Origin of the sequence: Kribbella sp. NBC_01245 (genome assembly GCF_036226525.1) — a bacterium.
Taxonomy (GTDB): Bacteria; Actinomycetota; Actinomycetes; order Propionibacteriales; family Kribbellaceae; genus Kribbella.
In genome coordinates, this window is the sequence record NZ_CP108487.1 from 3,968,003 (window position 1) to 4,025,673 (window position 57,671).

The 57,671-nt window shown below is 67.7% G+C and carries 51 protein-coding genes (2 of these 51 running past the window's edge); 20 read left to right on the top strand and 31 right to left on the bottom strand.

The window, feature by feature from the left end; translation table 11 throughout:
* Nucleotides 1-845, bottom strand: partial view of an FAD-binding protein gene (locus tag OG394_RS17560; protein WP_328996455.1) — the 5' portion only. It extends 397 nt beyond the left edge of the window; the window shows 845 of its 1,242 coding nt (coding positions 1-845); the start codon lies at nt 843-845; its stop codon lies beyond the left edge, outside the window.
* Nucleotides 846-967: 122 nt separating this feature from the next.
* Nucleotides 968-4,675, bottom strand: coding sequence for a glycoside hydrolase family 2 TIM barrel-domain containing protein (locus tag OG394_RS17565; RefSeq protein ID WP_328996456.1), 3,708 nt, complete (start codon nt 4,673-4,675; stop codon nt 968-970).
* 53 nt (nt 4,676-4,728) lie between these two features.
* On the opposite strand from OG394_RS17565, the gene OG394_RS17570 reads away from it, so the two are divergent.
* The gene (locus OG394_RS17570) at nt 4,729-5,139 is read left to right on the top strand and encodes an RpiB/LacA/LacB family sugar-phosphate isomerase (RefSeq protein WP_328996457.1); all 411 of its coding nucleotides are present in this window, start codon (nt 4,729-4,731) and stop codon (nt 5,137-5,139) included.
* A 413-nt stretch (nt 5,140-5,552) separates the two neighbouring features.
* On the opposite strand, the gene OG394_RS17575 is transcribed toward OG394_RS17570, so the two are convergent.
* Both OG394_RS17575 and OG394_RS17580 read right to left on the bottom strand, forming a co-directional pair.
* A complete protein-coding gene (locus OG394_RS17575) occupies nt 5,553-6,995 on the bottom strand; it encodes a glycoside hydrolase family 76 protein (protein ID WP_328996458.1) in 1,443 nt (480 codons plus the stop codon).
* Between the two features lie 315 nt (nt 6,996-7,310).
* The gene (locus OG394_RS17580; protein ID WP_328996459.1) at nt 7,311-8,315 is read right to left on the bottom strand and encodes a LacI family DNA-binding transcriptional regulator; all 1,005 of its coding nucleotides are present in this window, start codon (nt 8,313-8,315) and stop codon (nt 7,311-7,313) included.
* 163 nt (nt 8,316-8,478) lie between these two features.
* Between OG394_RS17580 and OG394_RS17585 the strand changes: the two genes are divergently transcribed.
* From OG394_RS17585 to OG394_RS17595, 3 genes are all read left to right on the top strand, one after another.
* Nucleotides 8,479-10,410: a glycoside hydrolase family 30 beta sandwich domain-containing protein gene (locus OG394_RS17585; RefSeq protein WP_328996460.1), complete on the top strand. Its 1,932-nt coding sequence runs from the start codon at nt 8,479-8,481 to the stop codon at nt 10,408-10,410.
* Between the two features lie 47 nt (nt 10,411-10,457).
* Entirely contained in the window at nt 10,458-10,955 is a 498-nt protein-coding gene (locus OG394_RS17590; RefSeq protein ID WP_328996461.1) for a DUF2505 domain-containing protein, read from the top strand.
* Nucleotides 10,956-11,040: 85 nt separating this feature from the next.
* On the top strand, nt 11,041-11,250 hold the full coding sequence (locus OG394_RS17595) for a hypothetical protein (RefSeq protein WP_328996462.1): 210 nt from the start codon (nt 11,041-11,043) through the stop codon (nt 11,248-11,250).
* 27 nt (nt 11,251-11,277) lie between these two features.
* Here the strand turns inward: OG394_RS17595 and OG394_RS17600 are convergent, their stop codons facing one another.
* Together OG394_RS17600 and OG394_RS17605 are read right to left on the bottom strand one after the other, a co-directional pair.
* Nucleotides 11,278-11,640: a hypothetical protein gene (locus OG394_RS17600; protein ID WP_328996463.1), complete on the bottom strand. Its 363-nt coding sequence runs from the start codon at nt 11,638-11,640 to the stop codon at nt 11,278-11,280.
* Between the two features lie 589 nt (nt 11,641-12,229).
* Complete coding sequence (locus OG394_RS17605) at nt 12,230-13,090, bottom strand: alpha/beta fold hydrolase (protein WP_328996464.1); 861 nt, start codon at nt 13,088-13,090, stop codon at nt 12,230-12,232.
* A 123-nt stretch (nt 13,091-13,213) separates the two neighbouring features.
* On the opposite strand from OG394_RS17605, the gene OG394_RS17610 reads away from it, so the two are divergent.
* On the top strand, nt 13,214-13,870 hold the full coding sequence (locus tag OG394_RS17610) for a TetR/AcrR family transcriptional regulator (protein WP_328996465.1): 657 nt from the start codon (nt 13,214-13,216) through the stop codon (nt 13,868-13,870).
* Here the strand turns inward: OG394_RS17610 and pruA are convergent.
* From pruA to OG394_RS17635, 5 genes are all read right to left on the bottom strand, one after another.
* Nucleotides 13,839-15,467: an L-glutamate gamma-semialdehyde dehydrogenase gene (pruA, locus tag OG394_RS17615; protein ID WP_328996466.1), complete on the bottom strand. Its 1,629-nt coding sequence runs from the start codon at nt 15,465-15,467 to the stop codon at nt 13,839-13,841. The two genes, OG394_RS17610 and pruA, sit on opposite strands and share 32 nt — an antisense overlap.
* Before the next feature lie 159 nt (nt 15,468-15,626).
* Entirely contained in the window at nt 15,627-15,833 is a 207-nt protein-coding gene (locus tag OG394_RS17620; protein ID WP_328996467.1) for a hypothetical protein, read from the bottom strand.
* A gap of 162 nt (nt 15,834-15,995) precedes the next feature.
* On the bottom strand, nt 15,996-16,910 hold the full coding sequence (gene ku, locus OG394_RS17625; RefSeq protein ID WP_328996468.1) for a non-homologous end joining protein Ku: 915 nt from the start codon (nt 16,908-16,910) through the stop codon (nt 15,996-15,998).
* A gap of 56 nt (nt 16,911-16,966) precedes the next feature.
* On the bottom strand, nt 16,967-17,473 hold the full coding sequence (locus OG394_RS17630; RefSeq protein ID WP_328996469.1) for a DUF6912 family protein: 507 nt from the start codon (nt 17,471-17,473) through the stop codon (nt 16,967-16,969).
* On the bottom strand, nt 17,470-18,936 hold the full coding sequence (locus OG394_RS17635; protein WP_328996470.1) for a WS/DGAT/MGAT family O-acyltransferase: 1,467 nt from the start codon (nt 18,934-18,936) through the stop codon (nt 17,470-17,472). Before OG394_RS17635 ends, OG394_RS17630 begins: the two co-directional genes overlap by 4 nt.
* A gap of 236 nt (nt 18,937-19,172) precedes the next feature.
* Between OG394_RS17635 and OG394_RS17640 the strand changes: the two genes are divergently transcribed.
* Complete coding sequence (locus OG394_RS17640; RefSeq protein WP_328996471.1) at nt 19,173-19,658, top strand: cupredoxin domain-containing protein; 486 nt, start codon at nt 19,173-19,175, stop codon at nt 19,656-19,658.
* Between the two features lie 17 nt (nt 19,659-19,675).
* On the top strand, nt 19,676-21,004 hold the full coding sequence (locus tag OG394_RS17645; RefSeq protein WP_328996472.1) for a hypothetical protein: 1,329 nt from the start codon (nt 19,676-19,678) through the stop codon (nt 21,002-21,004).
* 6 nt (nt 21,005-21,010) lie between these two features.
* Here OG394_RS17645 and OG394_RS17650 read toward each other — a convergent pair whose 3' ends face one another.
* From OG394_RS17650 to OG394_RS17675, 6 genes are all read right to left on the bottom strand, one after another.
* A complete protein-coding gene (locus OG394_RS17650) occupies nt 21,011-22,228 on the bottom strand; it encodes a glycosyltransferase 87 family protein (protein ID WP_328996473.1) in 1,218 nt (405 codons plus the stop codon).
* Between the two features lie 10 nt (nt 22,229-22,238).
* Nucleotides 22,239-23,429 carry a glycosyltransferase 87 family protein gene (locus OG394_RS17655; RefSeq protein WP_328996474.1) on the bottom strand — a complete coding sequence of 397 codons (1,191 nt, stop codon included), beginning with the start codon at nt 23,427-23,429 and terminating at the stop codon, nt 22,239-22,241.
* Nucleotides 23,426-24,070 (bottom strand): HAD family hydrolase, encoded by a 645-nt coding sequence (locus OG394_RS17660; protein ID WP_328996475.1) that lies wholly within the window; start codon nt 24,068-24,070, stop codon nt 23,426-23,428. The genes OG394_RS17655 and OG394_RS17660 overlap by 4 nt, the downstream gene beginning before the upstream one ends.
* A gap of 10 nt (nt 24,071-24,080) precedes the next feature.
* Nucleotides 24,081-24,872 carry a DUF4097 family beta strand repeat-containing protein gene (locus OG394_RS17665; RefSeq protein ID WP_328996476.1) on the bottom strand — a complete coding sequence of 264 codons (792 nt, stop codon included), beginning with the start codon at nt 24,870-24,872 and terminating at the stop codon, nt 24,081-24,083.
* A 166-nt stretch (nt 24,873-25,038) separates the two neighbouring features.
* Nucleotides 25,039-26,322, bottom strand: coding sequence for an AAA family ATPase (locus OG394_RS17670; RefSeq protein WP_328996477.1), 1,284 nt, complete (start codon nt 26,320-26,322; stop codon nt 25,039-25,041).
* Complete coding sequence (locus tag OG394_RS17675; protein WP_328996478.1) at nt 26,322-26,990, bottom strand: SAF domain-containing protein; 669 nt, start codon at nt 26,988-26,990, stop codon at nt 26,322-26,324. The genes OG394_RS17670 and OG394_RS17675 overlap by 1 nt, the downstream gene beginning before the upstream one ends.
* A 198-nt stretch (nt 26,991-27,188) precedes the next feature.
* Between OG394_RS17675 and OG394_RS17680 the strand changes: the two genes are divergently transcribed.
* A complete protein-coding gene (locus OG394_RS17680; RefSeq protein WP_328996479.1) occupies nt 27,189-27,434 on the top strand; it encodes a helix-turn-helix domain-containing protein in 246 nt (81 codons plus the stop codon).
* Here the strand turns inward: OG394_RS17680 and OG394_RS17685 are convergent.
* Nucleotides 27,431-27,991: a hypothetical protein gene (locus OG394_RS17685; protein WP_328996480.1), complete on the bottom strand. Its 561-nt coding sequence runs from the start codon at nt 27,989-27,991 to the stop codon at nt 27,431-27,433. The two genes, OG394_RS17680 and OG394_RS17685, sit on opposite strands and share 4 nt — an antisense overlap.
* Before the next feature lie 168 nt (nt 27,992-28,159).
* Between OG394_RS17685 and OG394_RS17690 the strand changes: the two genes are divergently transcribed.
* The 4 genes from OG394_RS17690 to OG394_RS17705 all read left to right on the top strand — a co-directional run bounded on the left by OG394_RS17690 (nt 28,160) and on the right by OG394_RS17705 (nt 32,177).
* On the top strand, nt 28,160-29,503 hold the full coding sequence (locus tag OG394_RS17690; RefSeq protein ID WP_328996481.1) for a LysM peptidoglycan-binding domain-containing protein: 1,344 nt from the start codon (nt 28,160-28,162) through the stop codon (nt 29,501-29,503).
* Nucleotide 29,504: 1 nt separating this feature from the next.
* The gene (locus tag OG394_RS17695) at nt 29,505-30,185 is read left to right on the top strand and encodes an Rv3235 family protein (RefSeq protein ID WP_328996482.1); all 681 of its coding nucleotides are present in this window, start codon (nt 29,505-29,507) and stop codon (nt 30,183-30,185) included.
* A 223-nt stretch (nt 30,186-30,408) separates the two neighbouring features.
* Nucleotides 30,409-31,332: a VanW family protein gene (locus OG394_RS17700; RefSeq protein WP_328996483.1), complete on the top strand. Its 924-nt coding sequence runs from the start codon at nt 30,409-30,411 to the stop codon at nt 31,330-31,332.
* Nucleotides 31,333-31,418: 86 nt separating this feature from the next.
* A complete protein-coding gene (locus tag OG394_RS17705; protein WP_328996484.1) occupies nt 31,419-32,177 on the top strand; it encodes a helix-turn-helix transcriptional regulator in 759 nt (252 codons plus the stop codon).
* 49 nt (nt 32,178-32,226) lie between these two features.
* Here the strand turns inward: OG394_RS17705 and OG394_RS17710 are convergent, their stop codons facing one another.
* Together OG394_RS17710 and OG394_RS17715 are read right to left on the bottom strand one after the other, a co-directional pair.
* On the bottom strand, nt 32,227-32,376 hold the full coding sequence (locus tag OG394_RS17710) for a hypothetical protein (protein ID WP_328996485.1): 150 nt from the start codon (nt 32,374-32,376) through the stop codon (nt 32,227-32,229).
* Nucleotides 32,373-33,173: a methyltransferase domain-containing protein gene (locus OG394_RS17715; protein WP_328996486.1), complete on the bottom strand. Its 801-nt coding sequence runs from the start codon at nt 33,171-33,173 to the stop codon at nt 32,373-32,375. The genes OG394_RS17710 and OG394_RS17715 overlap by 4 nt, the downstream gene beginning before the upstream one ends.
* Nucleotides 33,174-33,201: 28 nt before the next feature.
* Between OG394_RS17715 and pdxR the strand changes: the two genes are divergently transcribed.
* Nucleotides 33,202-34,695: a MocR-like pyridoxine biosynthesis transcription factor PdxR gene (gene pdxR, locus OG394_RS17720; RefSeq protein WP_328996487.1), complete on the top strand. Its 1,494-nt coding sequence runs from the start codon at nt 33,202-33,204 to the stop codon at nt 34,693-34,695.
* Here pdxR and OG394_RS17725 read toward each other — a convergent pair.
* From OG394_RS17725 to OG394_RS17740, 4 genes are all read right to left on the bottom strand, one after another.
* Complete coding sequence (locus OG394_RS17725; protein ID WP_328996488.1) at nt 34,686-36,008, bottom strand: PI-PLC domain-containing protein; 1,323 nt, start codon at nt 36,006-36,008, stop codon at nt 34,686-34,688. The two genes, pdxR and OG394_RS17725, sit on opposite strands and share 10 nt — an antisense overlap.
* A gap of 117 nt (nt 36,009-36,125) precedes the next feature.
* The gene (locus OG394_RS17730) at nt 36,126-37,088 is read right to left on the bottom strand and encodes an NAD(P)H-dependent flavin oxidoreductase (protein ID WP_328996489.1); all 963 of its coding nucleotides are present in this window, start codon (nt 37,086-37,088) and stop codon (nt 36,126-36,128) included.
* Between the two features lie 79 nt (nt 37,089-37,167).
* Nucleotides 37,168-40,020 carry a preprotein translocase subunit SecA gene (secA, locus tag OG394_RS17735; protein WP_328996490.1) on the bottom strand — a complete coding sequence of 951 codons (2,853 nt, stop codon included), beginning with the start codon at nt 40,018-40,020 and terminating at the stop codon, nt 37,168-37,170.
* Nucleotides 40,021-40,222: 202 nt separating this feature from the next.
* A complete protein-coding gene (locus OG394_RS17740; protein WP_328996491.1) occupies nt 40,223-41,446 on the bottom strand; it encodes a winged helix-turn-helix domain-containing protein in 1,224 nt (407 codons plus the stop codon).
* A 148-nt stretch (nt 41,447-41,594) separates the two neighbouring features.
* Between OG394_RS17740 and OG394_RS17745 the strand changes: the two genes are divergently transcribed.
* Together OG394_RS17745 and OG394_RS17750 are read left to right on the top strand one after the other, a co-directional pair.
* Nucleotides 41,595-42,392, top strand: coding sequence for a S1 family peptidase (locus tag OG394_RS17745; protein WP_328996492.1), 798 nt, complete (start codon nt 41,595-41,597; stop codon nt 42,390-42,392).
* Between the two features lie 242 nt (nt 42,393-42,634).
* Nucleotides 42,635-43,447: a S1 family peptidase gene (locus tag OG394_RS17750; protein ID WP_328996493.1), complete on the top strand. Its 813-nt coding sequence runs from the start codon at nt 42,635-42,637 to the stop codon at nt 43,445-43,447.
* A 65-nt stretch (nt 43,448-43,512) separates the two neighbouring features.
* Here OG394_RS17750 and hpf read toward each other — a convergent pair whose 3' ends face one another.
* From hpf to mtrA, 6 genes are all read right to left on the bottom strand, one after another.
* Nucleotides 43,513-44,151 (bottom strand): ribosome hibernation-promoting factor, HPF/YfiA family, encoded by a 639-nt coding sequence (gene hpf / locus OG394_RS17755; protein ID WP_328996494.1) that lies wholly within the window; start codon nt 44,149-44,151, stop codon nt 43,513-43,515.
* Nucleotides 44,152-44,331: 180 nt separating this feature from the next.
* A complete protein-coding gene (locus tag OG394_RS17760; RefSeq protein ID WP_328996495.1) occupies nt 44,332-45,069 on the bottom strand; it encodes a ComF family protein in 738 nt (245 codons plus the stop codon).
* An 877-nt stretch (nt 45,070-45,946) separates the two neighbouring features.
* Nucleotides 45,947-47,212: an IS110 family transposase gene (locus OG394_RS17765; RefSeq protein WP_442914301.1), complete on the bottom strand. Its 1,266-nt coding sequence runs from the start codon at nt 47,210-47,212 to the stop codon at nt 45,947-45,949.
* Between the two features lie 253 nt (nt 47,213-47,465).
* Complete coding sequence (locus tag OG394_RS17770) at nt 47,466-49,220, bottom strand: LpqB family beta-propeller domain-containing protein (RefSeq protein WP_328996496.1); 1,755 nt, start codon at nt 49,218-49,220, stop codon at nt 47,466-47,468.
* Nucleotides 49,217-50,863: an MtrAB system histidine kinase MtrB gene (gene mtrB / locus OG394_RS17775; protein WP_328996497.1), complete on the bottom strand. Its 1,647-nt coding sequence runs from the start codon at nt 50,861-50,863 to the stop codon at nt 49,217-49,219. The genes OG394_RS17770 and mtrB overlap by 4 nt, the downstream gene beginning before the upstream one ends.
* 89 nt (nt 50,864-50,952) lie before the next feature.
* Entirely contained in the window at nt 50,953-51,651 is a 699-nt protein-coding gene (mtrA, locus tag OG394_RS17780) for an MtrAB system response regulator MtrA (RefSeq protein WP_328996498.1), read from the bottom strand.
* A 129-nt stretch (nt 51,652-51,780) separates the two neighbouring features.
* Between mtrA and OG394_RS17785 the strand changes: the two genes are divergently transcribed.
* Genes OG394_RS17785 through OG394_RS17805 form a run of 5 tightly spaced genes read left to right on the top strand, consistent with a single transcriptional unit; the run spans nt 51,781 to nt 56,861 of the window.
* Nucleotides 51,781-52,794 (top strand): hypothetical protein, encoded by a 1,014-nt coding sequence (locus tag OG394_RS17785; protein WP_328996499.1) that lies wholly within the window; start codon nt 51,781-51,783, stop codon nt 52,792-52,794.
* Nucleotides 52,791-53,438: a DUF4129 domain-containing protein gene (locus OG394_RS17790; protein WP_328996500.1), complete on the top strand. Its 648-nt coding sequence runs from the start codon at nt 52,791-52,793 to the stop codon at nt 53,436-53,438. Before OG394_RS17785 ends, OG394_RS17790 begins: the two co-directional genes overlap by 4 nt.
* The gene (locus OG394_RS17795) at nt 53,435-54,589 is read left to right on the top strand and encodes a DUF4350 domain-containing protein (RefSeq protein ID WP_328996501.1); all 1,155 of its coding nucleotides are present in this window, start codon (nt 53,435-53,437) and stop codon (nt 54,587-54,589) included. Before OG394_RS17790 ends, OG394_RS17795 begins: the two co-directional genes overlap by 4 nt.
* Complete coding sequence (locus OG394_RS17800) at nt 54,586-55,569, top strand: AAA family ATPase (protein WP_328996502.1); 984 nt, start codon at nt 54,586-54,588, stop codon at nt 55,567-55,569. The genes OG394_RS17795 and OG394_RS17800 overlap by 4 nt, the downstream gene beginning before the upstream one ends.
* Entirely contained in the window at nt 55,569-56,861 is a 1,293-nt protein-coding gene (locus OG394_RS17805) for a DUF58 domain-containing protein (protein WP_328996503.1), read from the top strand. Before OG394_RS17800 ends, OG394_RS17805 begins: the two co-directional genes overlap by 1 nt.
* Nucleotides 56,862-57,183: 322 nt before the next feature.
* Here the strand turns inward: OG394_RS17805 and OG394_RS17810 are convergent, their stop codons facing one another.
* A protein-coding gene (locus OG394_RS17810) for a DUF1206 domain-containing protein (RefSeq protein ID WP_328996504.1) crosses the window boundary here: on the bottom strand, nt 57,184-57,671 show its 3' portion. The gene runs 274 nt beyond the window's last position; only the last 488 of its 762 coding nucleotides appear in the window; its start codon lies beyond the right edge, outside the window — the gene reads right to left on this strand; its stop codon occupies nt 57,184-57,186.

A 57,671-nucleotide genomic window follows, 5' to 3' on the forward strand; every position in this document is an offset into this window, starting at 1 on the left:
TGCAACTCCTCGCCCGTGCTCGGCGTGAACCGGAGCTGGAAATGCGGCAGCCGCTCGAACCAAGGCCCGGGCACACCCAACTGCTCGGTGCTGTACGTCGCGGGCATCCCCGGCACCGGGTGGCGCGGGCCGTCCGCCGGGGTCGACCCGAGCCAGCCCGGCTCGAGTGGCTCCTGATCCGCGAGCGCCTTCCGCCAGATCTGGGCCGGCTTCTGCCAGTCGGTGAAGGCGCTCACGCTGTACGCGCTCGGCCAGATCTCCTCGAAGTCCGTGCCGAGGCGCTCGAGCGGCACGCCCTCGTACACGAACTGGCGTACGTCGAACGCGGGCACGGCGTCGAGGGTCAGCCCGACGATCACGCCCATCCCGCCCAACGCCAGCACCGACCCCGGGAAGTCCGGCTCGCCCCGGCGTACCCGAGTGAGCGAGCCGTCGGCCCGGACCAGGTCGATCGCCGCCACGGCGGAGGCGAGGGTGCCGTTGGCATCGCCGGAGCCGTGCGTACCGGTGGAGCAGGCGCCTGCGATCGAGATGTGCGGCAACGAGCCGAGGTTGTGCAGGGCGAGACCCGAGGCGTGCAGGCGGGTGGTGACCTCGCCGTACCGCAGACCGGCCGAGACCGTCACCTGCCGCGCGTCGGTGTCCACGTCGATGACGGGTGGCAGACCGGCAACCGAAAGGAACGTGCCAGTGGTGTCCGCGATGCGGTTGAACGAGTGCCCGCTGCCGAGCACCCGCACCCGCTCGGCGGCCGCCACGACCTCCTGCAGCTCTTCCACCGAGGCGCAGCTCACCAGCTCCCCGGCCGAGAACTCGATATTGCCGGCCCAGTTCCTCAACACCACGGCATCTCCCTCACAGGTCTTTTGCGTTCGTTCGTCGGAATACGGCCTGTATCCACGTTGTATACAGGCCGTATTCCGACGAACGAATGTCAAGACGAAGCCTAGGTGGTCCTCTCCGGGTGCTACTGCGGCTGTCCAGGAATCGCTGGAGCGCCTGACACCGCCTCGTCGCCGGATAGCGGCCGCAAGGTCACGCCGTACGAGTGGGGCCTGGTCGGGTCCACCCGGTACGGCGGCAGGGTGCTGTTGGGGGTTTCGCCCATGCCGGTCTCGCGAGCGCCTACGTGCATGGTGACCCAGCCCTTGTTCCGCACGAGTGGGAGCTGGAAGTCGTACTCCGCGCGGTCGAGCCGGTCGTACGGGGTGACGCTGACGTCGACGGTCTCCGGGGCTGCCACCAGCAGTCCGTTGCGGCCGTCGCCGAGACTGGTCCACCGGGTGTCGGTGTGGTTGCCGTACGCCTGCGGCCGCGAGTAGCGCACGTACTGCTCGTCGACGGTGCTACGGAATACCCCGATGCGCGTGCCGGAGGCGCGGTCGTTGTAGTTCTCCTCGGGCCCACGGCCGTAGTACGCGAACCGGCTCAGCGACTCGGGCACACGCATCGAGAAACCGAGGCGCGGGAGGTATGGCAGGGTGCCGAGCTTGGTGCCCTTCGGCGTGACCTGATGCCCGAGGGTGATGGCACCACCCGCGTCGATCGTGTACGTCATGGCCTGGTCGAACGACAGCTCCGCCTTGTGCCCCGGTGCCGCGGCAACGCTCTTCACCACGATCCGCGCGCTCCCGTCCGGGAGTCTCGTGGTGTCGATAGACGAGACCTTGGTTTGCAGGCGATCGAGGCCGATCGCGTTCCAGCGTTCGCGATCCGCGACACCCCAGCCGTACGTCTCGTTCGAGGTCGGCGGACGCCAGACGTCGAGCTCCGGTCCACCTTGCAGCAACTCCTTGCCCCTGGCAACCATCGACGCCAGCGTTCCGGTTGTGCGGTCTAACGTGTAGCGGAATTGCTTGCCCGAGACAACGGTCTTTCCAGAGACCTCACTGATCCCGACGGCACCGGTCTTCGGAGGTTCGGCCACACCTGCGACGACCGTGCCACCGAGGCGGAACTGGCCGCGTGTGGTCATCGCGCCATCGCGGAAGACCGCGTCGAGATCTAGGAATCGCTCAAGCGAGCGGGGGTTTTCGGCCGCGACCGGTAGGCGTAGCACCTGCTGTGAAGCGGGCGGCAGGGTCAAAGGAACGCTGCCCTGCCGGATGACCTGATCCGCCTGCCGAACGGCCCAGCGGACGTCGATCGCCAGCGGCGCGAACTGGCGCTCGTTGGAGACCGTCACCACGCCGGGTTCGGTCGAACTGAACCGTACGGGCGAATGGGCCCACGCCAGCTCGGCCGTCTCGGGCTGGAGGTATCGATCGGTTCCCACCAGGCCGTCCGTGCCCGACAGACTGACGCCGAGGCTCTGGAAGTCGCCTACCGCCTTCGACTCCTCGAAGTCCAAAGCAAGCACGGCCTCGCCCGACTTGTCGGCCGTCAGCTCATCGGCGGTCAACGCGCGCGAGTGGATCCGGATCTGGTCGAACACGCCGTGCGCCAACCGGGTCTTGGTCTGGTCCTGCTGGGTCTGCGCGTTCCGTCCGACGTTGACCTCCCACAGACCGGGCTCGATCCGCCCGGCGGCTTCGAGACCGGCGGCGCGCACCCCGTCGACGTACAAGGTCAGGGCCCGGCCGTCGTACGTGCCGGTGACGCGATGCCAGCTGCCGACCCAGCTCGCCGGTACGGCGGCGGAGACTGCACGCTCGACGCCGTTGATCGTGACGCGGAACTCGACGGTCGAGGCGTTCGGCTGTTGCAGGGCGTACTGCTGCCCCTTGGTCACGATCGGGAAGGACCCGGCCCAGCTGCCGGGTTTGACCCAGGCGTCGAGGGTGAGACCACCCGTCATGTCGTCGAGCGAGGCGTCGCGGAAGACGTTCACGAAGTCGTCCAGCCCGGACAGCTCAACGCCCTTGCCCTGATGGCCTTCCACCAAAGAAGGTTTGCCGACGAAGAAGGTCTGCAGCTTCGCGGGCGTCATCACCAACGGCTGTTCGAGATTCTGCTCGGCCCAGTCCCAGATGAAGCCGCCTTGCATCGACGGGTACTTCCTCGCCAGCGCCCAGAACTGGTCGAAGTTGCCCAGACCGTTGCCCATGGCATGCGCATACTCGCCCATCACGATCGGCTTGGCGAACGTTTTCGCCTTGTTTTCCAGGGATGCCGGGGTTGGATAGCGCGGCCCGGCAACATCCGCGAACGGCGCGTCCCCATCGGGCCGGTTCGGCTGGTGATAGAGCAGCCGGGTCGGCTCGTTGGCGTCGGCCCATTCGGCCATCGCGAAATGCGCCGTACCGAGGCCGGCCTCGTTGCCGGTGTCCCAGAAGACCACGCTCGGGTGATTCTTGTCCCGCTCGACCATCGCCACGAACCGGTCGTGGAACGCCGCCTGCCATTCGGGTTTGCTCGCCAGACAGTTCGACGGACACGACTCGCGCGAATGCGTCTCGATATCGACCTCGTCATCGATCAGCAGACCGTACTTGTCGGCCAGCTCGTACCAATACGGATCGCTCTCGTAATGCGAAGTGCGCACGGCGTTGATGTGCAGCTTCTTCATCAACCGGACGTCGCGCTCCATCGCCGCGCGGGTGACGTGCCGCCCAGTCTCGGGATCGGTCTCGGCTCGGTTGACCCCGCGGAACAGGATGCGTTTGCCGTTGAGCAGCACCTGCTTGTCCCTGACCTCGATCTCGCGGAATCCGACCTGCTGCCGGGTCGAATGCACCACCCGCCCGGCCGGATCCACGAGCGAGAGCACAAGCGTGTAAAGCGTCGGCGTCTCGTCGGACCACTTGGCCGGATTGCTGATCACCCCGCTGCCACCTTGGATGGTGGAGACCAGCCGGCCGTTGGCGTCATGCAGTTTGCCGACGACCTTGTAGTCGTTGCCAGGCGCAACCACCTCGGCATCGACCTTCAGCGTTGCGTCACGATAGGCCGAGTCGAGATCCGTGGTGACGTAGGCGTCCTGGATACGGGCTGTCGGCAACGAATAGACGTACACGTCGCGGAAAATGCCGGCGTAACGCCATTGGTCGTAGTCCTCCAGGTACGCCCCGGCACCCCAACGATGGACCTGTACGGCGATCGTGTTGCGGCCGGGCCGGACCTTCGAGGTCACGTCGAACTCGGCTGGGCTGTAACCGCCCTGGTCATACCCGGCGTACTTGCCGTTGACCCAGACGAAATACCCGCTGGTGACGCCCTCGAACCTAAGCAACTGCTGCCGCCCATCCCACGATTGCGGCAGGTCGAACGTCTTGAGGTAAGCGCCGGTCGGGTTCACATCGCGCGGCACCTTCGGCGGTTCGTCGGGCCAGAGCTCCTCGGGCACGTTCCGGAAGACCGGGTGATCGATGAAGTCGCTCTGCCACGTATGCGGCACCTGCACCGACGGCCAGCCGGACGCGTCGTACCCGGGCTCCTGGTACCCCGCCGGTACCTCGCCCGGCGTCTTCGCGATGCGCAACTTCCACGCCCCGTCGAGCACTCGCACGTACGGCGATTGGCCTCCGTGGGCGGCAGCCGTCTCGTCGTCGTACGGCCGTAACCGGGTATGCGGCGCGACCTGTCCCTCGGCCACTCGGCCCGGGTCTTCGAGGTACGCGTGCACCGCGTCGCTGGTGACCGGCCCGTCGACGGTCGGAGTCGTCATCGACGCGGCAACGCCGGTCAGGCCTGCCACCAGGGCGACCGTGCAGAGCAATGGCAGGTGGCGGCGCAAAGCGATCTCCTCATGGTCGAACAAATCCCTCGCCAGGGTGTCATGCTTGGTGCGTGAGAATCGCCTTTGGCGCGGACGACGAGAACGAGTGCACGCGGGCGGTCGTGGCCGCGATCGAGGAGAGCCACGAGTTGGTGCGGCCGACCGAGTCTACGAGTTGGCCTTCGATGTCGCGCGATGTCGCCGTCGCCGTGGTTGAGGGCGACTGCGATTACGGCGTGCTGATGTGCTGGACGGGCACGGGGACCGCGATCGCCGCGAACAAGGTCCGAGGCGCCCGCGCCGCCACCGCCGCCGACGCCTGGACCGCCAAAAACGCCCGCCTCTGGAACGACGCCAACATCCTCACCCTCTCCCTAAAACGCCTATCCCCCGACGTAGCCGTCGAATGCCTCCACGCCTTCCTCAACGAGCCCGCCCCCGACCCGGCCGAACTCCCCACCATCCACTCCCTAGACGACTAACCCCCACCAACACCGGCACACGCTCGCGGTCCGCACCCCTTCAGCACCGCGCCAACACCGGCAGACGCTCGCGGTCCGCATCCCCTAAGCACTGCGTCGATTGGTCTGCATTCGACCGCTTGAGCGGCGAGTCAGCTGCAAGCGGACGGTCTGCGGTCGAATGCTGACGAATCGTCGCTAGTGCCCCGCCCCGAATCACGCCTGCCCGGGGTGTTCTGGCGTCGTACGCCGAAAACCATCCGGGGAAGGCCATTCGTGGACCGGCATTAGCGACGATTCGTCAGGATTCGACCGCATGACCCGAGTTGACCAAGGTGGGCCGCCGCGGGAGCGGGTCGAATCCAGACCAATCGACGCAAGGCTTAGGGGATTGCCGGCCGCAGGCGTCTGCCGGTGTTGGCGTGGTGTGGGGTTTACGAGGCGTTCATTAGGTCTAGGGCGCTGTGTTGGCGGGCGGAGTCGGCCTTGTCCCAGGGGCCGGCCCAGCGTAGGCCGTACTGGGCGAGGGCGTTGCGGTTGTTGGTGAGCGCGCTGTCGCGTTGCCTTGAGAGGTACGTCGTGTAGGGGTGGTCCGATAGGGCGGCGTTGAGTTTGCCGAGGCCGCGGACGTGGGCGCCTTTGAAGGACATTCCGTCCGGCTCGCAGCTGCTCGGCTCACAAGGCTCGCGGAGAATTCCGTTGCTGTGCAGGCCTGCTGCCGTCGTGGACGCGTCCGCGATCCCCCGCGCCGCGGTTAGCAGGGACGCATCGCCGGTAGCGCGGTTGAGCTCGGTCAGCGCGCCGATCAGGACACCCTGGTTGTACGTCCAGACCGTGTCGCCGTTGTTCTTGCAGGTGGAGAGGCTGATGCCGTCGTTGACCAGTTTCGACGAGTTGACCATGCCCGTGCCCTGGAACCACGTCCACGCATTGCGCGAGCGGTTCAAGTACGTCGTATCGCCGGAGATGCGGTTGTGCAGCGCGGCCGTGAGGTGGATGTAGAGCGAGTTCGTGATGGCGTTCTTGTAATTGCGCGACGTGTGCCACCAAACGCCGCCGCCGCAGGTGTTGTCCCAGTACGCCGCCATGTGGTCGGCGTCGACCCGGGCCGTCTGCAGGTAACGGCTGTCGCCAGTGAGGTCGTACGCCGCTATCCAGGCAAGGCCCCACCAACCGGTGTCGTCGAGGTAGTCGTTGCGGAACTGGCCGAGCTGCGCGTTGAGGTTCAGGTCGTACGTCCGGCCGACGGCGTACCGGTAACTGCCCATGCCGGTGACGCGGGCGTTGTCGATGATGGCGGTCAGTGCGTTCGCGGAGTTCCACCAGCCGGAGGTGGCGAACAGGCCCGTCGAGTAGTTGTAGAACATCATCTGCGCGGTAGCAGCGGCGGTACGTCGATCCCCCGCGTTCCAAGTCGTCCGGGCCCACGGCGTACAGGTGATGTCGGGGCGGTCGGACGCCTTGCCGCAGGCCCTGAGTGCGCCGACGCCGTGGTTGTTCCAGTCGTCGACGTTGTACATGTTCGTACGCCAACCGGTCTGGCCGGCCGGGACGGTCGTCGCGCCGAGGCGGCTACCCGAAGCCCAAGTGCGGCCGCCGTCGAACGAGCGGTCGAGCCAGACCTCGTCGCCGGGACTGCCGTTGCCGACCGAACCCCAGCCCATCGCGTCCGCGTCGTCGAAGTGCAGCACGAACGTCCGGCCGAACAGCGTCGACGAGACCGGCGCCCGATCGCCCGGCGACAACGCGGGATCCCGGGAGTCGCAGTACTTGTTGCAGATCGTCGCCTGGATCGCGTGCGTCTTCGGGCTCGGATCCGGCACCGGCGTCGGAGCGCCGAGCGGAATCAACGCGGTGGACAGTAAAACGGCAGCCATCATCATGCTGGGACTCCCCGGGGCGGGCCGTCGCGGTATCACCAACGACAGCAGGGATGCGAGCGCTTTCAAGACGGTACGACCCCACCCCAAACCCGTCAACGCCTCACCCCAAATTCCTGGAAACGTTTCTATCAGGCTCGAATGGTCCACCCCTCCCACGCATGGTCGCGTCCGTGTCCCCGGCCCGGTCGGTCATGGGACGTACATGGTGCATCCCCATTTCCCAACCCGCTGGTCGGATTTGTGGACAACCCACAAATTGCTCGTCTGCCGTACGTCGGACCGGATTTCGGTGTACGTCGTACAGCGGGGTCAGTGGGGAGGGGTGGTGGAGTTGCGGATGACTAGTTCGGTGGCCAGTTCTACGTGGAGGGCTTCGACTTCGTGGTGGTCGAGGAGGCGGATTAGGAGGCTTACGGCCATGCGGCCCATCTCCTGCAAGGGTTGACGGACGGTCGTGAGCATGGGGAAAGTCGCGCGGCTTAGGTCGATGTCGTCGAAGCCCGCGACCGAGAGGTCGTCCGGTACGCGCAGGCCTCGCTCGGCCGCAGCCTGGAGGGCGCCGACCGCGGCCTTGTCGTTGAAGGCGACCAAGGCGGTCGGACGCGGCGAGAGGTCGAGCAGTTCACCGGCGGCTTGGCAGCCGTTCTCCATGGTGGGCTCGACGTAGCGGACGAGCTTCGGATCAGGCAGTACGCCGGCATCGGCCAGCGCCGCGTTGTGTCCGCCCAGCCGGGCCTCGCTCGCCAGCCATTCGCGCGGCCCGCCGATCACGCCGACGCGGGTATGGCCGAGCTCGACCAGGTGAGCCGTCAAGCGACGCGCCCCGGCCGCGTGTGCCGCGGAGACGCCGGCGATATCGCGGGGCAATGGCGTCCGCGGATCCACTACCACAAAGGGAAATCCCTGCGCCCGAAGGTGAACCAACTCCTCCCCCGATTCCGGTGGCAAGATCAGAATCGCGCCCGCCGTGCCATCCCGCGACGGCAGCTGAGGCAGTACGTCGACGTGTTGCGCGGCCTCGCCCGCGTTCAGCACCAGCGGACGACCATGGCGATCCAGCGTCTCCGCGATCGACGAGACGATCACCCCGAAGTAGTCCGTCAGCACATACGGACAACGGACATACACCGCTCCCTCGATCGGTCCCCGCCGACCGCTAGCGCCCAGACGTACTGCTGCCTGCTCGACGAGTTCCCGCGTCTGCGGCGTCACGCTCGCATGCCGATTGAGCGCCCGGGAGACGGTGGCGATCGACAACCCGGCCTCCGCGGCGATATCCCGGACGGTCACCCGCCCGCTCGGACGGCTAGGCATTTGTTACATCGATCTGTTTCATTCCTGCACTCTAGCGCCGACCATCAATACCGGCCAGACCTCAAGAAACAACCTATTGACAGGGCTATTGCAAACTTGTTTCCTTGAGCCGCTACGGGGATCGCTTGTTTCATTTGTTTCATTGCAGTGCGTGAGGAGAACGATGAAAAACCAGCTGACCGTCGCGATGACGGTTCTGGCGCTGAGCGCCCTGACCGGATCGACCGCCTTGGCCGTCACCCCCGCCACGGAAAATCCCGCCCTGGACGAGGCACCGAAGGCGCGAGTCTGGGTGACCACCGTCGACCGGTCCGAACTGCTGACCGAGCGGGCCCCGATCGCCTTCAAGCGTGGCGCGAGTCCGGAGACCACGATCACGGTCGATCCGAGCCAGACCTTCCAGACGATGGACGGTTTCGGCGCATCCATCACCGACTCCTCGGCCGACGTTCTCTACCGGCTCAGCCCGGCGGACCGCGAGAAGACCGTGCGCTCGCTGTTCGATCCCCAGCAGGGTATCGGCGTCAGCTTCCTGCGCCAGCCGGTCGGTTCGTCCGACTTCACCGCTGCGACCGAGCATTACACGTACGACGACGTGCCCGCCGGTCAGACGGATTTCGGCCTGCGGCACTTCAGCATCGCCCGCGACCAGGCACAAGTTCTGCCCTTGCTCCGCAGGGCGAAACAGCTCAACCCGGCGTTGAAGGTGATGGGCAGCCCGTGGAGTCCGCCCGCCTGGATGAAGACCGGCGATTCCCTCGTCGGCGGACGCCTCAAGGATGATCCCGCCATCTACAACGCGTATGCGCGCTACCTGGTGAAGTTCGTCCAGGCCTACACCGCGGCCGGCGTACCGATCGACTTCCTCACCATCCAGAACGAGCCGCAGAACCGCACGCCCGGCGGCTACCCCGGCACGGACATGCCCGTCCGGCAAGCCGTGAAGGTGATCGAATCCCTCGGCCCGATGCTGCGCGCGGCCAGTCCCCGCACGAAGATCCTCGGGTACGACCACAACTGGTCCACGCATCCCGGCGACATCGCGAACACCCCGCCCGGCGAGGACCCGGAGACCGACTACCCGTACCAACTGCTCGAAAGCCCGGCCGCGAAGTGGCTCGCGGGTACGGCGTACCACTGCTATTACGGCAATCCGGCGGACCAGAGCAAACTGCAGAAGGCCTTTCCCAAGAAGGGCATCTGGTTCACCGAGTGCTCCGGCTCGCACGGGCCGAACGACACCCCGGCGCAGATCTTCCGCGGCACGCTGACCTGGCATGCGCGCAACCTGGTCATGGGTACCACTCGCAACTGGGCGAAATCCGTCATCAACTGGAACATCGCGCTCGACAGCACCGGCGGCCCGCACAACGGCGGCTGCGGTACCTGCACGGGTCTCGTCACGTTGCAGCCCGACGGTTCGGTCACGACTGACGCGGAGTACTACACGATCGGCCACCTGGCGAAGTTCGTCCGGCCGGGCGCGGTGCGGATCGGCAGCACGTCGTACGGCACGACCGGGTGGAACGGCCAGATCCAGGACGTCGCCTTCCGCAATCCCGACGGCTCGACCGCTCTCGTCGTCCACAACCAGAACGACGCACCGCGCACGTTCGCCGTGGCGGTAGGCGATCGCACCTTCGAGTACACGCTGCCCGGTGGTGCGTTGGCGACGTACACCTGGCCCAAGTCGCCGTCCGTCGACCACAAGGCTGTGCCGTTGACCGAGGCAACCGTGACGACCTCGCCGGCGGGGGTCGGAGCTGAGTTCGCGGTTGACGCGGACGGCTCGACGCGTTGGACCAGTGAGGTGGCGCAGGCGCCGGGGCAGTACGTGCAGGTCGACCTCAAGCGCCGGCGCGAGTTCAGCCGGGTCGCGATCGACGCAGGCGGTTTTGCCGGCGACTACGTCCGCGGCTGGCAACTCGCCACCAGCAATGACGGCGCCACGTGGCGCACGATCGCCAGCGGTGAAGGCAAAGGCCAGCTCACCACCGTCGACGTACGACGGACCAGCGCCCGCCACCTCCGCATCACCTCGACCGGCACCGCCGGCAACTACTGGAGCATCGCCGATCTACGTCTTTACCGATGACGCCCTTTACCGCTGAGTGACCGACGAGTAATGCCATGATGTGCGGCATGGATCTCAACATGTCCGCGTCCTACGACGCGACCCCTGAGGAAGTGTTCGCCATCATCACCGACGCGACCTTCCGGGAGCAGGCCTGCGAGAAGACCAAGGCGTTGTCGTACGACGTGTCGGTGACCGAGTCCGGCGGCGACACGGTGGTTCGGGTGCAGCGGGAGATGGCGTCGGACGACGTACCGGATATCGCGCGCAAGTTCGTCGGGCAGACCCTGACCGTGGTGCAGACGGAGACCTGGCACCCGGCCGGGGCCGACGGCGCTCGCACCGCCGAGGTGAAGGGTGAGATCACCGGGACGCCGGTCACGCTCAAGGGCAACGCGCGGATCGTGCCGCAGGGCGCGCAGACCGTGCAGGCGATCGACCTGGACGTGAAGGTGTCCGTACCGCTGATCGGAAAGAAGATCGAGCCGTTCGTGGTCGAGGCGATCCGCAAGGGCCTCGAGACCGAGCACCAGTTGGGCGCCTCCTGGCACAACGGCCACCTCTGAGACGCACTCTGAGTGTCGCTCCGCAACAGACCGGGCCTCCGGTGGCACGCTGAAATCAGTGGTGCCACCGGAGGAGGCAATCCCCATGCGGAGCAAACACCGGACTCCCACCGCCCTGAGCAATGACGGCGGCGACGCGCAGTACTGCGTCCTGTGCGAGGCCTACATGCTGTTCGAACGCGTCGCGGCCGAAGACCTGCCCACCGATGACGCGATCACCGAGTGGATCTGCGTCCAGTGCGGGTCAGCCGTCTTCCTCGATCCCCCCGCCCAACCCCTCGACGAAACCGGCTGAGTCGCAATCCTGGTCGGGTCGATCCGTTCAGGGGGCTGGAATCGACCAGCCGAACTCGGATTCGTTGTACGAGTCACGAAATGCGCAGTCAGCCCAGCGAAGGTCTCCGGCACCCAGTGTCAGAGGTGTCAGGGTGTAGGTCGCCTCTCGGCTTTGGCCCTTCCGTAACGGCTGGTCGAGCTCCCGGCCACGCCAAGCCATCTTGGCCTCGACTTGCGGTGCGAAGCACAGTTGATTGGCAATCGAGCGCACCTCGCCCCTGATTACCGTCACCCGGACGGTGGCCAGCAGGCCGATGGTGTTGTCCCCGAACACATACTCCTCGGCGACCGGCCCCCACCGCGCCGACAATAGAGTGACGCGGACACTGCCGGTGGTTTGCTTGGGCATCCCGATGGGGGCGGTGAAGGTGGTTCCGATCGGGGCGCCGGTAGCGCCTGTGCCGCTGGGCTCGGGGGATACCTTCGCCGATGGATCTCGCGCGCTAGTAGCGGAGGTGCTAACAGTTGGGCTGGCCGTCGGTGTGCTTTCAGCTCGCGGAGCGGCGTCACGCTCGCCGCAACCGGCCACGGCGGCGAGGAATAGCAGCGCGGATACGGCGGCAAGGCTGGTGTGGGCAGGCAAGGTGGTCCCCCTCGGCTCGTGTGTAGATCCGCGGTCCACGCATCGAAACGAACAACTGGGTTGCCATCCCCCACTCCGTCGAGCTCCGCGGCCGGACCACGCGCGCTGACTCACCCTGTCCATCCCCCAACCCCGGTGAGCACGCGAACTCTCAGCCTCTATACGACAGGTCGTCGGCACCGAGGCTGGTCCGTGCATCCTGACAGCGCCGTCCGCGGTCGGTCAATTGCTCAAGCGGTTCCAGATCCGGCGGTCTTTATGGCTGTAGCGCCGCGGTAGGTAACCTCGACCAGTGCCGCTTCAAAGGTTCGAAGCGGCACTGGTCTCCCAGACCTCCCACGCGGGCAGCCGCGGGTCAGACGATTGGGCCGACGCCGCAGATGACAGTGCGGGCTCCCGCCGGGTCGAGGGCGTTCGCGACGAGTTGGGCGACGCTCGGGTCGAAGGCCAGGCCGACGTGGCCTACCGGGTCGAACGGGCAGGTGTCCTGGACGAAGGAGTTGTGCACGCCGGGTTCGCGGATGAACGACGTCTCGTGCGGGGTGACGAGGGCGTCCGCGCGGCTGGCGATGACGGTGTAACTCACACCAGGCTGGGCGATCGGGCCGGTCGTGAGGGCCTCTACCGCCGAGCCGCCGACGATGAGCTCGCTACAGGCGGGACAACCGAAGTTCTTCAGGATGTAGTCGACCTGCGCGCGCAGACCGAGGTAGTCGCCGACGCTGACCAGCCCGCCGAACGTCGTACCGTGCGTGGGCGGTGCCATCGCGACGACCTTGCCGACCTTGTTCTTCCAGCCGCGGACCTTGGGCCCGTAGATCGCCTGGAACGCCCCTTCGCTGTGACCGACCACGTCCACCTTGGCCGCACCAGTGGCCTGCCGGACCCGGTCGACGAGTGCTTCGATCTGGGCGGAGGACTGGGTGATCGAGATGGTGCCGCCGACCGGGATCGACGCGACGGCCTGGCCGTACGTCTCGGCGAAAGCGCAATAGCCGCGGGCCGCGAGGTACGGCCCGAGGTAGGAGTAGTTGCCCGGACCGTTGCCTCCGAGGCCGTGCAACAGGACCAGCGGGTTGGGATGCCGGCTGGACGGCTTGCAGGTCCAGTCGTTGAATCCCGAGGTCGGCGCGGCGGCGGCCACACCGGTCAAGCCGGAGCTGAGGAGGGTCAGCGCCAGAACGGCGAGCACGGTACGACGGAGTGCGGATCGCATGGGCTACTCCCGAGGGGTGAAGGGTGACTCTCAGTGCAGCACGATAGCGAGTTATGAACAAGAGCTCGTGTTCAAAACACGAACCCTGGTTCCGAGCACCTGATTGCGGGTAGTTTCAAGGGCATGGCGGAGAAGACGGGACGGCGCATCCGGGGTCTCGACGCGGAACAGCGACGGGCCGAGCGCCGGGAACTACTGCTCGACGCCGCCCTCGACCTGTTCGCCACCAACGGCTACCTCAACACGTCGATCGAGCAGATCTGCTCGACGGCGTACGTCGGGACGAAGAGCTTCTACGAGGTCTTCGACTCCCGCGAGGCCTGCTACATCGCCCTCTTGCAACGTACGACGGAGCGCCTGGTCGCGGGCATCGTCGAGACCGCCAAGGGTTTGCCCGATGACGAGGACGAGGCGGTGCCGCAATTGGTGGCCGCCTTCGCACATTCGTTGCTGGACGATCCACGGGTCGCGGCGGTGACGTTCGGCCAGGCCGGGGCGATTTCGCCGGCGGTCGAGCGGCAGCGTCGTACCAACCGGCGCTGGGCCGCTGGATTCATCGAGTCCATCTGGCATCGCTATGAAGAGAAGACGGACGACGCCGATCGGCACGGGGTGGCGATCGGCGTCGTCGGAGGTCTTTTCGACCTGGTCTCGGACTGGCTGCTCGACGCCGATCCGGGTGATCCGGCCGACGTCGAGCGGCTCATCGACGACCTGACCCGCTTCTATCGGGTCGTCCGCCGGGGTATCAGCCCTGGTGGGGGTAGCGGTAGTCGGTAGGCGCGTTGAAGGTCTCCTTCATCGACCGCGGGCTAGCCCAGCGGATCAGGTTCCACATGGAGCCGGCCTTGTCGTTGGTGCCGCTGGCGCGACCGCCACCGAAGGGCTGCTGGCCGACGACCGCGCCGGTCGGCTTGTCGTTCACGTAGAAGTTGCCGGCCGCGAAGCGCAGGAAGTCGCTCGCCTCGGCGACGGCATGCCGGTCCTGGGCGATGATCGCGCCGGTCAGGCCGAACGGTGCCGCGCTCTCCATCTGCTCGAGCACCTTGCGGTAGTCGGCGTCGTCGTACACGTGCACGGCGAGGATGGGCCCGAAGTACTCGGTGGTGAAGATCTCGTCGGTCGGGTCCTCGCAGGCCAGGACGGTCGGCCGGACGAAGTAGCCCTCGGAGTCGTCATAGGTGCCGCCGGCCACGACCTCGATCGCGTCCGACTGCTGGGCCCGGTCGATGGCCGCCTTGTGCTTGGCGAAGGCCTTGGCGTCGATGACCGCGCCGATGAAGTTCGACAGGTCGGTGACGTCGCCCTGGGTCAGGTCGTCGGTCTCGGCCGCGAGGTCGTCGCGGATCTGGTCCCAGACGCTGCGCGCGATGTACGCGCGGCTGGCGGCGGAGCACTTCTGGCCCTGGTACTCGAAGGCGCCGCGGACCATCGCGGTCTTCACCACGGCCGGGTCGGCGGACGGGTGGGCCACGATGAAGTCCTTGCCGCCGGTCTCGCCGACGAGGCGCGGGTACGTCTTGTAGCCGGCGATGTTCTCACCGACGGTCTTCCACAGGTGCTGGAACGTCGGAGTCGAACCGGTGAAGTGGATACCGGCGAGGTCCGGGTGGGTCAGCGCGGCGTTGCTGACGTCGATGCCGTCACCGGTGACCAGGTTGATCACGCCCGCGGGCAGACCGGCCGCCTCGAACAGGCGCATCGTCCAGTGCGCGGCGAACTGCTGAGTCACCGACGGCTTCCAAACCACGACATTGCCCATCAGCGCGGGCGCGGCGGGCAGGTTGCCGGCGATGGCGGTGAAGTTGAACGGGGTGATCGCGTAAACGAACCCCTCCAGCGGGCGGTAGTCGACCCGGTTCCACACACCCGGCGACGACACCGGCTGGTCGTTGATGATGTTGCGGGCGAACGCCACGTTAAAGCGCAAGAAGTCGATCAGCTCGCATGCCGCGTCGATCTCGGCCTGCTGCACGGTCTTCGACTGGCCCAGCATGGTGGCCGCGTTGAGGGTGTCGCGCCACGGGCCGGCCAGCAGGTCGGCCGCCTTGAGGAACACGGCCGCGCGGTCGTCGAACGAGAGCGAGCGCCAGGCCGGAGCCGCCGCGAGCGCCGCGTCCACGGCCGCCTTGCCGTCGGCCTCGGTCGCGTTGCCGAGGGTGCCGAGCACGTGCTTGTGCTTGTGCGGCTGGACCACGTCGATCCGCTCGCCGCCACCGAGGCGCTGCTCGCCACCGATGGTGCAGGTCAGCTCGATCGGACCCGCGGCGTTGAACTCCTTGAGCTTCGCTTCCAGGCTGGCCCGCTCAGGCGAACCCGGGGCGTAGGTCCGGACCGGCTCATTGACCGGGGTGGGTACGGCGGTGACGGCATCCATGGTGCGGTGCTCCTCGATTCAGGCCTCGGTGGACGCGGGCCCGATCGGGGCCCGACGCGACTGGTTCGCGCCTCGCGACGCTCACAAACAGCATGCTGCCACGCCTGACCACCCCAAGACGAAACAGATCACTTTCGCTCTTGGTCCGGTAACTCAGCGTTACCGCTTTGTGGCTGGGAGCGCGAGTGCCACCGCGAACGACTCGTCCTGGAACATCAGGCCGCGTTCGGCGAACCCTGCGAAGGCCTCCTCCACGACCTCGACCGGGAGACCCAGCTTTCGCCGTACGGCCTCCGCGGTGGTCGGGCGTTCGCTGCAGGCGAGGTAGACCTCCGCCAGGGTGTTCACTCGAAGCACTACGAGCACGCGGGCTTCCAGGGCGCCGCACTCGGCTGGGACTACCCGGAGCGCGCTGGCCTCGGCAGCCTGGACGACGAGATCAGCTCGATGCAGTGGTCCTGACCGGATCTGTGGACAGCCTGATCGCCTCCTCGGAGGGGATCAGGCTGTTCCACGTTCTGGCAGGTGCTACGCCGACTTCTTCTTGGCGGCGGCGGTCTTTTTGGCCGGGGCCTTCTTGGCGGCGGCTTTCTTGGCCGGGGCCTTCTTTGCTGCCGACTTCTTGGCGGGTTCGGCCTTGGCGGACTCGGCCGTCTTGCCGGCGCGGCGGGCCTTGGCGGCTTCGACGGAGGCGCGCAGGGCGGCGACCAGGTCGACCACCTCAGCGCCCTCGGTCTCCTCCTCGGCGGATTCGGGCAGCGGAACGCCGGCCGCCTTCGCCTCGACGACCTGCTCCAGCGCGTGCCGGTACTCGTCGTGGTACTGGTCGGGGTCGAACTCGCCGCGCAGGGTGTCGATGTACGACTCGGCCATCGCCTGTTCCTGCTTGCGGATCTCGATGTCCTCGTCCGGGGCCGCGAACGACGCGTCGCGAACCTCGTCCGGCCAGAGCATCGTCTGCATCACCAGCACGTTCTCGTGCGTACGGAGCAGGCCGAGGCTCTCCCGCGAGCGCAGCGCCACCTTGACCAGGGCGTATAGCTCCGAGCCCTCCAGCGCGTCCCGGAGCAACACGTACGGCTTGGCGCCGGGGCCGCCGTCCGCGGCCAGGTAGTACGACTTACCGAGGTAGAGCGGGTCGACCTGGTCGGCCGGCACGAACTCCAGCACGTCGATGACCTTCTTGCTGCTCAACGGCAGGTCGGCGAAGTCGTCCGGCTCGAGCACGATCATCCGGCCGTCGGGCATCTCGTAGCCCTTGCCGATATCGGAGTACGGGATCTCCTTGCCGCACTCCTGGCAGGTCCGCTTGTAGCGAATCCGCCCGCCGTCTTCGGTGTGCACCTGGCGGAAGGAGATGTCCTTCTCCTCGGTCGCGGAGAACACCTTGATCGGGATCGTCACCATCCCGAACGAGATGGCACCCTTCCAGATCGCCTGCATCGCCCATCAGCTCCTTCCGCTGCCGGCCTCAGCCGCCCGCCCTTGCCGTTCGCCTTCTAGCCGCTGCCGACCTCTTTGAGCAGGTCGGGTACCTCTTGTGTCGCATACCACAGCAGTTCTTCACCTTCGCATGCGTCGAGGGCGAACACAGCGTCCTCGTCGCCTTTTTGCGCCGCATCCCACGAATCAGCCGCTTGCGTGACGACCTCGATCGCCTGCGTAGCGTCCACATGGGCCGCCTGCACCGCCGACCACGGCAGCCCCGCGGTCAGGTCGAGCCGCGCGTCCCCGAGCTCGCGGTCTCCCCCGGCCGCCAGCACGGATTTGACCTCGCACGCGAGCACCACGCGGCGCCGTACGGCGGTGTCGTCCGCGGCGATCAGGCCGACCGACGCGCGAGCGGCCTGCGCCATCGCGGCGTACTCCAGCTCCTCCTCGTCGCCCGCGGCATACCACTCGCGGAGCGCGGGGGTCACGGCATACGCCGTCAGCGGCGCGGGTAATTCGCCCGCGCTGTGTGCGGCGGTCAGCCCGCCGAGCGTGAGTGGGACGTACAGCCTCATGCGCCTGCCTTCTTGGTTCTCGGCTTGCTCTTCCGGCCACGGGCGGCGCGGTTCCGGCTGCCCTTGGTGGTATCGACCAGCTCGTCCAGCGCGTCGGTCAGGCACTGCGCGAACACGGCGAGATCGGGCATCGCGGTGCGATCCGCGTTCAGCCCGAACGACACCTTGCCGTCGTACGACGTGACGCCGACCGCGAGCCCTTGCCCCTGCAACAACGGGACCACCGGGTACGACGCGAGCATGCGCGCGCCTGCCGCGAACAGGGGGAACTGCGGCCCCGGCACGTTCGTGATCACCACGTCGTCGGCCGGCCGGATCGTGGTCGCCGCCACTCGGGCCGCGAGCGCGTGCAACGTGGTCGGCGCGAACCCGGCGATCCCGACCAGCGAGCGCGCACTGACCGCCCGGCCGGTGTCCTTGTGCGCCTTGGTCTGGTACGAGATCTGGTGCAGCCGCATGACCGGCGAGTTCTCCCCGACCGGCAGGTTGACCGTGGAGGCGATCACCCGTGAACCCAGCGAGGTCGGCTCGCCGTCCTCCTCGTCGTCCCGGATGCTGACCGGTACGACGGCCCGCACGCCGCGGGTCGGGCTGACGCTCTCGCCGCGGGTCATCATCCAGGCCCGCAACGCCCCTGCGACGGCCGCGAGCACCACGTCGTTCACCGTGCCGCCGTGCATGGCCCGAACGGTCCGGTAATCCTCGAGGGAGGTCTCGACCGTGGTGAACCGGCGTTGGCCGGACGTCTTCACATGCAGGGAACTCTCCTGCACGTGGCGCTGCGCGACGACCGAGCCGACGACGTCACCAAGGACCTCGCGCACCGAGGTCTGCCCGGTCAGGCTGGCCATCTCGGCACGCGCGAGCTCCAGCACGGCGGTCGGATGACGCATCGCATCGGAGAAGACGCCGGCCAGCAGCTCCAGCGCGGATGGCGGGTGCTCCGGCTGCCAGGAATCGACCGGCGTCTCGCGCGGGTGGGCCGTCGAGTCGAGCACGACCTGGCCGATATCGACCGTGCCGCTGCCGTCGACCAGGGCCTGGTGGGACTTGGCGATGATCGCGAACCGGTCGCCCTGCAGGCCTTCGACCAGGTACATCTCCCAGAGCGGGCGGGCGCGGTCGAGGCGGCGCGACATGATCCGCGCGACCAACTCCAGCAGCTGGGCATGCGTCCCGGGGCGTGGCAGGGCGGAGCGCCGTACATGGAAGGTGATGTCGAAGTCCTCGTCATCGACCCACACCGGGCCCGCGAACCGGCCGGGCACCTGCTGGACCCGCTGGCGATACCGCGGCACGAACGCGATCCGGTCCCGGATCAGCGCCACCAGGCTCTCGTAGTCGAACCCCTCTTCGGTGTGCTCGGGCGGTTCGAAGATGTCGACCGTGCCAACGTGCATAGGGGTGGCCGCGCTCTCCGCGGCCAGGAAGGTGAGATCCAGCGACGTCAGCCGATCCGGCATCCGGCACCTTCCTCTCTGGGCGTCTCGTTCCTTAAGTCTTCTGGCTTGAAGTCTTCTGGTCACCCTAGCTGTGGGGTCGGACAGTTTGTGGCGACACTGTGCACCGGCTTGAGAGGTGACTGTGACATTGTCGATGGCGAATGCCGGGAACACCGCCTGCCGCGCGTTCGTAGTCCTTCTGTAAAGCGCTTGCGCTTCGCAACTAATTGACGAGTCAGTTGAAAGGCACCGGTCTCATGCGTTCGACGTTCACCCGCGGCACCGCGCTCGCGCTCCTCCCCACCCTCGGCATGCTCGTGCTGGCCGGTTGTGGCAACGAGGGCGACACCGGAGCCGGCGGAACGCCCAGCACGACCCCGTCGAGCACGCCTTCCAGCACGCCTTCCGCCACTCCCTCGACGTCGACCCCGCCGAAGGCTTTGACGCCGTCCAACACGGCCGACCCGTCCGGTGAAGAGGCCGACGTGACGATCGACGTCGTGATCGCCAACGGCAAGGTCTCGCCCAGCGGTGTCAGCGTGAAGGCCAAGGCCGGCCAGACCGTGCGCATCACCGGGACCAGCGATGTCGAGGAGCAGTTGCACGTCCATGGCTACGAGAAGGAGCTCGATCTCGCTCCCGGCAAGCCGAAGGCCGTGACCTTCAAGGCCGACACCAAGGGCGCCTTCGAGATCGAGACGCACGAGTCGGCGAAACTCGTCGCCAAGCTCGTCGTGTCCTGACAGGGCAGAATTCGCCCGTGACCCCTCAACTGCTGCCCCTGCACGGCATCGGCGGCCGCCAGGACCTGCCCATTTCGCTCGACCTGGCCGTCGGTGGCGCGGCCGTCGCGATCGCGCTGTCGTTCGTGATCCTCGGCTTCGCCTGGCGTACGTCGAAGTACCGCGGCGACCAATCCGGCAGGCCGCTGCCGGCCTGGCTCGCGCGAGTGCTCGACGCGGGCTGGTTCCGCTGGGCGCTCCGCGTGTTCGGCCTCGCCACTTTCCTGTACGCAGGGGTCGCGCTCGTCTTCGGTATCGACCGGCTGATCAACCCGATCTTCGGCTTCGTCTACATCCTGGTGTGGGTCGGCCTGGTCCCGATCTCGCTGGTGTTCGGGCCGGTCTGGCGCGTGCTCAACCCGCTGCGCACGCTGCATCTCCTGCTGAGCAAGGCGATGCGCCAGCCGCCGTCGAAGGGACTCTTCGAGCTGCCGGCGTGGGTCGGTCTTTGGCCCGCCGCCGCCGGGATCTTCGCGTTCACCTGGCTCGAGCTGGTCGCGCCGGAGCGTGCGACCCTGCCGGTGCTGCAGGCCTGGCTCGCGCTGTACGTCGTGATCGTGCTGTTCGGGTCGGTCCTCTTCGGCGACAAGTGGTTCGCCCAGGCCGACCCGTTCGAGGCCTACGCGACGTTGATGGCGCGCCTGTCTCCGCTGGGGCGCCGCGCGGACGGCGTACTCGTCGTACGTCGTCCCTTGGAGAACCTGGACGGCATGAAGCCGCAGGCCGGGTTGGTCGGTCTCGTCGCCGCGTTGCTCGGCTCAACGGCGTACGACGGCTTCTCCCGGGCGACGTTCTGGATCGCCTGGGCGCAGAACTCGGGTTACTCGATGCCCCTGCTCGGCACCCTTGCCCTGCTCGGATTCATCCTCTTCGTGCTCGTCACGTACTCCGGGGCGACTCTTCTCGCGGGCAAGTTGTCGGAGAGCTCGCGGGCGCATCTGCCCGGATTGTTCGCGCATTCGGTGGTGCCGATCGTGCTGGGCTACGTGATCGCGCATTACCTGACGCTGTTCATCCTCGAGGGCCAGCGCACGCTGAAATACCTGAGCGACCCGTTGAGCAATGGCGCCAACATTTTCGGTACGGGGCTGCTCGGCCTCAACGCCGGAATCGTCGACCACACCACGGCGATTGCGGTCATCAAGGTAGCCGCGGTAGTCGGGGGCCACCTCCTGGGCGTCATCTCCGCCCACGATCGCGCCGTGGCCCTCTTCCCCCGCAACAAAGCCCTCGTCGGCCAAATCCCCCTGCTGGTGGTAATGGTCGGCTACACCACTGGCGGCCTCCTCCTTCTCTTTGCCGAGTAGCGGCCCTTAGGGCTGGAGTGCGGGGGTTTTGGTGTGGCGGAGGGAGTGGATCGCCACGGCCGCTGTGGTGAGGAGGATCAAGAGGTAGAGGTTGCCCGTGATGAGGTGGAGGGGCTGGGGCAGCTCAAGGGAGATGACGCCGGTGAAGGGGGTTCGGGCGGCGTTGCGAGGCGGGAAGCTGACCAGCCAGGCGAAGGTCAGGACGTAGAAGGCGGCGAGGTACGACCAGCCTCGGGCGCCTCCGTTGACCGCGTACCTCAACAGCAGAAGGCTTAGCGGGACGAACCAGACCCAGTGGTGATCCCAAGAGAACGGCGCCACGGCCGTAGCGGTCATACCCACCAGGCAGAGCGCAAGCAATTCCTCCCCGCGACGTGACGTCCACGCGGCGAGCAGTACGCCCGCTATGCCGACCGCTCCCGCGACGAGGAACCACGCGAGGCCCGAAGGCGTGTCCGTGTTGGTCAGCCGGGCGATGAGGCCGTTGATCGACTGGTTACTACTGGCCGATGCCGGGCCGACGCGGTTTGAGTTGAAGAAGGTGTGCAGCCAGAACTGCTTCGCGTCGCCGGGTAATACCGCCCACCCGATCAGTACGGTCGCCGCGAAGGCCGCGACGGCGACGCCGGCCGCGCGGAAGCGGCGGGTGACCAGCAGGTAGACCACGAAGATCGCCGGCGTCAGTTTGATCGCTGCCGCCAGGCCGACCCCGACGCCCTTCCAGCGGGACGAATCCGGCTTCAGCAGGTCGACGAGCACCAGGACCATCAGCAGCAGGTTGACCTGCCCGAGGAACATCGTGGTCCGGACCGGTTGTAACCAGAACAGCGCGCCGGTGAGGAACAACGTGCCCGCGATCAACACCCGACGATCCTGGGCCAGCCGCAGATGCCGCAGCGTGAAGTAGACGGCGAGCCCCAGCAGGACGATGTTCCCGACGCCGGCGAAGATCCGCGCACCCCCCAACGGCATGAACGCGAGCGGGGTGAAGAGCAGAGCCGCGATCGGCGGGTACGTGAACGGGAATCCCGCGACCAGGCCACCGGCGTACAGCTCGTGCCCGTTGAGAACGGCCCGGGCGCCGGCGCGGTAGACCTCGGTGTCGATGAGTACGCGGTGCGCGGGCCAGATCGCGATGGTGATGCCGTGCAATACCAGACCGGCGATCAGACCGACCGGGCCGAATTTCACCAGCCACGCGGGCAGCCGTCCTGTTTCAGGCATGCGGCGGAGCCTACCCGGTACGTTCGGCCGGACGCGTCTTAACCACCAGCACGGTCAGTACGGCGAGTCCGGCGATACCGCCGAGCAGGTACGAGTTGCCCGGGATGGCCTGCCAGAACGTCCAGTCGAGCTCACGGTCATTCGTGTTCGGCACCCACCAGATCGGCCGCGCGACGAACAGCCCGAACCACAACACACCGATGACTGCGGCCCACGGCATACCCCAGCGCGCGTACGCCCTACGGACCAGAGTGACGCCGAGCGGGATGATCCAGACCCAGTGATGACTCCACGACACCGGCGACGCGTAGATCGCTGCCATCGCGCAGACCGATACCGAACCCAGCCGGTCGCCGGTGAGCCAGAGGCGACGTGACAACCAGAGCAGGAGTAGCCCGGTCGTTGCCGCTAGCAAGAACCAGAGCGGACGCCAGTGGTTGTAGTCGCCACCGAAGCGCAGTAGGAATCCGTTGATCGACTGGTTCGACGTGTACGCGATGCCGCCGAGGCGCTCAGGGTTACTGACCGACTCGGTCCAGTACTCCCAGGACTCCTTCGGCGCGGCAGCGAAGCCCACGGCGACAGTGGCGAGCACACCGAGCACTGCGTTGCGGAGGGCCTTCCACTGACGTGTCACCACCAGTAGTGCAAGGAAGACCAGCGGCGTCAGCTTGATCCCGATCGCGACGCCCACCCAGAAGCCACGCATCCGGCTGCCGTCGGCCCGGCACAGATCGGCCAGGATCATTGCCATCAGCAACAAGTTGATCTGGCCGAGGCTGAAGGTGAGCCAGACCGGCTCCAGCACGAACGCGATCAACGTGAGAGCGAGCAGATAGGGCGGTTTCACCTGCGGCAGGCACAGCCGCCAGACCAGCAGGAGGCTCAGCAGCGAGATGGTCGACCAGGTAACCGTCGCCACCTGCAGGGGCAAGGCCGCCAGCGGCACCATCATCACGGCGGCGAACGGCGGGTACGTGAAGACCAGGAGTGTCCCCGGCAGTTGGCGCGTGTAGAGCGGGAAGTCGTGTAGTAGCGCCTCGCCGCCCATCCGGTACACCAGTAGGTCGATGGCGAACGCGAACAGCCCTGCCGCGTTGGCGACCGCCATCAGCGCCGCTGCGCCCAGCACGACCAGTACGACGGAGAGGCGCCGGGTCGTCGGCTTAGCCTTCGTCGGGGAGGGCAAGGTGGCCGTCACGTCAGATCGGTCCCGAGCAGGGCCTCCAGCTCGCGCCGCGTCTCGTCGTACGACGTGTGCAGAATCGCGGTCATCCCGAGCTTGCGGGCGCCATCGACGTTGGGCTGCATGTCGTCGACGAACACGCACTCGGCCAGTTCGAGACCGAGGCGCTCGGCGGTGAGCTGGTAGATCTCCGGCTCGGGTTTGCGCAGGCCGACCTCGCCGGAGATGACGATGGTGTCGAACATGCCGTCCCAGCTGTCGCGCGGGTAGGTGTTGCCCCAGGAGTTCGAGAGCAGGGCCGTTCGCAGCCCCTTCGCCCGGGCCCGCCGTACCAGCGCGGACATCTGCGGCGCGTGCTCGAAGTGGGCGAACATCCGCTCGATCAGCCCCTCGGCCTCAACCGGCCGGCCGTCCCTGCGGAGCAGTACGGCGGCGAGCTTCCGCTCGAAATCCGGTACGGCGATGAGGCCTCGCTCGAGCGCGTGGATCGGGTTCAGCTCGGCCTCGACCGGGGTGGCGGCGATCCAGTCGGTGATGGCCGTGTAGTACGCGTCGTAGTCGAGGTCGTCCTTGTCGGCCCATAAGCGAAGCGCGTCGGTAAGACCCGAGGTGAGCACACCACCCCAGTCGACCAGGAGACCACGAAGCTCAGACATGGCGGAAAGCCTACGGCCCGGCGTACTGCAGCTTGACGTCACCCGACGAGCTCTTGGCCCGGATCTTCCTGGTGGCGGCCGGGTCCTGCTTGAGTCGGTTGTCGGTCTCGCCTGAGTTTGTCTTGACGTCGACCGCGTAGGTGTCGGCGCCTGGCAGCTCGATTTTCACCTCACCCGAGCTGGTTTCGGCGTCGACCGACACCGGCGCTCGGGCGAATTCGAGCCCGATCTCGCCCGAGCTGGAATTGGCCCGGTATTGGCCCTCGCCCAGGGTCTGCCCCTCGATATCGCCCGACGAACTCTCCGCCGTGATGTCACCGCTGACCGTGTGCAGCTCGATCCGGCCGGAGGAGGTCTTGAGGTCGGCGCCCTTCTCGAGGCCGATCGCGAGGATCTCGCCGCTGGACGTCTCCACCTTCACCGCGAGGTCCTTCGGGATCTGGATGAGGTAGTTGGTGTCGCAGCCGCCGAACGAGAGGAAGCCGCAGCCGGTCTTCTTGAGCTCGAGCACGCCGTCTTCGTAGTTCTCCTCGGGATCATCGGAGAAGACGTTTCGCTCGGCCTTGCGGGTGACGGTGATCTTGCTGACGTCGGCGGTACGGATCTCGATGTCGTTGTTGCTGGTCTCGACTCGCAGCGACGTACCGCTGACGGGGAATTCGAGCTGCTTGGTCTCGTCGGACTGGGTCAGCTGCGAGGCGGCCCACCAACCGCCGCCGAGGATCAACGCCACGGAGACCGTGACACCGATCCGACGCTCAGGAGTCATCGACGAACCCGGACGGCTCTCCACCTCGGACATACAACCCCACCCCTTGTCAGCCTGCAGGTGCACCAGCCTGACATAGGTGGGTGTCGGTCAGCGGCAGGTTTATTGGCCAGCCGATCAGGTGAGCAGGTCGGTCAGGTGAGCCGGTCGGTCAGGTGAGGTCGGCGCGAGGTCGGTCACGTGAGGTCGGTCAGTCAGGTCAGGTGAGTAGGTCGGTCGTCACGTTGCTCGCCAACTGCTGCAGCCCCTTTCGCAAGCGGCTCGACTTGGCCGCCTCCGCCAGACTGCGGCCGTGGCTCAGGGCGGCATCACACGCGGCTTGGTCGAACGGCAGCAGCGCCGACGGCTTGACCCCCGCATACCGCCCGAGAGCCTCGGCCGCGGCGTCGCCCGGAGAGGAGCCGAGGGAGCCGGATCGGACCCGGTTCACCACGGCCCGGGTTGTCGCTGACGGAACCACTGACCGCAGGTCGTGCAGGGCGCGGATGAGTCTGGTCAGCCCCACTGGGTCCGCGCTGCCGACCACGATGATCTCGTCAGCCGCCTCGAGCGTGACCAGGGTCGCGCCGTTGCGCCGCGGAGCGAGCGTGTCGAACGAGATCTCCTCGTCGCTCTCTAGGCAGAACCCGACATCAACGATCGTGCAAGGCGCCAGCGATCGAGCCGTGGACCAAACGGCCTCGATCGCGCTCGGTCTCAGCTCGGTCCAGCGGTCGGCCCGGCTCAGACCGGTCAGGACCAGCAGATGCGGATCAACCTGTCGCGCCTGCCGGGCGAGCACTGGCACGTCGAGCGAACCACTTCCCGCCGAACGCGCCGCCGCCGCGAGGCCCGAGGTCTCGTCGAGCATGCCGAGCAACTGTGCCACCGTTCCGCCGTACACATCGGCGTCGGCCAGCAGGGTGGAGACACCCGCGGCGGCCAACTCGGTGGCAAGCCCGACCGCGACCGTACTGCGCCCGGGCGCTCCCGTCGGACCCCAGACCGCGATGAGCCGGCCCGTGCCGGACAACTCGTCGTACCGCGTGGGCTCGGCCGCGGCGACGGGCCCGGGCGTGGGCACGAACCCGCCGGCGAAGTGCGACGTGATCACCGGCGGCCCGGCATCGACCGCATCGGTGATCGCGCGCCCGAGGTCCTCCGGCCCGGCGTCGGCCGGGAGGATCCGCTCGATCCCCATCCGGCTGAGGCGATCCTCGCTGCCCGGCATCCCGCCCGGGCCGTCGGGCGGACCAGCGGGATCGATCAGCGCGATGACCGCGATACGCCGGGCCTGCAGTGCGGCGACCGCGTCTGCCGTCAGCCTGGGCAGATCTTCCGCGAGGAGCACCGCCCGGGCCTGACCGCTACCCGCGGCCGCGAGCACGTCAGCCATGTCCACGCAGCGCCGCACGACACGGAGGCCCGGAGCCCGCTCGGCACGGCGGACCACCTCCGCCTCCCAAGGTGCGCCCGTGATCGCGAGCAGGATCGGGACAACCATCAGTGACCTCGCCGGACCAGCACCGGCTCACCGAGCGCAATCGCGCTCAATGCGGACGGCAGCTTTTCCGCGTCGGCCGGATCCAGACCGATCAGCACCTGGCGCCGGGACGCACCGCTGGTGACGCCCTTGGACGCGTCCACCTGGACCACGCGGACCTTCTCCCACACCTTGCGAGCGGGCGGATCCGAGGTGTTGCCTGCCGCGGCGGATTTCGGCGCGACCCAGAGGTCGATCTCGTCACCGACGGCCAGATCCGCGGGCAGGCGGCCGACCTGTGCCGACACCGGGACCTCCAGCAGCTCGGAGTCCCGCTCGGCAGCGGTCGCCTCCTTCGGCACGAACTCGCCGGCACCGATCTGGCGAACAGTGATCAGACCGTCGAGCTTCGAGTCGGCGGACACGTACTGCCCGGCGGAGTCGCCGGTGGTGAATCTCACCCGAGCCCTGGTCAGATCATCAGCGCTGATCCGCGCCCCGGCCGGGATGGCGCGTTTGGCCGCCCAGATCGCGGTGGTGTCGTCAGCCGAGGACAGCAACTTCGCGCCAGCCAGCGCGGTGACCGCGACCAGCAGGATGCCGAGGACGAGCCGGCCGTCTTTCCAACGGGCACGGGTATTGCGCCGGCTGGGCGTCGACGGCGCGGCGAAACCGCTGCGATCGGCCACGGATCTCCCCCTGTCTGCTTGTGTCGTCACGCGGTGGGATCGAGTGATGACTGTCCGAGACGACATTCTGCCTTGTTTGGGGCCGGCGCCGCGGAAGTTGTCCACAGGCACCTCTAATGGGGACAAACGCTGCGAATCGGAGGCTAGGCATGCCAAACTGGTTCAAACGAGGATGACTTGACGAATCGAAGGTCCCGTATGCCCGCACCGCGTTTCCTGCTGCTGTCCGATGTCGCCGAGGTGCTGAACATCTCCGCGAACCAGGTCTACGCATTGGTGCGGCGAGGCGATATTCCAGCGGTCAAGATCGGCGGGCGGGGCCAGTGGCGGGTCGAGGCGACCGAGCTGGAGAAGTACATCGAGCGTCTCTACACCGAGACCAAGGAATTCATCGACGCCCACCCCTTCGGCGAGGACGCCGACCAGCCCGAGGACGTCAGCTAGCCCTCTCTTCGCCTGACCGCGGCGAGCCCTGTCGTTGGCACCAGCCGGGTGTTGTAGACCTCGCCCCGCCGGCGCGGCGCGTCGAGCGGATGCTCAGCCATCTCCAGGAAGTCCGCGCCCACCCGATCGATCGTTCCCGTCACTGAATGCTGGTCAACGCCGACGCAGAACACCGTCACCGGCGATCGATCCCGCGCGATTCCCCGCAGCAAATGGGCCAGACCGAGCTTGGCCGCGACCGCACCCTGCTCTGACTCGGCCCACGGACCCAGCCCATGTACGCCGGTCAACGCCGTCGCTGGAATCAGCCATTCGTCGTACCGCTCGGCCGCCAGCAACAAGCAGTCCTTGCCGACACGACTGAGCACGCCCTGAACCGCATTCCCTGAACCGAGCTCGACCCGAATCGTGCCGCCGACCCCGCCACGCAACCGGTCCAGCACGGTGATCCGACCGACCTCCGCGCGAATCCTGTCGGCGACCTCGCCATACAGATCCCCCTCGGTGAGGGCGTCGAACTGGGACTCAAGGTCCTCGAACAGCGCATCCCATCGCACGCCGCGAACCTACCCCCTCAGCTATCGATCAGCCACGCTCAGTGACCGCCACTTCACAGATCCGACTTGCCAAACCGTCGTTAGTCAGGTCTATATTAGTCGAACGGATGCAAACTCAAGCAAACTCATAGATTGAGATGGAACGGGGTCGATATGAGGATCAGAGCGGTGATCACACTGGGCGCCGTCGTCGGCGCGGGGTTCGGCCTGCGCTGGATGACGGCCGGTTCGCTGGTCTCGGTCTCTCGCGACGACCTCGCCTCCCTCGCGGTCCTGGCCGTCGGCGCCGTCGCATGGTGCGCCTACACCTGGCTCGCGGTGGTGACAGCCGCAACCGTGCTCGAGCAACTCCCAGGCGCCCTCGGCAACGCGGCCGGCCTACTAGCCTCCGGCCTCACCTCGGCCGGCTCCCGCGCCCTACTCCGGTCCACCCTCGGCGTAGCCGCCGTCACCCCCTTGACCATCGGCCTAGCCCACGCCACCCCAACTTCCCCCACGTCCTGGACCGCCTCTCCCGCCCCCACACCAACCGGCCTACCCACGCCCCAGCCACACCAACTCGCCCATCGCCCCCCACCCCAACCCGCGGACCACCTCACGCGTCAGTCGCCAGGTGAGCTCGTGGTTAGGCCCCTGAACCAACCGCCAGCCCACGTCGCACGCCAGTCGCCAGGTCTGCTCCCTGGCGGGTCGATGGAGCCGTTCGCCGATCCCTCTCGCCGCGGTACGGCGTATGCCGACCACCGCGTCCAGCCGATCCCCATCACGGACCCAGCCGCGAGCCAGTCGACCGAACAACTCGCCGATCCCTCTCGTCGCGGTACGGCGTATGCCAACCGCCTCGTCGAGCCGATCTCGACCGTGGACCTGGCCGCGAGCCGGCCGACGGAGCAGCTCACCGATACCTCTGGCCGCGGTCCGGCGTACGGCAACCCCCACGTCCAGCCGATCTCCACCGCGGACCCAGCCGCGAGCCAGTCGACCGAACAGCTCACCGATCCCTCTCGTCGCGGCGCGGCGTATGGCGATGGCGGTGTTGAGCCGGTCTCGTTCGTGAGCCTGGATCCGAGCCGACCGTCGGCCGGAGAAAGTCGTGCGGCGTACCTCGGTGTCGAGCGGGCCACGACTGTCGGACCCGGCGATGGGCGAGGCCACGGGCGCTCGCTGCCGGGGGTGGAGGGGCAGATGGTTAGGCCGGATCGGCCGGGGGTGGAGGGGCGGGTGGTTGTGCCGGATCGGCCGACGGTTGGGGCGGCTACGCGGTATACGCCGATCCGGGCGCCGCGGCGAGTGGTGGTGCGGCCTGGCGACACGCTCTGGTCGATCGCCCGCGCTGAACTCGGCCCGAACTGCACCGATCGGGCGATCGCGGCCCGCTGGCCCGACTGGTATGCCACGAACGCCGCCGCCATCGGACCGGACCCGGACCGCCTCGAGCCCGGGCAGGTTCTGCAACAGCCGTCGCCGTCAGCCGAGGTACTTCGGCTTCCCTCCAGCTCACAGGAGAATTGATATGTCGTCCGATAAGCCGCGACTCGTATCCGTACCTCCCGATGCCGGGCCGACTCGGTCACGTCCGCGCCGCCGGGCGACTGCGCCGCCGACCGACGGCTCGCTCGCACTCCGCTACCCGGCAGAGCCGCCCGCACCGGCAGTAGCGGCAGCACCGGCAGTAACGGGTGTGGTGGCGGCGCCGGCAGTGGCGGCTGTGGCGGCGGCGCCGGCGGTAACGCCGACGTCCTCGGCGGCACCGGCAGCGAGGTCGATGCCCGCGCTTCGGCTGGTGCCTGATCCCGCGTCGACCCGCAGGGCCTCCACCACCTCGGCCGAGTCGCGCCAGGTGGGCGAGGGAGGCGGCCTGCCGGAGGTGTCGGCGTGGGCGGCGCGCCTGGTGCAGGCGATCGCTGAGGTGGTTGTCGGCGATCGGCCGGTCGGCCAGTTGGTGCGGTGGGTGGAGCCGGCGGTTTATGCCGATCTGTATCGCCGGGTTCGGTTGCTAGGGCTGACCACGTCGGCAGGGATACGTACTGCGTCCGACCGTTCGTCGATTCGCTCGGTTCGAGTCTGCGCTCCGGCCGAAGGTGCCGTGGAGGTGGCGGCGCACGTGCGGCATGGCGCCCGGTCTCGCGCCATCGCCTTACGCCTGGAGATCCACCGCGATCGCTGGATCTGCACCGCCCTCGAGATGGGCTGAAGGCGACCGACTCCCATGCGCAGGGAATGGGAGTCGGCCGCGGGCGAGGTGGGCGGGTTGGGGGCTCGTCGACTCGCGCGGTGGTCTTGCCGGGCGCACTTGTGACGGAATGATGGCTGTCGCGATACGGGCGGCGGGGGAAGGCGGGTGGGCGTGGGGGCGGGGCTAGCTTGGGCGATTGGTCAGGCGGGTCCGGGCTGGACGAGGGCGACGGGGAATAGGCATGGCGCAGGCAGCGATCGAACTTTCGGCCGCGGAGCTGGCAGCTCTTGCACCACGGCTGGGCAAGGCGCGATGGTCGGAGCGGATTCCTGCGCTTTATCCGGTCGCGGTGCGGTATCACCGGGTGCGGCGGCGGATTCAGTGGATGCGTTCGCCGTTGACGTTCAGCTCGTCGCGGCAGGCGGAATCCCTGCCTGTGCGGGTGAAGCAGCACAAGTCGTTGTTGCTCCGCTCGCTTGGCGAGACCGAGATGTGGTTGCAGCACAACAAGGTGACGAATCTGCGGTTGGCCTGTGCGCGGGTTGATGGCGTACTGATCAGGCCGGGCGAGACCTTCTCGTTCAATAAGGCGGTCGGCAATGCGACTCGGCGGAAGGGGTACGTCGCAGGGATGCGGTTGTCCAACGGTGAGGCTCGTCCCGGAATTGGCGGCGGTATCTGCCAGTTGGCGAACCTGCTGCATTGGATGGTGTTGCATTCGCCGTTGAGGGTGACCGAGCGTTCGACGCATAGCTTCGACCCGTTCCCCGATAACGGCCGGGTGCTGCCGTGGGGTGTCGGGTGCAGCATCGTCTACAACTACGTGGATCTGCAGTTCCGGAACGACACCGATCAGACCTTCCAGCTCAAGGTGTCCGTCGGTGAGCGTTATCTCGAAGGGGAGATCCGCGCGGCCGTACCGACCGAGTCGACGTACCGGGTATTCGCCCGGGGTGAGCGGTTCTTCCGGTCTGGCGATCGGTATTTCCGGCGGAACGAGATTTGGCGTACGACTATCGACCGGCGTACCGGTCAGACCATCGATGAGGAGCTCGTTCGCGAGAACGTCGCACTGGTGAAGTACCTACCGACTGACGTCGACATCATCGAATTGCCGCCGGTGCTCCCACCGCTCGGACAACCGCTGCCGGTCGACGCGCGCTGACGACCAACTGACCCGGCAAATCGGGATCACCCGCACGGGAAACCAGCGGAACGGAAAGTGTCGGAGGTCTGCGGCAGACTGGCGGTATGAGCGAGCGCCTAGCTGCTGACTGGGTTGCGTATCGGGAGCGGCCTGCGCGGCTTGGCGGCGGCACCACCTTGTGGACCGTGTGTACCGACGGCGCGCCGCATCGCGTGCTGCCCGACGGCTGCATGGACCTGATCTGGAACGGGGACGAGCTGGTCGTCTCGGGTCCGGATACGCGCGCGTTCCTCACCGCTTCGCCGGCCGGTACGACGGTTGCGGGTGTGCGGTTCGCGCCGGGGATCGCGCCGGCCCTTCTCGGCGTACCGGCTCGGGAGCTTCGCGATACGCGCGTCGCCTTGGCCGATCTCTGGTCGCCTGCGCGGGCGCGGCGGCTCGCTGATCGGATCGCTCGCGCGCCCGGTCTGGCCTACGCGCTGGAGTCGGAGGCGTTGGAGCTCGCGGGTGATAGACCGGCGGCGTTACCACTCGGCGGCGGTACGGCGAGTGCCGTCGCGAGCGTCCGTCGTGGCGAGGCGGTGCCGGCCGTGGCGGATGCCCTTGGTCTGAGCGAGCGCCAGTTCCATCGGCGCTGCCTCGACGCCTTTGGGTATGGCCTCAAGACCCTCGGGCGGATCCTCCGGATGACCGACGCCCTCGATCTCGGCCGCACCGGTCTGCCGCTCGCCGACGTGGCGATCCGGACCGGCTACGCGGACCAGGCCCACCTGACTCGCGATATCAAGGCCCTTACCGGCCTTCCCCCAGCCCGCCTGCTATTGCCGGATACCGAAGACTTCTCCCGAGCCCAGGCCTCCTGACTGACTGATCGAGCGACCCCGGCATGACGCGCCGAGGGAGCACGAGGGGTCAGCGGGTGGCGGAGCGGAGGTCGGCGCGGAGGCGTTGGGCGTCGCGGTCGGTGGGGTCAACGGTGATGGTGGGGTTGGGGCGGCGGCGGTGGGTGCGTTCCAGGGCGATGATGAGCACGAGGACGAGCACGATCGGGATGAGGATCATGGCGAAATTCCTTTACTGGCAAGGGCTTTGAAGAAGGTGTAGTGCAGGACACCGCCGGGCTGGGCGGTCCGGTGGAGGTCGGCGATGCCTTGTTCCCAGTCGCGCCGCCCGGTGAGTCCGGCGGCGACGACCTCGTCCCCGATCGCCTCGAAGAGCGCGATGAAGGTGTTGCGGGTGAACCCCTCGACCAGGTCGGGCCGCGATTCGTCGACGTACACCGGCACGGGTCGGACCCGCACGGCGTCGTAACCGGCTGCGGCGAGCAACGGGTGGAGCCGGCGTCCGAGCAGAGCGTTGCCCCCGGCAACGGATTGCAGGTGGACCTGGTGCCCGATCGCGGCCCGTGCGAGCTCGCTGTCCGGGTGGAAGAACGCCGAACCGTGATCGCCCTCGATGACCGTGATCGTGCCGCCGGGTTTCAGCACCCGGCGCAAATCCGACAGAGCGCGCACGGGATCGCGGAGATGTTCCAGTACGAAGCAGACGAAAACGTGGTCGAACTCGTCATCCGCGAACGGCAGGTCGAATACGTCGGCCTGGTGCCACTCGACCCCCGGCACGCGGCGTCGCGCTTGGGCCAGCGAGGTGGCGGAGCGGTCGATCGCGACGACCTGCGCGCCCGGGCTGGACGCGACCAGGTGGGCGGTCTGGGCGCCGACACCGCAGCCGGCTTCGAGAATGCGACTGCCGGGCGGGTACGACGTACCGGCGTGCAGGAGGGCGGCCAGGGTGTTGGCCTGATCGTTCAAGCGCTGGGCCTCGTCCGCCGAGTACCCGTGCACGTAGGTGGTTTCCATAGCTCCACCTTGCTGCCAGTATGGACCAATGAACAGGTCCAATCAGGGCGCACTCCACCAGTCCAAAGCTGGCTCGGACTTCCTCCAGTTGTCCGCGGAGGACGCTCCCGAAGGCGGTTTGTCCGATTGGCTCGCGGCCAGCCTGCGTACGGCGATCTCGGACGGGCGGCTCCCGATCGGCAGCCGCTTGCCCGCCACCCGAGTGCTCGCGGCGGACCTGCGGGTTTCGCGCGGCGTGGTGACCGAGGCGTACCAGCGACTGACCGAGGACGGGCACATCGTCGGCCGCGGCCGGGCCGGCACCGTCGTGGTCGCGATCCCGCACACCCCAAAATCAGGGCCACCTAGCAAGACCCAGCCCAGGCCAGAGCGTCCCAAGACCGTGTTCGACAGCCCGCCAGGCGTCGAGGTGTTCGAGGCGGCCCGGGCGGCGCCAGCGCGGATTGACCTCTCCCCCGGCGTACCGGATCTTGCGTCGTTCCCACGGACAGCGTGGCTACGGGCCGAGCGTGCCGTGCTGAGCGAGTTGTCGGCGGTCGACTTCGGGTACGGCGATCCGCGCGGCGCCCCGGCGATGCGGGCGGCAGTAGCGACTTGGCTCGCCAGAAACCGCGGAATCACCGTGGATCCGGCTGAAGTGATCGTGGTCGCGGGAGTTGCCCAGACGCTCGACCTATTGGCACAGATCCTGCAGCGGGATGGCGTGAAAGAACTGGCTGTAGAGGACCCCGGGTCTCTCGGCACCCGGCAGCAGTTCCACAACCGGGACATCGCTACACCGCCTGTAACCGTTGACGAAGACGGCATCAGAGTGGACGAGCTACGGGCGACAGGCGCTCCCGCTGTGCTGCTTACTCCGGCACACCACTTCCCGACCGGCGTAGTCCTCGGTGGCGAACGCAGGCGCGAGTTGATGCAGTGGGCCAGCGAGGGCGGGTTGATCGTGGAGGACGACTACGACGCCGAGCACAGGTACGACCGACCGCCAGTACCGGCCATACGTTCAATGCTGGTCGAGCAGGTCTGCTACACCGGCAGCGTCTCCAAGTTGCTGGCGCCGGCACTACGCGTCGGCTGGGTTCTACCGCCGCCGAAGTACCGCGAGGCGTTCGTGGCCGCTAAGCGATTCGCCGATCTCGGCAACGCCGTACTGCCTCAACTGGTGCTGGCTCATCTCATGGAGTCGGGAGAGCTCGAGCGCCAGCTGAGGTTCCTCCGCCGCAGGCATCGGCAGCGCCGGGACGCGATGATCACGGCCATCCGGGAGTACCTGCCGGAGGCCAAGGTGCATGGAGCCGCGGCCGGGCTTCACCTGATGATCACGTTCGACAGCAGCGCCTTCAAAAGCAACGACGCCAAGCTGGCTGCGGAGATTCTCGCCCGCGGAGTGAAGGTCCAGCCGCTCTCCTGGCACCACCAACGTCCGGCCCGCCCAGGCCTTGTTCTCGGCTATGCTGCGAACAACCAGTCAGACCTGGCCGAAGGCATTGCAACCATCGCGGAGGCTCTACATCACCAGTAAGTGTTGAGGTTCTGCATGAGCGCAGAGACGGCTCCACCTTCCGGCTTCTGGTAGAAGTCGAGCGCAACGAAGTTCGGCTTGCGGCCGGCTACAGGACCACAGACCCGGGTCAACCGGTCCGAGAGCTTAGAGCCGTTGTCGGCTGACGCAGCGCCTTCAGTCGGGATATCCCGGTAGTGGTTCATCACGTGCAGACGGCGGAAGCCCGGCTCCTCCTTGGCCAACGGAACCTCGTCCCAGCGGCTGTAGCACTGGGTGTCACCGCCAGAGCCGAGAGACCAGTAGTTCTCCGCGGTCCAGTCCCGGTCGAACATCACGCCGTACGACTCGCGGCCGGAGCGCTGGGAGAAGACCAGCAGGCGGCGGTTCTGGGCGATGAGCTCGGAGATGCGCGGCCAGCCGTTCTGCCGTACGCCGGCCTGATCCGGCCGGAAGACGCGATCGGCGAAACCGTTGACCTTGGCAACAGCCGTTCGCAATTCCTCGACGCTGGTGTAGTCCTCGATGAAGAGGCTGACCACGGCCGACGGGTTGGCGTTGAGGAAGTTGACGACATCTTGGAGACCGGCGGTGAGCGTGCGTTCGTTGCCCCAGCAGCTGCCGTGACACATCCGGACATCGCCGTTGTAGGGATGCGCGTCAATCTGCAGCCCGCGCACACCTTGGCTGAGCTGATCCCGCAAACGGTAAGACTGGTTGGGGAATCGGCCCCAGAAGCCTTCGTCGGTATTGGCCATCGCGTTGTGGGCGACGAGGTAACTGACCTGGTCGAGGCGCGGATCGGCGGGCATGGGCCGACGCGGTACGTCGACGCCGTTCACGTACCACTCGGCGCCGGGGCCGGCGTCCGCACTGACCACCAGCTCGCGCCCGGTCGAGGGACTCGTAGCGACAACGCGGAGGTAGCCGCCAGTCGGGCTCTTGATGCGAAAGCGGCCGCCAAGATCCTCGAAGAGCCAGGCGGAGGCGGCGTTCGAGCAGGGACGGAGAACGGCTTTCGCCGCGTCGCTCCGGCCGAGGCACCAGGCCGAGTTGGCGACGAGCGTGATCTTTACGTTGCCGCTATCGGACTGGAGCCGCCATTGCTGGGCGGCCGAACCGTTCGCGGCCCACTCCTGGATCTTGTGCCCATCGTCGATCCCACCACCGTCGAGATCGGCCACCCGGCCGTTCGGCACACTCACCAGAATCACCGACGACCCCATCGGCGGATCCGCAATGGCTGAAGCTGAAGCCTTCACCACCTGACCGGAAGCCAGACCGAGCGCGAAGGAAAGGGTCAAGCCGATCAAGCGGGCAGAAGGAACGGCCATCGTATGCCTCCGGGACGCTGGGCGGTGCGGACTCGGATGTGTGTGCGCACACAGCGTCGCCAACCTGTAGCCCCGCGTCAACCCGATCGGCGCGGCGTCACCGTCCTACCTCCGCCGTCAGGGGCGGCGGCGGTCGGCGGCGGCGCGGAGTAGGTCGTCGGCGGCGGCGAAGCGCTGCAGTACGTCGGCGGCGGTGGTTTCGGCGGTCAGGGCGCCTATGCCTTGGCCGGCGTAGAGCGGGGCGGTACCGACGTCGCCCGCGCGTACTCCGGCCATGAACTCGTCATGGGCCGCGTCGTCCGCACCAAGCTCCTTCTCGTGCCCCTGCCATTGCACGAAGAAGGGATTGCGCAGCGCCCGGCCGCCGAATTCGTCCGGCCAGCCGGCCCGCGAGGCCTGATCGAAGACCGTGCCGTACGACGTTGATGTCTCGTCCGAGGCGATCAACTGCTGCCGGGCGGACGCGCTGTTGATGGCTTCGCGGCACGTCAGGAAGGCGGTGCCGATCCAAGCTCCCGCGGCACCAGCAGCCAGTACGGCGGCCAAACCGCGGGCGCCGGAAATACCACCAGCGGCCAGCCCGGGTAGTTCCACTTCGTCCAGGATGGCCTGAAGCAATGGAAGAGTCGCCACCTCGTTACGACCATGCCCGCCGCCTTCACCACCTCTGGCGACCAGTACGTCGACACCGGCGGCGACGGCCTCGCGTGCGTCCGCGAGAGTGCCTGCCTGCGTCGCGACGGTTATCCCTGCATCCTGAAGCCGTTTCACGTACTGCGGGTAGTCCCCAAAGCTCAGCGAGACCAATGCCGGTTTGAGCTCCAGCACCGCGTCGAGCTGCTCAGGCTTTTCCGAAAGCGCCCACGCCATCAGCCCCACGCCGTACGGCTTGCCGCTCTCGGCCGCGATCGCGCCCTGCTCGCGGATCCAGTCGGCCGACGCGAGGTTCCCGGCGCCGATCATCCCGAGCCCACCGGCCGTGGAGATCGCCCCGGCCAACGCCCCACCACTGGCCCCCGCCATCGGCGCCCCCACCACCGGCACCGCGACCCCGAACCGCTGCATCAACCAAGTCCGCATACCGCCATCGTGCCATCCGGCATAGAAAGACCCGCCGCCCCTCGATGAAAGGGACGGCGGGTCTTCTTGCAAGGCGAAATCAGTGCTGGTAGTGCTCCGACTGGGGGTCGCCGTGGCAGCGCTTGTACTTGCGGCCGGACCCACACGGGCAGACCGCGTTGCGCGGGGTGCCGGCGTACTCCAGGGCGCCACCCTCGACGGCGTCGGCGTGGGTCGACACCTCGTCGTCACCGTCGACCGTCGGCGAGGTGTACGTCAGCCGCTGCGGACGGCTGGACAGCAGACCCTTCGCCTGGATGCGCGGAGTGTCCTGCTGACGCGGCTCGACGTGGCGGCCGGGGAACTCGGCGACCGGTGCACCCGGCACCAGCACGTCCTCGACCTCTTCGGCGGGCACGACGTCCTGTACGTCGTCCTGGACCGGCTCGTCCTGCAGGTCGCTGACCGTGACCTCGAGGTTGAAGATGTACGCGACGGACTCCTCCTTGATGGACTCCATCATCGCGGCGAACATGTCGAAGCCCTCGCGCTGGTACTCCACCAGCGGGTCGCGCTGCGCCATCGCGCGCAGGCCGATGCCCTCGCGCAGGTAGTCCATCTCGTAGAGGTGCTCGCGCCACTTCCGGTCGAGCACGCTCAGCACCACGCGACGCTCGAGCTCGCGCATGGCCGGAGCGGACAGCGCCTCCTCGCGCCTCGCATACGCATCGTGCGCGTCCTGGGTGATGCGCTCGATCAGGAAGTCCTGGGTGAGGCCGGAGCGCTCGCCGCCGACCTCCTCGATCAGGTCCTCTTCGGTCAGCTCCGACTGGTACAGCGTGCGGAGGCCGGTGAAGAGCACCTCGAGGTCCCAGTCCTCGGCGAAACCGTCGGCGGTGGCGCCGACGACGTAGCCCTGGATGGTCTCGTCGAGCATGTCCTTGACCTGGTCCTGCAGGTCGGCACCCTCGAGCACGCTGCGGCGCTCCTTGTAGACCACGTGCCGCTGGCGGTTCATCACGTCGTCGTACTTGAGGATGTTCTTCCGGGTCTCGAAGTTCTGCGCCTCGACCTGGGCCTGCGCGGAGGCGATCGCCTTGGTGACGACCTTGTTCTCCAGCGGCACCGTGTCGTCCTCGTTGCGCGACATCGCCCAGTCGACCATCTCGCGCTTGAACAGGCGCATCAGGTCGTCCTCCAGCGACAGGTAGAACCGGGATTCGCCCGGGTCGCCCTGACGGCCGGAACGACCGCGGAGCTGGTTGTCGATCCGGCGCGACTCGTGCCGCTCGGTGCCGAGCACGTACAGCCCACCGGCGTCGCGGACCTCGACCTGCTCGTCCTTGACCTGCTGCTCGAACTGCTCCAGGACCTTCGGGTACTCCGCCTCATACTGCTCGGCGTGCTCGACCGGGTCGATCCCGCGGGCGCGCAGGTCCTTGTCGGCCAGGTGCTCGGGGTTACCGCCGAGGATGATGTCGGTACCACGGCCGGCCATGTTGGTGGCGACCGTGACCGCGCCCTTACGGCCGGCCTCGGCGACGATCGCGGCCTCGCGCGCGTGCTGCTTCGCGTTCAGCACCTCGTGCCGGATGCCGCGCTGCTTCAGCTGGGCCGAGAGGCGCTCGGACTTCTCCACGCTGGTGGTACCGACGAGGATCGGCTGGCCGGTCTCGTGCCGCTCGACGATGTCGTTCACCACGGCGTCGAACTTGGCGTCCTCGGTGCGGTAGATCAGGTCGCGCTGGTCCGCGCGCACCATCGGCTTGTTGGTGGGGATCTCCACCACGCCCAGGCCGTAGATCTTGCCGAACTCGGACTGCTCCGTCATCGCCGTACCGGTCATGCCGGCGAGCTTGTTGTACTGACGGAAGTAGTTCTGCAGGGTGATGGTCGCGAGGGTCTGGTACTCCTCCTTGATCTCGACCTTCTCCTTGGCCTCGATCGCCTGGTGCAGACCCTCGTTGTAGCGGCGGCCGTGCAGCGTCCGGCCGGTGTGCTCGTCGACGATCAGCACCTCGCCCTCGACGACCACGTAGTCCTTGTCGCGCTTGAACAGGTCCTTCGCCTTGAGGGCGTTGTTCAGGTAGCTGATCAGCGGGGTGTTGGCCGACTCGTACAGGTTGTCGATCCCGAGGTGGTCCTCGACCTTCTCGATACCGCGCTCGAGGATGGCGACGGTGCGCTTCTTCTCGTCGACCTCGTAGTCGGTCTCCGGGCGCAGCCGGTTCACCAGGTTGGCCATCTCGACGTACCAGCGCTGGCTGTCCTCGGCCGGGCCGGAGATGATCAGCGGCGTCCGGGCCTCGTCGATCAGGATCGAGTCGACCTCGTCCACGATGGCGAAGTTGTAGTCGCGCTGGACGCAGTCCTCGATCGAGGTGGCCATGTTGTCGCGCAGGTAGTCGAAGCCGAACTCGTTGTTCGTGCCGTAGGTGATGTCCTTCGAGTACGCCACCCGGCGCTCGGCCGGGGTCATCTCGGGCAGGATCACGCCGTAGTCGACGCCGAGGAAGTTGTACACCCGGCCCATCCACTCGGCCTGGAACCGCGCCAGGTAGTCGTTCACCGTGACGACGTGCACACCCTTGCCGGACAGCGCGTTCAGGTACGTCGGGAGGGTGCCGACCAGCGTCTTGCCCTCACCGGTGCGCATCTCGGCGATGTTGCCCAGGTGCAGCGCGGCGCCGCCCATGATCTGGACGTCGTAGTGGCGCTGGTGCAGCGTCCGCTTGGCGCCCTCGCGGACGACCGCGAACGCCTCGGGCAGGATCAGGTCAAGGGACTCGCCGTTGTCGACCCGCTGCCTGAAGTCGGCCGTCTGGCCGCGCAGCTCCTCGTCGCTCATGGAGACGAAGTCGTCCTCGATCGAGTTGACCAGCTTCGCGATGCCCTCGAGCCGGCGCAGGGTCTTGCCCTCGCCGATCCGCAGGACCTTGTCGACGATCTTCATCGTGGGGAGTCCACTCCTTGACTATTGCAGCCTTGTATACGGCGGGCGTTAGCCCCTCGGCCCAGGGCAGGGCAGAACGGCCGCCCGTCTGACGGGCGCAACCCATGGTACGGGGCGAGACGAGTCAACCCACCCCGCCCGCGTGAGTCGCCTCTCCTTGTCCCCACGCGCGAACCCGCCGAAAAGTTCCACGGACAGTCCGTCAGGCGGTGCGCAGCGCGATACTCAGGGCCGGCGCCAGGTCTCCACCCCCTGCCACCCGAACCGAATCGAGGCCCATCCACCCCGCCATTTGGACCAGCTCGGCGGCCAGCTCGTCCGGCGTCTCCAGCGGTGCCCCAGGCTCACCGTGCGCCGATTGGACCAGCAGCACGCCGCCGGCGCGATCCGCTTTCAGGTCGACCCTGGCCACCAGCCGATCCCCGAGCAGGAACGGCAACACGTAGTAACCGTGGACGCGCTTCTCCGCCGGGACGTAGATCTCGATCCGGTAGTGGAAGTCGAACAACACCTCCGCCCGGGTCCGCTCGAAGACCAGCGAGTCGAACGGGCTGACCAGCGCGCGGGTATTGACCCGTCGCGGCAGCTTCGCGTCGCGATAGAGGTACGCCGGACGCTTCCACCCCTCGATCCCGACCGGCTCGAGCTCACCCGACTCGACCAGTTCGCCAATCGCCTGCGCGGTAGCGGCCGGCGCCGTACGGAAGTAGTCCTTCAGGCATTGCGCTGTCGCCACCCCATGCGCCTTGGCCGCGATCAGCACCAACTGGCGATGGGCCTCCTCGGACGTCGGGGTAGGCGTGTTGACCACGGCGGACGGCAACACGCGCTCGGGGATGTCGTACATCCGCTCGAACTGCTGGTTGCGCTTGGCCACGGTGATATCGCCCGCGAAGAAGAGGAACTCCAGCGCGCGTTTGACGTCCGACCAGTTCCAGCCCCAGTTCGACTTGTCGCCACGCTCGATGTCGTCGTCGATCTCCCGCGCGGTGAGCGGACCGTTCGCGGCGACATCGGCGAGCACCTGTTTGACCAGGTCGGGCCGTTCCTTCGCGATCGTGCGCGGACCGCCCCAGGCCTCCTGATGCGCCCGCGCCATCCGCCATCTGAGCAGCGGATGCGTCTCGACCGGCACCAGCGAGGCTTCGTGCGCCCAGTACTCGACCATGCGCCGGGGCGCCTTGCCCGCGGCCTTGTCGAGCACTTCGCGCGGGTAGGGCCCGAGCCGCGAGTACAGCGGCAGGTACTGAGCTCGGCTGAGGACGTTGACCGAGTCGATCTGGATCAGCCCGATCCGGCTCAGGACGCGGGTCAGCGCCCGGCTGTCGGGCACCCCCTTCGGCCGTGGATCGGTGAAGCCCTGGGCGGCCAGCGCGATTCGCCGGGCCTGGGCCTGGGAGAGCACCTGAGTGGATGTCGAGGTCACCCGTCAGATTGTGCCGGGCGGCACCGACAAAATTTCGGCATAACTTGATTGTGACCGCAAGTGAAGGGTTGGGCACACGCCGTTGGCAGGACAGGCTGCTGCAAAGCCACGTCGCCCACGTGGCTCAGACAAACCTGGAGTGTGAGGCATGACAGGACGTTCCCGCGCAGGTCTGGCGGCCGCCACCTTGTTACTCGCGTCGATCGGCGCGATCGGTACCGCATCCGCCGCGGTCCCACCGGAGGTGCCGAAGGAGCGCATCGTCGGAGGTGAGCTGGCAAAGACCGCGGACACCCCGTGGGCCATCCAGCTGTCCAACAGCGGATCTCCCGCGCCCAACAAGGAGTACTGCGGCGCGACGCTGGTGAAGGCCAACAAGATCGTGACCGCCGCCCACTGCGTCACGAAGGCCATGGAGACGTACACCGCGATTCAGGGCCGTGACGACTTGTCGGACAAGTCGGTCGGCAAGGAATCGGCCATCTCGAAGATCTGGTTCGACCCGGCGTACGGCAAGGAGTCAGGCCACGATGTCGCCGTACTCACGCTGACGACGCCGTTCGAGGGCGTGCCGACGCTGGAGTTGGAGAAGAGCGCGGAGGCTGACGCGGTCGGCGCGGCCTCGATCGTCTACGGCTGGGGCGCCACCGAGGGCACCGGCCCGGAAGAGGTCTTCCAGAAGGTGGCTGTCCCGGTCCTCGGCGACTCCTACTGCGGCGAGGTCTACGCATCGCAGAACTACGTGGCGGCCGGCGAGATCTGTGCGGGTTACAAGGAAGGCGGCAAGGACTCCTGCCAAGGCGACTCGGGCGGCCCGCTCGTACTGAACGGCCGGCTCTTCGGTGTCGTCTCCTGGGGTATCGGTTGCGCGGACGCGAACAACCCCGGCGTCTACGCGGAGGTGGCCACTTACGCCACTGAACTGCAGGCCCAAATCGACAGCTGAGACGCAACCTCAGACAGCGAGGGCGCCGGCCTAACCCCCCGATGGGCCGGTGCCCTCGCACAGGTTCTCCAGAGGCCCGCGCGGGTTATCCCTTGCGGGGTTGTGATGGTGATCTGGCTGGGACACAGGCGAGCGGTGATCGAGATCTTGCTGAGGCCCGCAGTCGTTGGTTGGGCCGTCAGAGTTCTCGAACGACCGTTTCCCCCGCCCGGGGTGCGGCGTACCGTCCTGAGGAGTTCCAGATGACTGTGAGGCTTAGTTCCGCCCTGGCAGCGGGTTTGCTCGCTGCCGGCTCTATCGCTTCCGCCACCACCGCTGTCGCCGCCCCCGGACCGGACAATGTTGTTGTCAAGGGCAAGGACCCGCGCATCGTCGGTGGCACATTGGCCAAGACGGCAGACGCGCCGTGGGCGATCGTTCTCACGAACCCGGTCTCCCCGTCGCCCAACGACCAGTGGTGCGGCGCGACACTGGTGAAGGCCAACAAGATCGTCACGGCGGCGCACTGCCTCACCCAGCCGGTCAACACCTACACGGCTATCCAGGGCCGGGACGACCTCAAGGTGAAGAACGGCAAGACCTCCAAGATCAGCAAGGTCTGGAAGGACCCGCTGTACGGCAAGGAGCCTGGGCACGACGTGGCCGTCCTGACGCTGGCCAAGCCGTTCACCGGCGTACCGGTGCTGGCGCTGGAGACGAGTGAAGCTGCTGACGTGGAAGGCGCGAAGGCCGTCGTCTACGGCTGGGGCAACACGCAGGGCACCGGCCCGGAAGAGGTCTTCCAGAAGGTTGACGCGCCTGTGCTCGGCGACGCGTACTGCAGCGACGTCTACGCGGAGAACGACTACGTGGCCAAGGGTGAGATCTGCGGCGGCTTCAAGGAAGGCGGCAAGGACTCCTGCCAGGGCGACTCAGGCGGCCCGCTCGTCCTGAACGGTCGCCTGTTCGGTGTTGTGTCCTGGGGTATCGGTTGCGCGGAGGCCGGCCACCCGGGCGTCTACGCCGAGGTAGCCACCTACGCCAAGGCGCTGCAGGCTCAGATCGCCAGGAAGTAAAGGGGATCCGGCTCGCGTCGCCCACCTGTGTGCGACGCGGGCCGGACCTTTTCCCAGTCGGGCCTTTAGACGGACAGCCGGATGACGCCGTAGTCGTAACCGTGCCGGCGGTAAACCACACTCGGCAGGTTCTCGTCGGCATCTACGTACAGGTAGAAGTCGTGACCGACCAGTTCCATCTCGTAGAGCGCCTGGTCCAGCGACATCGGCTTCGCGCTGTGGGTCTTCTCGCGCACCACCAGCGGGCCGTCACCGGTCACGGTCAGCGATCCGACCTTGTGGGTCGGCACCGCGTTGTCATCTTCTTCTTCGGTCGCCAGCGCGGTGCCGTTGGCCGAACCGTTCGCCGACTGCATGGCCATGGCCTGCTTCAGCGACATCGGCGAATGAGCGCCACCCCGGTGCACCCGGCGGCGGTCGGCGGCCTTGCGGACCTGGGCACGGAGCCGGTCCAGGCTTACATCGAAGGCGGCGGACTTGCTCTCGCCGGTGGCCTCGGCCCGGACGATCGGGCCTCGGGTGTACATCGTGAGTTCCACTCTCATCGCACGATCGCTCTGTCGCGGGTTCTTCTCCTGGGAGACCTCTACTTCGCATCGCAGCACCCGATGATCGATTTTCTCGATCCGCGCGAGCTTTTCCTCGACGTACTGCCGGAAGCGGTCACTGACTTCGCAGTGGTGGCCTTTGACGACAACGTCCACGGAAACCTCCATCGATCGGCGATTCTTTTACGTCTTCGGACCCCGTTCTGTGCTCGCGGGCAGCCCGAAAAGCAAACACCCGCTCAACGGCCCGTCGGAGCCGGTGGTGAGGAATCCGGTCTGTCCGGTCCTGGACCACAACTGCTTCCGACAAGCCCCAGCGGGTGTCATGGGCCAACGCTAGTCCGCTTCTGGGGAAACCGGTAGGGAAGATCTCATGAACCGTCGCCGGGTCGCCGCCACCACGGCACAACCGAGCGGCGGTATTCCCGCCACACTGAGTGCGCGACACGCCTCCGTGAGCGTGGCGCCGGTCGTGATCACGTCGTCAACGGCCAGGATCGGTTGACTCGTCAGCCGTTCAGCCCAACGCGAACGCGCCCGGAAAGCGCCCGCCAGATTGGTACTCCGGTCCGTCGCGGTCAGACCGGCCTGGTCCGCCGGGCGCCGGACCACCCGCAGGACCGGCGCCACGCGAACGTCGTACCCCTCGTGGCGAAGGCGACGGGCTGCCGCGGCCGCGATCCGGCCGAGCGGGTCATGGCCGCGGGCGCGGATCCGGGCGCGCGGTGATGGCACCGGGCACAGCCACGCGGCCCGGCGCTCGCCCAGGCTGGCCCGTACGGCGCTCGCGAGGGCCTCCCCAAGCGGCCGGGCCAACTGGTACCGCCCGTCCTCCTTGTGCGCGAGCAACACCGCCCGCACCACCCCGTCGTACGCCGCACACGCCATCGGTGGCGCCAGCCCATCCGGCACCGGCTCAGGCCACGCCTCGAACGGCCGCGCCCGCAACACGGCCTGGCAATCCGGGCAGACGGCCACACCGGGTCGCTCGCAGCCCGCGCAGACCCCACCCAGCACCAGGTCCACGAACGGGGACAGCAACACGTCCCGCACCGACACCGAACCAACGATCACCTGCCCACCCCATCCCCCGCAACCCGCCCAACGCCCCCTGTGGATAACTGGCCCTCCTGCCGCATGTGTGGGTCACCAACACCGCCAACGCCAACGACGGTCGGACGCGAAATGCGCCTCCTGTGCCTGGTGCCGCTGCAACCTGCCGCGCGGACTCGCCGTACGGGCGCCACTTCCAGCGCAAACACGCCGCCTCGCTCGTCTCTGCACAGCGTGCCTGCGCGGTATGAACCGTCCGTACGGCGTGTGCGCGCGGTAAGTCGGGAAGGCCCGAGCGACTGGTGTGGTGACCGGGGTTCCTGCGCGGACTCGCCGCAGCGGACCGGGTGTTGCCGCGCGAATACCCCGCGCGGGGTCGGTCTTGCCGCGCAGGCACGCCGTGCCGAGGCGAGCGAGGCGGCGTTTTTGCGCTGGAAGTGGGGGGTAACGCGGCAGGTCGGACGCGGAGCCAGTGGCGCCGATTCGCATGCGGCCGGCGGCAAGAGGTGCGCAGCCGGAAACCCACTGACGCGACCGGAGAGCCGGATAACTAGCCCTCCTGTCTCCCGCGAATGGACGCGTCGTGACCTGACCACTCACGTCAGGACGGGACGTGGAGGACGGCCGTTCGAGCCGTACGTCGCGCAGTTCGCGTCCGACCGTGGCGAGGGTCGGGTGTTGCGGACGCGCAGGTCCACACGGTGGCCGATTTCGTCCCGGTCGGGCGTGTTTCGCGCCATCGTGTGGACCTGGCGGTCCGGCCGCTTCCTCTTGGTCCGCGCGTGGTCGTGTCATGACGCGAGGGTCAGAGGTGACCACTAGTCCGAAAATGACTGTGTTGGGGCGTGCGTGTGTTCCGGCGGAGCGCAGCGGAGCCGGGAGGTTGTGTGCTCGGTGGTCAGGCGACGGGTTCGAGGGTGACGTTGTAGCCGAGGGCTTGGAGTTGGCGGACGTGGTTGCGTCGTTTCCGTTCGGGGTTGATGCGGTTGTCGTAGAAGTCGGGGCCGAGGTCGTGGAAGTGGGCGTCGGGATCGGATAGCAGGTGCCAGACGATGACCAGGATGGAGCGGCCGACCGCGACGATGGCTTTCTTGCGGCCGCGGCGTCTGGCGATGCGCCGGTAGCGTTCGCCGAGGAAGGTGTCGGTTTTACCGGCGCAGACGGCGGCCTCGCCCAGGACCCGGGCCAGGTAGGAGTTGCCGTGGCCGGTGGCGCCGGTGCCTTTCTTCTTCCCGGCCGATTCTTTAACCCCGGGGGCGAACCTGGCCCACGACGCCAGGTGGCCCGGGGTGGGGAACCGGGTCATGTCGGTCCCGATTTCGGCGATGATCACGTGCGCGGTGACCCGCCCGATGCCGGGGATCTCATCGAGTCGTTCCACCGCCTCGGCGAAAGGGGCGATCTGGTCGCCGATCCTGTCTTCGAGGTCGGCGATATCGGCTTCGATCTGGTCGATCCGGGCCAGCATCTTGGCCAGCAGATAGGCGTGGTGGTCGGTGAAGTATCCGGTGAAGGCTTCTTCCAGGTCACCGATCTTGGCCCGCATCCGGGACCGGGCCAACTGCGCCAGCACCTTCGGGTCCCGCTCACCCCCGGCCAGCGCGGCCAGCATGTCCCGCCCCGACACCCCGAAAATGTCCGACGCGACCACCGACACCTTGATACAGGCATCTTCCAGCAGCTTCTCCACCCGGTTCTTCTCCGCAGTGCACGCGTTCACCAAATCAACCCGATACCGGGTCAGATCCCGCAACTGGCGGATCGGCAACGGCGGCACGAAACTGGCCCGCAGCATCTGCCGCTCCGCCACCTTGCACAACCACACCGCATCCAGCCGGTCGGTCTTCGGCCGACCCGGCAAATGCTTCACATCCTTGGCGTTCACCAGCCAGGTCTCCAACCCGGCCGCCTCCAGCAGATAGAACGGCGGCTTCCAATAGTCCGAGGTCGCCTCCATCACCACCCGCGACACCCCCAGCTCGACCAGCCGGTCAGCCAGCCGCAACAACGACCGCGTCATCGTCGAATACCGGTCCACCTCCTGCAACCGGCGCCCCGGCCGGCCCGGATCCGGAATCCGCACACAACACACCAACTCGGCCTTACCGATGTCCAGCGCCGCGACCCGCGCGATGATCTCCTCGACATCCTGCGTCTGCTCCAGCACCACAACCCACCTCCACACAACGCACCGGCAAACACGGTGCCCGCAGGAGCTGCAAGGATCCGGCGAATCTAGTCCGCGTGCTCAAAGGCAACACTGAAAGGCCCACAACGCAACTCCCGGCGCCCGACTCGCGGACGGCCTCAAACGAACCACAGTGATACGGCGTCAACGGGCACCACCCCAATTTTCAGCCCGGAACGGGCCGCCCACCAGAGCAGTGCCAGACTCGCGGGAGGAAAGGTGTGGGAGGTTAGCCGGGGTAGACGGGGTAGACGTTTTTGACGTTGTCGTCGAGGGGGTCGTCCCATTGGAGGTCGCGGGAGCGGCGTTGGAGGCGGCCGTCGTCTACTTGGAGGACGAGCAGGCTTTCGACGTTCGGGGTGGCGGCTACGGCGTGGACGGCGTGGGTGCTGACGCCGGCGACCGGGCCGGGTAGGGAGCCGTCGACGTTCACCTCGAGGGCCTGGGACAGCGCCTCGCCCTTGCTGCCGACCACCGTGACGCGCTCGGCCTTGGACCAGGCGGCGTCGACCAAGTCGTCGAGGGGTACCTGCAGGGAGTAGAACCCGGTCAGGGAGCGGCGGTTGTTCTCGCCGATCTTGACCCGGCCGATCCAGAGCGCGGACTTGCCGTCCTTGCGCACCACCGCCAGCACCCGGACGCCGTCGGGCGCGATCCGCAGCGCCTCCACGTCGTACCCGTTGAAGTCGGCCTGGACCCGGATCTGCTTCCTGTCCTTGTCCATCATCCAGACCTGCGGGTCGTCGTCGGCGTGATCCACGAACCAGAGGTTGCCGGCCCAGTCGAACGTCGGCCGGGTCACCTCACCCGAGGCCTGCAGGCGGGTCTCCTTCTCGCCCTCTTCCTTGCTCAGCCGGGCCACGATCACCTTGCCGCCGGTGACGATGGCACCCAGCTCGCTCTTCAGGCTGATCGCGAACGAGGTCGCGAAGAACGGTGACAGCAGACTGGCCTGGCCGAGCGGCTCCAGGGTGATCTCGCCCGAACCGTCCAGCCCGTTGAAGCGGTTGATCTTGCCCTGACGCAGAACGAACAGCTGGGTCAGGTTCGCCGCGGGAACGGACGGGTCGTAGGTGGAGAAGTTCTCGAACATCCGCTCGTCGTCGTTGCCCTCCTGCAGCGGTGCGCCCTGCACCGTGATCCGGACGGCGGACACCACCTGACGCAGCGTCCATGCGATCTGGGCGGCGAGCTGGTTCCGCTCGAGCGGGCCGACGTTCTTGACCGCGTCGTCCAGGTCGACGTTCGCGGCGCCGTCGGTGATGGTCACGTTGCGGACCAACTGGGTGTTCGGCGGGGCGGCGGACAGCACCGAGTCGCCCAGCCGGCTGGTCGGTCCCCGCAGCAGGGACTTGATCAGCAGGTGCGCGAGCTGGGCCTGCGACCGGCTGATCGGCAGGTAGATCGGATCCGGTACGAGCAGGTCGTTCGTGGGGTTGAGGAAGTACAGGTTGTACGGGTCGTAGTTCGTCTCGCTCAGGTTCTTGTCCAGGAAGACGCCTGGCGGCGGGGTGCTGATCCGCCACTCCCCGGCCGCGTTCTTAACCACCACGAAAGTGAAGGTGAGCTGCTCGCCCGGCGGGGCCGGACGCCAGGCACTGCGCTCGTCCAGAGTCGCCACCAGCGGCGCCGTCAGTTTGAAGCGGTCCGTGCTCGCGTTCACCGGCAGCACGACGCCACTGCCGGCCCGCGGGTCGTAGATCCTGGTCTGGCTGACATCCCAGGCGCCGGAGGCCTCGGGCGTCAGGTACTCCCTGGCGACGTTGAGACTGTCGAGGTTCGACATGGCCTCCATGAAGCCGCTGACCACCGCGGCCGGCGATGCGCCGGGCTTCGGCGGATCGGCGAGCACGCCGATTCCGCCCGGCGACGTGCTCTCGTTACTCGAGTTCCCGGATCTGACCAGGCCGCTGGTCGGCACGGTGGCGCATCCGCCCAGCAGCGCGACGGCCAGACCGGCCGACAACCAGGAAACGATTCTCACTGAGCACCTCCACCGTCACCGGTGAGCTTCTGGTACGGCGCGCCGACCTGGACCAGGCCGATCTCGGGCACCACCCGGCTCGCGTCCGGCGGGCGGGTCGGCAGCGGCGAACCGATCAGCGGTACGCCGGGCTGCCGCGGCAGGGTCAAGCGGAAGTAGGCGCCATCGCCGGGTGCACCCCAGGCGTCGAGGCGGCCGCCGTGCAGGCGCGCGTCCTCCAGCGCGATCGACAGGCCGAGACCCGTGCCACCGGTCGTCCTCGCCCGCGCCGGGTCGGCCCGCCAGAACCGGCTGAAGACCATCTCGGCCTCTTCGGCCCGGAAGCCGATGCCGTGGTCGCGGACGGCGACGGCGGCCGCGTCGTCGTCGGAGGCGGTGGTGATCTTGATCGGACGGCCCTCGCTGTGCTCGATGGCGTTGCCGATCAGGTTGCGCAGGATGCGCTCGATCCGGCGCGAGTCGACCTGGGCCCGGCACGGCCGCGGCATGTCCAGGACCATCTCGGCGCCCTTGCGCGCGAGCAGGGTCTCGTGGTTCTCCAGCACCCGGGCGACGACGTCGCGCAGGTCCACGTCCTCCAGGTCCAGGGCGGCGGCGCCCGCGTCGAACCGGCTGATCTCCAGCAGGTCGGCGAGCAGCGCCTCGAACCGGTTGAGCTCGTTCTGCATCAGCTCGACCGAACGGCGCGAGACCGGATCGAAGTCGTCCTTGGCCTCGTGCAGCAGATCGGCCGCCATCCGCACCGTGGTCAACGGCGTCCGCAGCTCGTGTGAGACGTCCGAGACGAAGCGGCGCTGCAGCCGGGACAGCTCCTCGAGCCGCCGGATCTGCTGCTGCAGGTTGCTGGCCATCTTGTTGAACGAGACCGCCAGCCGGGCCAGGTCGTCGGTGCCGCGGACCTGCATCCGCTCCTCCAGCCGGCCGGCCGCGAGCCGCTCCGCGATCCGCCGGGCCATCCGCACCGGCGTGACGACCTGCCGGGTGACCAGCCAGGCGACCGCGCCGAGCAGCAGCACCAGCAACAGGCCGGCCGTGATCAGTGCACGCTGTACGACGCCGAGCACCTCGGCCTGCGGCGTCAACGGGAACAGCAGGTACATCTGGAAGCGCTCGTTGGTGCTTTCCATCCGCAACTGCGAGCCGACCACCAGACCGGGCTCGGCCGAACCGTCCTGGTACCTGATGGTGGTGTAGGTGTCGTAGAGCTTCGTGGGGTCGGCGACGACCGACGACCGCAGCACCTGCGGCACCGAGTCAGGGTCGACGTCACCGCTGACCCGGGTCGCCTGGGTACTCGACGAGACCGAGTCGATCGGCGCCACCACGGCCTTGAAGGTGCCGCCGTTGGTATTCGAGAGCAGCCGGGTCAGGGCCCATTTCGCGTCCGGGGCGTCACCCGCGTTCAGCTCGGCCTGGGCGCTGGTGACCTGGGCCGCGGCCTCGGCGTACGCGGTGTCGCGACGGGATTCCAGCACGCCGTCGGTGACCTGCGACATCATCACCCAGCCGACCAGGAAGACCACCACGGCCGACATCAGCAGCGTGCCGGTAACGATCCGGGCCTGGATCGAGCGGCGCCAGAAATCCGGCCAGTGCTTGGGCGACGTACGCCAGATCGGCTTCGGGTAGGCGTGCCAATCCACCCCGGTGGCGATCTGCTCGACGGGTTCCAGTTCGGAACCGGTCGCGGCCGCGGGGGTTGGCTGTGACGCGTTGTCGCGCCCGTACTCGATCAGTCCGCACCCGCCTTGTAACCGACACCACGGACCGTCACGACGATCTCGGGGTGCTCGGGATCCTTCTCGATCTTGGACCGCAACCGCTGGACGTGCACGTTCACCAGCCGGGTGTCCGCGGCGTGGCGGTACCCCCAGACCTGCTCCAGCAGGACCTCACGGGTGAACACCTGCCACGGCTTGGAGGCCAGGCAGACCAGCAGATCGAACTCCAGCGGGGTCAGCTGGATGGTCTCGCCACTGCGCTTCACCGAATGCCCGGCCACGTCGATGGTCAGGTCACCGATCGTCAGCGACTCCGGTCCCGGCTCGTCCAGCCGCCGCAGCCGCGCCCTGATCCGGGCCACCAGCTCCTTGGGCTTGAACGGCTTGACCACATAGTCGTCCGCGCCGGATTCCAGCCCGAGGACGATGTCGACCGTGTCACTCTTCGCGGTCAGCATCACGATCGGTACGCCGGATTCGGCCCGGATCGCCCGGCAGACGTCGATTCCGTCCATCCCGGGCAGCATCAGGTCGAGTAACAGCAGATCCGGCTTGAACTCACGGAACGCCCCGACCGCCTTGTCTCCGGTGGCCACCAGATGTGTCTCGTAGCCCTCGTTGCGCAAGACGATGCTGAGCATCTCCGACAACGCCAGGTCGTCGTCGACGATCAGGACACGCCCTCGCGTCGCCCGGTTACCTTCAGCCACGCCCAACTCCTTGCCGGTTTCTGTTGTCACACGTTCGACTGCCAGTGTCCCATTCGGCACCACCAAATGCCGGTTGGCACCCCGGTGAGTGATCATGGACCACACACAGCCGAGGGGTAGGGACCAAGCGTGGCGCCAGACGGTATCTCCGAGAGCGAGACGTTCTCCGAGCCGCTGCGTCCTTGGTTGCCCGTGGATCTGCTCGACAACGCCGCGCGGACCATATCGGACAACAAGACCATCATGCTCGGTCTGCCCGTAATCGCTGGCATCGGTCTCACCGCGGTGCAAGTCGGTCTGACCCAATTGGCGGTGCCGGGCGGCCTGGCCGGCTTCTTCGAGGCGGACGATCCGTTCGGTTTCGGCGGTCTGCCCGTGCTCTTGATGTACGCCGCCCAGGCCATCCTCTTCACGATGGTGGCGAGCATGCTGAGCGGCATCGTCGCGCTGGCGGCGGTGCGCAGCCAGCTGGGCCGTCGGCTCGGCGCGCGCGAGCTGCTCCGCCTGGTGCGGCCGGCCCTGCCGTCGCTGGCCGTTGTCGGTCTGGTGCAGTCCGTGGGCTTCGCGTTGCTCGCGGCCGGCTGGCTGCTGGCCTTGTTCGGCACCGCCGCGGGCGCCGAATCGGCAACGAACGGCGCGATCGCGGGGCTGGTCGCGCTGGCGCTGATGGCGACGGGCGCCCTGATCGCGGTTCTCGTGGGCATCCGGATCTCGCTGGCCGGCACCGTCGTACTGCTCGAGGGCAAGCACGCACCGGATATCGGCCTCTACATCCCGGCACCGGTGGGCATCATCGGTTCGCTGAAGCGGTCCTGGTATCTGGTCCGCGGGCGCTTCTGGCGGGTCTTCGGCATCTTGCTCTTCGCCGGGCTGGTGATCTACATCGTCAGCAACGCGATGCAGCTCGGCATCACCCTGCTGATCGGCGCGATGGCCGGCTGGAGTGGCGCGACCGAGGGTGAGGCCGGCGCGGTGGCCGTCACGATCGCGCTCGCCGCTGCCGCCGGCGCCGCCGCCGTACTGACCACCATCGCCAGCCTCGCCTTCATGTCGGCCGTGCAGGCGCTGATCTACCTCGATCTGCGGGTGCGTCGCGAAGGCCTCGATCTCTGGATGCGTCCCTCGTTGAAGGGTCCCCGATGAACCTTCCGCTCGAACCACCGATCGACATCAGCCGCGACCAGGCCGCCGAGGAGGCGCGTCGCGAGCTGTCCAAGCCGTTGTACAGCCAGGACGAGTCGATCTTCACCCGCGCGCTGAACAAGCTGCTGGACTGGATCACGGACGCCTTCGGTGAGATGGCCATGCGCGCGCCGGGCGGTAACAAGGGCCTGCTGATCCTGCTCCTGCTGGTGATCCTGGTCGTGATCGTCATCGTCTGGCGCGCGGGCGTGCTACGTACCACCCGGGCGATCAAGCAGGAGGCCGTCTTCGACACCGGGCGGATCCGGTCCGCCGCGGAGTACCGGGCCGAGGCCGAGGCGGCCGCGGCGAGTGGCCAGTTCGGTCCGGCCGTGCGGGCGCGGTTCCGGGCCTGCGTGGCGGAGCTGACCGAGCGCACGATCCTCGACGACCGCCCCGGCCGTACGGCGTATGAGGTGGCCGCCGACGCGACCAAGGCCATCCCCGAGCTTTCGTCTTCCCTGCAACCAGCGGCTGAGGTCTTCGCCGAGGTCGTTTACGGGAGCAGGACTCCGACGACCGAGCGGTACGGCGTGGTGGTGGCCGCGGATGAGGCGGCCCGCAAGGTCTCCACCCGGTCGATGCTGAAGGCAACGGCCGGATGAGCGCGACCGTGGAGCAGACGTCGCTCGAGCGGACCGGCGGTGAGATCTGGCGCTCGCTGCGCAAACCGCTGCTGATCACCGTGGTCATCGTGGTGGGCGTGATGGTGCTGTTGATCGCGAACGGCGCCCGCACCACTGGACCCTTCAGCCCCGACTCGGCCAAGCCGACGGGCGCTCGCGCCCTCGCCACCCTGCTCGAGGACCACGGCGTGAACGTGAATCCCACGGCCGAGCTGTCGGACGCCGTCGTCAACGGCTCCGGCCGGACGTTGCTGGTGGCACCGGGTGGTGCCGTCGATCGGGACGACTGGCAGCGAATCGCCAACGCCGGTTGGGATCACCTCGTGCTGGTCCAACCCTCGCGAGCCGCGCTGGAGGTGCTCGCACCGGGCGTGACGAACACGAACAGGCTCAGCGAGGACAGCCGTGCCCCGCGCTGCGATCTGCCCGCGGCGACCAAGGCCGGTACGGCGACCATCTCCGGTACGGCGTACTCCGCGCCCGCGGACGCCATCGGTTGTTACGGCGACGGCATTCACCACAGCATGGTCCGGCTCGAGGTTTCGTCCCGGACCGTCGACGTGCTCGGTTCGCCTCGGTCGTTCGACAACCAGGGCCTCGCGACCGACGGCAACGCGGCGTTCGCGCTGAACCTGATCGGCACGAACCAGGAGCTGGTTTGGTACGTGCCCGGCTTCGACTCGTACCAAGGTCCTGACGACACCGAGGGTGATGACCCGGTGGTGCCGGTGGAGACGCGTTACGTCGCCTGGATGCTGGCCTTCGCCATCGGCGTACTCGCGTTGTGGCGTGGCCGCCGCCTCGGTCCGGTGGTGGCCGAGCCGCTGCCGGTGATCGTGCACGCGGCCGAAACCACCGAAGGCCGCGCGCGCCTCTACCGTCGTTCCCGGGCTCGCGATCGGGCGGCCGACGCGTTGCGCGAATCGGCCCTCGGTAAGTTGCGCCGGGCCCACGGCATCGGCCGGCGGACCGATCCGCACGCGGTCGTCGCCACCATCGCCGCCCGGACCGGCCGTGACCCGGTCGCCCTGAACTACCTGCTCTACGGGCCGCCACCGCCCGATGACGCCACGCTGCTCGCCCTTTCCCGTGAACTGGATGTACTGACCCAGGAGGTTCGACGCCCGTGACCGAAAGTCCCACCACTGATGTGGTCTCGCCGGAGCGGGCCCGGCAGGCCCTGATCGACCTCCGCACGGAGATCGGCAAGGCCGTTGTCGGCCAGGATGTCGCCGTCAGCGCACTGGTCCTCGCGCTGCTGTGCCGCGGCCACGTGCTGCTCGAAGGCGTCCCTGGTACGGCGAAGACGCTGATGGTCCGGGCGTTGTCGATGGCCATGCGGCTCGACACCAAGCGGGTCCAGTTCACGCCGGACCTGATGCCCGGTGACGTCACCGGTTCGCTGGTCTACGACGCGAAGACCTCCGAGTTCGCCTTCCGTCCCGGGCCCGTCTTCACCAACATCATGCTGGCGGACGAGATCAACCGGACGCCACCGAAGACCCAGGCCGCGTTGCTCGAGGCAATGGAAGAGCGCCAGGTCACCGTCGACGGCATTGCCCGGCCGCTGCCCATTCCGTTCGTCGTCGCCGCCACGCAGAACCCCATCGAGTACGAGGGCACCTACCCGTTGCCCGAGGCGCAGCTCGACCGGTTCCTGCTCAAGGTGACGCTGGACATCCCACCACGCGATGCCGAGATCGCCGTGCTCGCACGCCATGCGAAGGGGTTCGACCCGCGCGATCTGGCCGCTGCCGGGCTCAAGCCCGTCGCCGGGCCGGAGGATCTCCTGGCCGGACAAGCCGCCGTACGACGCGTGGCCGTTCGGGAAGACGTCCTGGCGTACATCGTCGACCTGTGCCGCGCCACCCGGCAGTCGCCGTCGCTGCAGCTCGGGGTGTCCCCGCGTGGCGCGACGGCCTTGCTCGCCGTGTCGCGGGCGTGGGCGTGGTTGTCGGGCCGGGACTACGTGATTCCCGATGACGTGAAGGCGATGGCCCGGCCGGCGCTGCGGCACCGGGTCGAGGTTCGTCCGGAGGCCGAGTTGGAAGGTGTCACGTCCGACGCGGTGCTGGAGAGCGTGCTCGCCACGGTGCCGGTTCCCCGCTGATGGTCGTCACCGGCAGGGCCGCGATCGTCGCGCTGGTCGGCGTGCCGTTCGTGGCTTTCGTCATGCCTTCGTGGGGCGGCGTCGGCGTCGTACTGGCGTTGCTGCTCCTGCTGGTACTTGTAGACGTGTTGCTCGCCGGATCGCCTCGCAAGTTGCAGTTGAGCCGTGAGGGCGACACGTCGGTTCGGCTCGGCCACCAGGCCACGGTGACGCTTCTAGTTGGTAATCCCGGTCGTAGCGTTCGCGGCGTTTTGCGGGATGCGTGGCCGCCGTCGGCCGGTGTACTCGACTCAAGGCACAAGCTGGACCTGGGCTCGGGCGAACGCCGTCGGCTCACCGTACGGCTGGTGCCGACGCGTCGAGGCGATCGAGAGGCCACACGCGTCACTGTGCGGGCAATCGGTCCACTGGGTATCGCAGGACGTCAGGGTTCGCACCGAGTGCCTTGGACGGTTCGGGCGCTTCCGCCGTTCAACAGCCGCAAACACTTGCCGTCACGGTTGGCCCGGCTCCGGGAGCTCGACGGCCGTACGGCGTTGCTGGTGCGCGGCCAAGGTACGGAGTTCGACTCGTTGCGGGACTACGTGCCCGGGGACGACGTACGCAGCATCGACTGGCGTGCGACAGCCCGTCGTTCGGGTGTAGTCATCCGGACGTGGCGGCCCGAGCGGGATCGCCAGGTGGCCATCGTGATCGACTCTGGCCGGTTGTCGGCGGCACGAGTCGGTGACGCGCCCAGGCTCGACCATGCGATGGACGCGGCCCTCCTGTTGGCTGCACTCGCCACACGCGCCGGTGACCGGGTGAGCTTGCTGGTATGCGATTCCGCCGTCCGAGCCGACGTACGACGTGCTGCGCCGGAGGACGTGCTGCCGTCGTTCGTAAACGCTCTAGCGACTGTGGACGCCGAGCTGGTCCAGACGGACTTCCGGGCGGTCGTGTCGAACGTACTCGGCCGTCTGCGCCAGCGGTCGCTGGTAGTACTTCTGACCGGCCTAGAGCCTGCCGTGGTGGAGGAGGCACTACTGCCGGTCATCAGCCCACTGTTGAAGCGCCACCTCGTCGTACTGGCGTCAGTCGCCGACCCACGCCTCGCGGAACTAGAGGCGTCCACTGCCGACATCATCGAGGTGTACGGCGCTGCCTCGGCCGCCCGCACCAGGCTCGACCGCGAACGCGTCACGGCCGTACTGGCCCGTGCCGGCGTCACCGTCGTCGACGAGGACCCGGAGAAAATCGCCCCGGCCCTCGCCGACACGTACTTGGCCCTGAAGAAGGCCGGCCGTCTCTGACCTAGGAGGTCGTACATGCAGGAGCCCGCGCAAGTTTTCGCGTCGCTGATGGTGTCGGACGGGCCCAGGCCGGAGCTGGCGGAGGCCTTCGCGGCGAGTGGCACTTCTCGTGGGCGCTGGACGGGAGGGCTGTCGCGGACATCTGGATCACCCCGAGCCGCGAACGCCGCCCGATCGACGGAGACGGCGAGTGGGGCCTGTCCGTCCGCATCTACGACCCAGAGCTGGCCGCGTTCCGCTCAACCTGGCTAGGCCCAAAGGCGGCCTTCGTAATGCCGTTCATTTCCTTCCTCGGCCCGGTTTCGCGATCTCCCCGAGTCTTTCACTTCTTCGCGTTGCGGGCCCAGACGAAGCAGTAGACGCCGAAGCAGGCGATCCCAAGAGCCATCGCCGTCAGCAGCCCCGTACCGAACGGCTGGCCTTTCAAGGTCCGCAAGGCAGTGTCGAGCCCGCCCGCCTTCGACGGCTCATAGGTGATCGCCGCCCACGCGATGAGCCCGCCCACGATGAGCAGGGCCGCACCCTTCACGCCGTACCCGATCCGCCCGAGCAGGATCGTGCCCGACGAGACGCCTCCGGTCAGGTCCCGGGTGAACTGCCTCGTCACCGCCTTGTAGAAGTGGCGTCCGGCCACCGCGATGACCACCAGCCCGGCCAGGCCGACCAGGATGCGCCCGGGCGTCTCGGCCATCAGGCGCGCGCTCAACGTCTTCTGCCCTGCCTCATTCGAGCTCGAACCACCCGAGCCTGTTGCGACGCGGAGCGCGCTGATGCCCAGGGCCAGGTAGACCACGATCCGGCCGGCGGCGG

Bases quoted from the DNA above. Each gene is read 5' to 3' on its own strand.
- OG394_RS17730 (WP_328996489.1), bottom strand. From the start codon at position 37,088: ATGCGGACTTGGTTGATGCAGCGGTTCGGGGTCGCGGTGCCGGTGGTG.
- OG394_RS17790 (WP_328996500.1), top strand. From the start codon at position 52,791: ATGAACCTTCCGCTCGAACCACCGATCGACATCAGCCGCGACCAGGCC.
- OG394_RS17660 (WP_328996475.1), bottom strand. From the start codon at position 24,070: ATGTCTGAGCTTCGTGGTCTCCTGGTCGACTGGGGTGGTGTGCTCACC.
- OG394_RS17680 (WP_328996479.1), top strand. From the start codon at position 27,189: ATGCCCGCACCGCGTTTCCTGCTGCTGTCCGATGTCGCCGAGGTGCTG.
- OG394_RS17795 (WP_328996501.1), top strand. From the start codon at position 53,435: ATGAGCGCGACCGTGGAGCAGACGTCGCTCGAGCGGACCGGCGGTGAG.
- pruA (WP_328996466.1), bottom strand. From the start codon at position 15,467: ATGGATGCCGTCACCGCCGTACCCACCCCGGTCAATGAGCCGGTCCGG.
- pdxR (WP_328996487.1), top strand. From the start codon at position 33,202: ATGAACAGGTCCAATCAGGGCGCACTCCACCAGTCCAAAGCTGGCTCG.
- OG394_RS17705 (WP_328996484.1), top strand. From the start codon at position 31,419: ATGAGCGAGCGCCTAGCTGCTGACTGGGTTGCGTATCGGGAGCGGCCT.
- OG394_RS17750 (WP_328996493.1), top strand. From the start codon at position 42,635: ATGACTGTGAGGCTTAGTTCCGCCCTGGCAGCGGGTTTGCTCGCTGCC.
- OG394_RS17630 (WP_328996469.1), bottom strand. From the start codon at position 17,473: ATGAGGCTGTACGTCCCACTCACGCTCGGCGGGCTGACCGCCGCACAC.
- OG394_RS17580 (WP_328996459.1), bottom strand. From the start codon at position 8,315: ATGCCTAGCCGTCCGAGCGGGCGGGTGACCGTCCGGGATATCGCCGCG.
- OG394_RS17605 (WP_328996464.1), bottom strand. From the start codon at position 13,090: ATGCGATCCGCACTCCGTCGTACCGTGCTCGCCGTTCTGGCGCTGACC.
- OG394_RS17650 (WP_328996473.1), bottom strand. From the start codon at position 22,228: ATGCCTGAAACAGGACGGCTGCCCGCGTGGCTGGTGAAATTCGGCCCG.
- OG394_RS17700 (WP_328996483.1), top strand. From the start codon at position 30,409: ATGGCGCAGGCAGCGATCGAACTTTCGGCCGCGGAGCTGGCAGCTCTT.
- OG394_RS17710 (WP_328996485.1), bottom strand. From the start codon at position 32,376: ATGATCCTCATCCCGATCGTGCTCGTCCTCGTGCTCATCATCGCCCTG.
- OG394_RS17665 (WP_328996476.1), bottom strand. From the start codon at position 24,872: ATGTCCGAGGTGGAGAGCCGTCCGGGTTCGTCGATGACTCCTGAGCGT.
- OG394_RS17610 (WP_328996465.1), top strand. From the start codon at position 13,214: ATGGCGGAGAAGACGGGACGGCGCATCCGGGGTCTCGACGCGGAACAG.
- OG394_RS17695 (WP_328996482.1), top strand. From the start codon at position 29,505: ATGTCGTCCGATAAGCCGCGACTCGTATCCGTACCTCCCGATGCCGGG.
- OG394_RS17575 (WP_328996458.1), bottom strand. From the start codon at position 6,995: ATGGCTGCCGTTTTACTGTCCACCGCGTTGATTCCGCTCGGCGCTCCG.
- OG394_RS17590 (WP_328996461.1), top strand. From the start codon at position 10,458: ATGGATCTCAACATGTCCGCGTCCTACGACGCGACCCCTGAGGAAGTG.
- OG394_RS17585 (WP_328996460.1), top strand. From the start codon at position 8,479: ATGAAAAACCAGCTGACCGTCGCGATGACGGTTCTGGCGCTGAGCGCC.
- OG394_RS17640 (WP_328996471.1), top strand. From the start codon at position 19,173: ATGCGTTCGACGTTCACCCGCGGCACCGCGCTCGCGCTCCTCCCCACC.
- OG394_RS17635 (WP_328996470.1), bottom strand. From the start codon at position 18,936: ATGCCGGATCGGCTGACGTCGCTGGATCTCACCTTCCTGGCCGCGGAG.
- OG394_RS17715 (WP_328996486.1), bottom strand. From the start codon at position 33,173: ATGGAAACCACCTACGTGCACGGGTACTCGGCGGACGAGGCCCAGCGC.
- OG394_RS17725 (WP_328996488.1), bottom strand. From the start codon at position 36,008: ATGGCCGTTCCTTCTGCCCGCTTGATCGGCTTGACCCTTTCCTTCGCG.
- OG394_RS17600 (WP_328996463.1), bottom strand. From the start codon at position 11,640: ATGCCCAAGCAAACCACCGGCAGTGTCCGCGTCACTCTATTGTCGGCG.
- secA (WP_328996490.1), bottom strand. From the start codon at position 40,020: ATGAAGATCGTCGACAAGGTCCTGCGGATCGGCGAGGGCAAGACCCTG.
- ku (WP_328996468.1), bottom strand. From the start codon at position 16,910: ATGCAGGCGATCTGGAAGGGTGCCATCTCGTTCGGGATGGTGACGATC.
- OG394_RS17745 (WP_328996492.1), top strand. From the start codon at position 41,595: ATGACAGGACGTTCCCGCGCAGGTCTGGCGGCCGCCACCTTGTTACTC.
- OG394_RS17805 (WP_328996503.1), top strand. From the start codon at position 55,569: ATGGTCGTCACCGGCAGGGCCGCGATCGTCGCGCTGGTCGGCGTGCCG.
- OG394_RS17670 (WP_328996477.1), bottom strand. From the start codon at position 26,322: ATGGTTGTCCCGATCCTGCTCGCGATCACGGGCGCACCTTGGGAGGCG.
- OG394_RS17595 (WP_328996462.1), top strand. From the start codon at position 11,041: ATGCGGAGCAAACACCGGACTCCCACCGCCCTGAGCAATGACGGCGGC.